Raw genomic sequence first — 57,465 nt, 5'->3', positions numbered from 1 at the left:
ACACCGGGCAGCCGTTGGTGACCGTCTTGTCCGCTGGCGCCGCCGCATCTCCCTTCGGATTCGACGCCATGACCGGCACATCATCCACACGCTCTTTTTGCGTCAGCACCGCGTTCTGCCGCGCCCGCCAGCGCATCTGCATCGTGCCTTGTTTCACCCAGCCGACCACACCGCGAACCGCCACCGCTTTATAACGGTCGACCGCCTGCATGAACTTGGTGAGAATCGCCAGCACCCCCTTCACGAAGCCCACGGCAGCCTTGAGAATTTGTGCGCCATGCTTGACCAGGCGAACGCTCAAATACGCCACGCCCGCCGCCGGCAACGCGATGGTCAACACCGCGCCAATCACCAGGTCAATCAGCAACGACACCATAAAACCTGCGGCCGCTTGCGCGACTTCACGGGGCGGTAACGCGTCCAGCCAGATCATGGCGGTGCGCAGTAACAGGTACAGCGCCGCCTCGTCACTGGCGAGCAACATCGCCTGTTCCATGACCTTGGGCGCATCGGTGGCGATCTGCGCCAACTTGGCCGCCTCGCTACCCAGTTGCTCGACGTACTTCAGCGGGTCTTCAAGCATCGCCTGCACCAGCTTGATGCTGTCCCACACATCCGTGATCGCCGCCCAACTGCCCGCCAGCACGCCGCTGCCAATCGCGCTGGCAGTAGAGCGTTCCCAGTGGGGTTTGAAGTCTTTCCACTGTGACCGAAGCCACTGTTCCAAGTCCGCCGTCAGCCCTGCATAGGAGGTAAACAAGGCCTCCACTTGCTGCGCTGAAACACCGCCCTGAACCCTTACCTGATAGCGCCCGCCAGCGGCGCAGTAGTGCGAGCCCTTGCCGTGCTCATCGAGCATCACCCGCGTGGAGCTGCCGTCATCCAGGCCGATCACCTCAACCGGGATGTCGCCAATCGGCACGTCATACGCTGATTCGAATTTGCTCTCGATCTCCAGCACGCCACCCACCGGGCAACGGGCCACGGTGGAGAAATCTGCATCGGTAATGCTCACCGAACGCTGCGAATCCCCAACCCGCAACACTCGGTCCATGCCCAGCAACGACGGCATATCCGCTGCATGGCTTACTGAATCCAGCGCGCGCGAATACCAGGCGCCCATTTGCTGGCGGTACTCCACCAGGCTCTGATGGAAGCCATCCAGCTCATGTTCGATAGCGGCAATGTGGGCAGCGTGGGTCATCCATGACGTCTCGACAGAAGGCAAGGCGTCGGAGTCTGCCGCAGCGAAAAGCGGCTGGATGAACGGTTTGGAAAATCAGATTGCCCTTACACGGGGCTCGCAAAAGTCAGCGGCAACTCATGCGTAAGGGCTACTTCAAATGGCGACACTACTGATTGACGAGCAGTGCCCTTGGGCGTTTTTCAGTTGGGTTTCAAACTCAATCAAGCCCGCCTGCATCCGTTGCAACACGGTGATTTGCGCGGCCAGCGCTTGCTTCTTGTTGGCGATGGCTTGGTCCGCCCTGTCCCAGGGAAAGGCGTCACCGTCGTACCCCAGCAAAATCTCCTGCAACTCCTTGAGTTTGAACCCGAGCTGCTGGGCGCATTTGATAAAGGTCAGTCGCTCTACGCTCTGCGCCGTATAAACCCGATAGCCACCAAGGCGTTGCGGCTCGGGCATCAATCCAATCGCCTCATAGTGACGAATCGCCTTGATGGTCGTGCCGGACAACTGCGCGGCTTTGCCGATGTACATGAAAATTCCCTTTCTCAAATAATGCGCCGGCCTGTTTCAGCCACTTGGCCCGCTGCGTCAGCGTAGCGCCCAGCACCGGCCCGAACAGCAGCGTCTTGCTCGGTGTGATGCCGCACAGCGCCAGCGTGGTGCGACGCATCTGGTGGATGGCCGGCATGCGGTAGACCCAGCGGTAATACCACGCCGGCGTGTCCAGGGTCACTAACAAGTGCGCGCTTCGGCCCTTGAGCAGCTTGTCAGGGAATGCCTTGCCTGCGCGGTATTTGAAGGCGAAGCCGGGTAGGAAAACTCGGTCGATAAAGCCTTTCATCAGTGCCGGGATACCACCCCACCAAACAGGGAAAACCCATGTGAGGTGCTCGGCCCAAAGGATGTCGGCTTGGGCGCTGAGCAAGTCGGGTTCCAGTGTTTGGGCCTGGGTATAACCGTGGTGAAGAATCGGGTCGAATGTGAGGTTGCCCAGGTGCAGGATGCGTACTTCGTGACCTGCCGTTTTCGCAGCGTGGATATAGGTCTGCGCCATGGCTGAACAAAAACTATCGGTGGACGGATGGCCGAGAATGACCAGGATGCGCTGACTCATGCTGAAGGCTCCTGAAATGGGCGTTCAGGGTAGGGGGTGCCGTATAGGGGAGAGTCAAGGGCCACAGCCAGTGCCAGCAGGACCTTTCTGCAGGGTACGCAGGACGCGTCCGAGAGTACTCATGAGCGCTTGTGACGGCACAGCGGGCTAACTAGCCTGCTGAAAACACAAGAGTAAAAAGGCATGAGCGAGACCTCCATCGGGTTGACGGCACCTCCAGAGGGCTACAGTGATTGGCTGACAGACCTCAAGGGCCGTATCCATAACGCACAGCAGCGTGCGTCAATCGCGGTCAATCGTGAACTGGTGCTGCTCTACTGGCAGATCGGTCGCGATATTTTGACCCGTCAGAACGATCAAGGCTGGGGTAGCAAAGTGATCGACCGCCTTGCGCAGGATCTGCGGGCGGCCTTTCCAGACATCAAGGGTTTTTCGCCGCGCAATCTGAAGTACATGCGTGCTTTTGCCGAGGCGTGGCCGGATTCTGAATTTGTGCAACAAGCTGCTGCACAATTGCCCTGGGGTCACAACCTAGTGTTGCTCGATAAGCTTCCGGGCCCCGAAACACGTCGTTGGTACATTCTCCAGGCCGTTAAACACAGCTGGTCGCGCAACACGCTGATGATGCACATTGAAAACCGCCTGCTGGAACGCAGTGGCAAGGCCGTCAGTAACTTTGAAAGCCATCTGCCCAAAGCCCAATCCGATCTGGCGCGTGAAACCCTCAAGGACCCTTACCGCTTTGACTTCCTCAGCCTGGGCCTGAACGCGCAAGAGCGTGATATTGAAAACGCCCTGATCAAGCATGTCACCGACTTCTTATTGGAATTAGGCGCAGGCTTTGCCTTCGTAGGCCGGCAAGTGCTGCTGAATGTGGGCGGTGATGAATTCTTCGTCGACCTGCTGTTCTATCACTTGAAGCTGCGTTGCTACGTGGTGATCGAACTCAAGGCTGGCAAGTTCAAGCCCGAACACCTGGGCAAACTGAGCTTCTACCTCGCAGCTGTGGATGCCGAGATAAAGCACCCACAGGATGGCCCGACGATTGGTCTGTTGTTGTGCAAAGGTAAAAATGAGGTGGTGGCTGAATATGCACTGCGCGATAACAACCGACCTATCGGCGTGGCGGAATATCAATTGGTGGAATCTTTGCCCGCAGAATTGCAAACCAGTTTGCCGAGTATTGAGCAGATCGAACGGGAGTTGGCGGGCTAGGGGCGGGCAAGCAATGGAAAAAGCCTGCTTTTCAGGGCAGGCTTATCACGCTGGGTTTGCTTATTTCTGATGAGCTGTCAGCGCCGCGTAACCGTTCATCAAGTTGCGATAGTTGGGAATCCGCTGGGACAACAGGTTACCCAGGCCTTCGATATCGTTGCGCCAGTCGCGGTGCAGCTCACACGCCACCGAGAACCAGTTCATCAACTGCGCACCGGCCTGCGTCATCCGGCTCCACGCCGCCTGCTGCACCGTGGTGTTGAACGTGCCGGACGCATCCGTCACCACAAACACCTCAAAGCCTTCCGCCAGCGCCGACAAGGTCGGGAACGCCACGCACACATCCGTCACCACACCGGCAATGATGATCTGCTTGCGCCCGGTGGCCTTGATCGCCTTGACGAAGTCTTCGTTGTCCCAGGCGTTGATCTGGCCTGGGCGGGCGATGTACGGCGCATCCGGGAACATTTCCTTCAACTCTGGCACCAGCGGGCCATTGGGGCCTTGCTCGAAGCTGGTAGTGAGGATGGTCGGCAGGTTGAAGAACTTGGCCAGGTCAGCCAAGGCCAACACGTTGTTCTTGAACTCGTTGGGCGAAAAGTCCTGCACCAGGGAAATCAAGCCGGTTTGGTGATCGACCAGCAGAACGATAGCGTCGTCTTTGTTCAAGCGGTTGTAGGTGGGAGCGCTCATGGTTGAATCCTTTTTTGTTTAGGTTGGTTGGGCGTTGCGTTCAACATGGGCACAGATTAATGGGTGGGTGGCGGGGGATAAATCGGGTGGGACGAGTCTTACTGTCAACTTAAAGAGGACAATTGTGAGCGCGCGATTGAAGGCTCCGTACTGCTGCGCATAACGTGAATGGATTGCCTGATTTTGAGTCGCCAGCAGGTCCGATCCCTTTCATTTGCAGGACGTTTCCGAGAGAATCCCAACCGCTTGCGCCAGTGGAGTTGGGTGACTAGGCTGCTGACCGTCACTGCTAATTCAGTGATCGGGTTTAGTCGCCCGGATTCGATTGGCGCATAAGCAACTCATGAGTCAGGCACTCTTTCGCCTGCATCTTATGGTGGCTGTGCGCAGGGCACCTTCGGGTGCGCCGGGTTACCAATCGACCGGTCGACTAACCTGCGTACAGCTGCCGCCTTTCGTTTAGTCGCGTAAATGGCAGCTTCAAATTATCGATTGGAGTTTTGCTATGGATAATATTGTTTCGGATTTACCGTCGTCAGGCGCCACCTACCCATTCACCGTCAATGAAGAACTGAGCCTCGAGGATGCCTGGGTGCAGGCGGCTGAGCTGCTGCATTGTGCGCTGGCTACGTCACAGGTGATCGGCGAGTCAGTGGCTGCGCCGCAGAGGGCGGTGATGCATCTGGTGGAGATGGCGAAGATGGTGGCGGATAGGGCTGTGGAGTGTTTGCAGCCTAAATAACGCCTATTGAAGGATGGGTAGGATACCTGCCCGCCTTTGTTGACGATTCAATTGTCCAGCAGCTGCTGGACAATTGAACTGTATTCTTACAGGCATTAAAAAGCCGGCTTGTGGTTAGCTTTTTGTTGAAGCATCTATTTGAATTTCAAAAGGTTGGTAATTTGAAATTTATTTCTGATCCCCCATTTGTTCCCCCACTTTTTCGTGAGTTATACACGGTATTTGACCGGCTTTTTTATGGGTAAAGACGCATTGTTTTTATTTTTTGAGCGAGCCGTTCATGTGAGAGTCTAGGTGAGGAACGATTCGCCAGCCTGTATGGATTGTTAATCTGACTATTCGTGAACCACTACTGTCAAAGGTATTGAGAATGTTTCCTTCAAAAAAAGCTCCGTGGCACCTAGGACGTCCAGAAACGCCGGTGCAACGCTGGACACCGTAAAGCCGGGCTGAACGATGACTACCTGGTATTCAAATACCGCTGTCCGTGCAGCGTTGAAAAGTTGCTGCAATTGGCCTCGGTTTCCCCTCTCAAATCGACTGGGTTTCCCGGCTTCAGCGCGACGGTCCTCCTGATGTAGCAGGTGCTTTAACATTCGTCGAGGATTCTCTCGCCATTGAACACTCTTCTGCGCCTGTCCGCAGACTTCGTAGAAATCGTTGATACGAGCACCAGGTGCTTCTGCACCGGAATACTTACAATGAAATAAGTGCACCAGAATTTTTTCACCTGCCTTTTTGAGCGCGACGACGTCGGCTACCTCACCCTTGCCATCTCCGTCGAAAACAAAGTCGAAGGCTTCTGAGTCCGCTAAAACTACGTCAATGACTCGCCGTTGAATCGAAAAAGGCTTTTTCTCAAGCCCTTGGGACTCAACCTTCAAATCCACACCACTCCAGTCCCAAGTAGTGATTTTAGCTGGATCAAAGCTGATTCTCTTCTCATCCTTCGGCAGTTCGAACAGCTCGTTAAACACTAAAAAGTCGCCAGTATTAAAGTGAACTATAGGAGGCTCTTCATTAAACCACTCGGCCAATGTCCTGCGTTTCCCCCTGATTGTCGCGAACGCCTCTTCGCCTGCTACCTGTTCAATGGTGGCCATCTCCTCTGAGAAGACATATTGGAATTGAGCAGACACATTCGCAACCTCTACGGAAAAAGACAACGGCTGATCCTCTTGGTGGTTGGATACCCTCAGTTCGGTCTCGTATAGGGCAGCTTTAAACTCACCGATTTCGATCTCAACACGTTCTTCTGGTTGGTGTTGGAAACCTTCCGGCCAGACAATCATGATGGGGACTAATGGTGGTCGTTTTTGAATTCGACGTGCTCGAATCAAGCGTTTGAATATCCCGTCAACCTCCACGCTTGAATCCTTCATTTTCGATCCTATGTGGGCGCACCAATCCACCCACTCAGAAAGATCGTACGCAATCTTTTGCGACCACACTCTCCCTTTAAACGAACATCCTATGGTGGTGAGCTCATCGTTTTCATATCCCAACCCAAACACGTTCGACATCTTTCGATTGGACAGAGAAGCAGCATTCAAACCCTCCGCAATATCCGTTCCCATAAACATGGTGTAGCGAATATTTTTCCCAAAGGCATGGCTAATCCCTAGATTGGTAAGTAGCAGGCGATTCACGCGACCCAGTACGCGGAAGATGTCTTTCCCGAAGATACGATCTGTTGTGCCACACACTGCTTCAGCTACCTTCTCGTGAAAGTCTTTACTGGAGCTGTTGATGAAGAGAAGCTTCTGCTGTTCATTCCAATGAAGGACATGAAGATTCCATTCCACGTTTTGGATCTGTTTAACCTCGCCCCAACGGATTGGTTCTTCATCTCGTGTTATAAAAATCGCGATGTTACTGTCTGGATTCACCACCGGCCCGGCATGCAGCCGAGTCCCCGAAACCTCATCGGTAATTTTGAGCGGATCCCACTGCTCACAATTCGTGCGATAGGCCACTGCACTCATTCGGGGGAAAAGTGTTTGCAGCGGGATGTCATCCAGTCGGCCGGTGAACCCCTCCAGCATCTCATTGCGTTTCTGCGCCCGACCCGTAGCTGTTTCGCTAAGCATCTTGAGTAGAAAATTCCAGTCAGCATCCTCGGCGTAAAGGTTACGGAGCGCGCTGTGGGTGGTTTCGTCAGCGATATTGGCTACCACGTGTGCGTCGCCAACATTTTGTGGGAAGTCCCGCGTGAAACGCCCTACGAACTGCAGCGTGATGGCAAGACTCTTGTGGCGATCATGAAGTGCTGCAATCTTCAACTGGGGTAGATCGAAGCCCTCCCCAAACATGTCGACACAGATCAGAATGCGGCTTCGTCGCTCCAGCAAGGCCTTCAATCGGGACTCACGTTCTTGGCGAGGCAGCTTGCTATGGATCACCACCGGAGCATGTTCAGAGAACTCTCGACAATAGATGGCTTCGATGTCGGCCGCTCGACTCGTGTTGTCGGTACGGGCCATCAGTAGGTGATCCAGTCCCAGACGAACATCTGCATCAAGCTGCCTGACCGCCCGCCTTGCAATGGTTACATCTGCTTCTGCGGTGTAATCCTCAACCGAGAGGAGCTTAACTGGTCGAAAGTATCCTTCAGTTTGCGCTCGGGCCAGAGGGTAGGAATAAATGAACCGTCCATCCACTCGCTTGCCATCCGTTCGAAAAGGAGTAGCGGTGAACTGCATGATCGGCTTTTTCCCATCGAAGCGACGCCTGAAGTCGCTCCAGGTACGCGCCGCAATGTGATGCGCCTCATCAATGAACAGGTGGGAGCACAACGCTACCATCCGATCCTGCACCTCGGAATCGCACTGTCCTACCACATTCATGTTCGCTACGATGACGTTCACACGTCTAAAGACTAGTTCGACGTCCTCTACGGTCTTGGGGAGATGCTTAAGTGTGGCGACAACCGGTGGCCTGATTGAAGAGGGCACGCAGCCGCATTCCACCAGCTTGCCTAATGTCGCAAATTTTTCGACGAGCTGATCACGTAGCGCAGAGTTGGGCACGACGACCAGTAGCTTACGAATCTGTGCACGAACTAATAGTGCCAACATCGTTTCGGTTTTGCCCGTGCCGGTTGGCATAACAATAGTCGCCGGCGACTCGGTGGTGCTCCAGTGTGCCAGTGCGGCATAGAGCGCGCCGATTTGAGGGCGCCTAAGCCCCTTCTGGCCATCCTCTCGATTCTCTTCCCTAAACTCAAAACAGTTTGCCCAGCTATCAACGATGCTAGCGCACCGGGCTTCACTGACCGCCAGTGGTTCATGCCTCAGGCTAGCCGCCCGAGGCATTAACCAGGAGCTTGACTTCTGCCGTTCAATATCAAAACAGTCCGATATTTCACTGACATCCTTCATCAGTAAGCAAGCATCCGCGGGAGTGGCAGCAGCCGTCTGGCGCGGAGAGATAAAGACCGTTCCATTCCCATCCTGAGCCAGGAAGCCGCTAAGACCTCCTTTATGGAAGCGACTGATCGTCACGTGTCGAGCATGGGGAACGCTTCGATAGGCTACGACTGAATTGCCAAGCACCGTTGCCGACAGCGCTTTGCATCCCGGTACACACAACGTACCGGTTTCATCGAATAAATCCGTTTTGATCACTGGCTCGCTCCCTGCTATGCGTCTGTCGGAGGCTCCTCTGACTGGAGGGTCTCGTGTAACGGCATTAACCACGTATCAGCACTGTAACGAGCAATCTGGCACTCGGCCACATTAAATGGAGGCTTCGCTCCCTACGCTTACCTGGCAGTATGGTGTGTTGGCCTATAACCGCTGTGCGCTTGTGTTCCCCTTTGCTCTACACCGAACTTCAGGGGACGACGCAGTGCATGTCTCACTGTTTACCTATGAAATCGGTAGCCCGCATCCGCGATATAAGCCTTGATTTAATCTGGATTGTTCTAGGGTTAAGGCCATAGTGCTCCCCTGTTTGCGTTTCCCTTTAGGGCTCCAGGAGTTAAAGTGCGCGTTGATCTCGGAGCTCTGACAGAATCGCCCTCCTAAATTTTTTTTGCCTAAGGCAGCGTGTTGTCCGTCGCTGTTTGTATGCATACAAGGTATGAATGGAATGACCAGCAACGAAGAACAGCAATTTCTCAACGGGCTGGAGAAAAAGCTCTGGAATGCGGCCGATAAATTACGCTCCAGCCTTGATGCCGCCGTCTACAAACACGCCGTGCTTGGCTTAATTTTCCTAAAGTACGTCAGCGACACCTTTGCCGAGCGCCGCGTTGAGTTGGAGGCGCAATTCCGTGATCCCGAGCACGAATATTACCTTGGTGGCGACGAAGAACTGATCAAGGAAGAACTGGAAGTCCGCGACTTCTACACCGAGAAAAACGTGTTCTGGGTGCCGGAAATCGCCCGTTGGGACACTCTACAAAACAACGCCAAGCTACCCATTGGTACGCACTTTATGCTCAGAACCGCCCAGGGCAGCCAGGCGATGGAGATGCGCACTATCGGCTGGCTGATCGATACCGCCTTGGACCATGTGGAAAAGGAAAACCACAAGCTCAAGGGTGTGCTCAACAAGACCTACACCCAATTGAGTATCGAAGCGGACAAGTTGACTGGCTTGATCGACCTGATCGGCAGTATCCCCTTCCAGCACGCTAGCCTGCACGCCAAGGATATTCTCGGCCATGTCTACGAGTACTTCCTCGGCCAGTTCGCCCTAGCCGAAGGTAAGAAGGGCGGCCAGTACTATACGCCCAAGGCCATCGTCACGCTGATCGTGGAAATGCTCCAGCCATTCAGGGGACGGGTGTATGACCCCGCCATGGGCTCCGGCGGTTTCTTCGTGCAGAGCGAGCGCTTTATCGAAGAGCACGAGGGTAAGCTGGGTAATATCTCTGTCTACGGTCAGGAGTCCAACCCCACCACCTGGCGCCTCGCAGCGATGAACATGGCCATTCGTGGCATCGATTTCAACTTCGGTGGTCGGTGGGCCAGTACGTATAGCGAAGACCTGCACCCGGACCTGCGCGCCGACTTCGTGATGGCCAACCCGCCGTTCAATATGAAGGAATGGAAAAGCGGGGTGAAGGACGATGACCAGCGCTGGGTCTATGGCACCCCGCCTGACGGCAACGCTAACTTCGCTTGGCTGCAGCATATGCTTCACCACCTGGCACCCAATGGCAGCCTGGGTCTGCTGTTGGCCAACGGTTCGATGAGCTCCAATACCAATAACGAGGGCGAAATACGTAAAGGCCTGATGTTGGGTCACGCCAAGGGGCAGGCGGATGTGGTCGAGTGTATGGTCGCTCTGCCGGGCCAGTTGTTTACGAATACGCAGATTCCCGCCTGTATCTGGTTTCTCACCAAAAACAAGCACGTCCGCGAAACAGCCAGCGGCCGCAAACTGCGTGACCGCAGTAAAGAAGTGCTGTTTATCGACGCCCGTGACCTTGGTTTTATGAAGGATCGCGTGCTGCGTGACTTTACTCGCGAGGATATCCACAAGATCGTCAGCACCTATCACGCCTGGCAGACCGGCATGGGCTATGAGGATGTGCTGGGCTTTTGCAAATCCGCAACCCTGGATGATATCGCCAAGCACGACTATGTGCTGACCCCCGGTCGTTATGTCGGTGCAGCGGAAGTTGAAGAGGATGATGAGCCCTTTGCAGAGAAAATGCAGCGATTCAGTGCCCAGCTAAAAAGCCAGTTTGAGGACAGCGCCAAATTAGAAGATCAGATAAGGAAAAACTTGGCGGGGTTGGGTTATGACTGCTGATTGGAGGAAGTATAAACTCTCGCAGTTGGGTGAAATAAAAACCGGGAGAACGCCGCCGTCATCTGTAAAAAATGCTTTTGGTGGGAGTTTTCCATTTGTTACTCCTAGGGACATGAATGGTAGCAAATGGGTTGAAGGTACGGAGCGTGGTCTTACTGAAGAGGGCTTGCTTTCGGTAAGAAGTTGTATCGTTCCGGGTAGAAGTGTTGCGGTTTCTTGTATCGGTTCCGATATGGGAAAGGCTGTTATGGTTTCCACTCCAAGTGTTACTAATCAACAGATAAATGTGTTGTTGGTTGATGAGACGCAGTTTAACTCTGAGTATGTTTATTATTGCTTGTCTCAGCGGCAGGATGAGTTGAAAAGCATTGCTGGCGGCTCCGCAACGCCTATTTTAAATAAAGGGCATTTCTCAAATGTAGAAATAACTGTGCCGAGAAAATGCTATCAGGACTCAGTTGTTGAGATTTTGAGTAGTTTTGATAGGAAAATCGCCCTTAATCGCAAAATTATCCAAGCACTTGAGGAAATTACCCAAGCTATCTTTAAATCCTGGTTTGTCGACTTTGATCCTGTTTACGCCAAAATGGCCGGTCAACAACCGGAGGGTATGGATGCTGCCACGGCGGCTCTGTTTCCGAGTGAGTTGATGGAGTCGGAACTAGGGCTGATTCCGAAAGGCTGGGACGTGGCAACCTTGAAGCAGCTCACCAGTAAGGTTGGTAGTGGTGCAACCCCAAGAGGTGGGCGCGAAGTATATCTCGATGAAGGTATTGCTCTAATACGCAGCCAAAATGTGTATGACTCGGAATTTGTTTGGGGAGGATTGGCTCGTATTTCTGATGATGCGGCGAGCCAGCTAAAAGGCGTTGAGGTTTTTTCGAAAGATATTTTAATGAACATCACTGGAGCCTCGATTTTACGAACTTGTGTTGTCCCGCAGGAAGTATTGCCTGCGCGGGTCAATCAGCATGTTGCAATTATTCGGGCTAAGAGCGAAGTCTCACCTCGTTATCTACATCTACACCTGTTGCAGCGACAAGTGAAAGATTATTTGCTCGGCCTGAATACAGGCGGCTCGAGAGAGGCTGTGACGAAAAGTCATATCGAATCCGTACAGATATTGAACCCGGGGCGGGATGTGCTACTGAAATTCCAGCAAATGGTTGAACCATTATTTTCTGAAGTCGAAAATTTGGCCAGCCAGGCAAGAGTATTGTCGAATCTTCGCGATACCCTTTTACCAAAACTGTTGTCGGGTGAGCTAAAGGTTAAGGAGACCTGATATGTCCATTGACAGGGTTAAGGAAAATCAGGCTGTCATCGAACGTATTGAATCATTTCTTACCACGGGATATGAGTCTAATCCGGAGTTTAACGCCGTTCTAAATGGTGAAGCTCCCATCAGTATTAGAAGCCTGAAAGATCAGAAGGCTAGCTATAGTTATGAGGTTGGCGAGATTCTCTATTGGGTGGATCGTGCTAGTTATTTGGATGAACTGGAAAGCTGGAATGGTGAGCAAATAAGATCTAATCACTCATTGGCGATAGCATTCTTGGAGGAGAGTCATCAAGAAGCTGTATTGAGGGATTTGGTTGACGCTATTCGTAAGCGTCGAGTAGCTCCGTTTATTGGGGCGGGTGTTTCGAGTGCCGCGGGTTATCCGTTGTGGGGCAGTGCACTTAAGATGCTAATTGCTAAGCATCGGTTGGCAGGGCTTGAAGTGACTGCGATCGAGGCCGCAATAGACCGTTTTGACTTTCTTGAGGCGGCGCAACAGTTGTATGAACAATTGCCGAAGGGTGTTGATAACTTTATTCATACAGAGTTTCGCCTGAAAAATGATGATGAGCCTGAAATTAAAAAGGGCTACCCCTATTTAATTGAGTTATTGCCACGGCTTTCTAGTGGCTGCGTAGTAACCACGAATTTCGACAAGCTTATCGAGACGTTCTTGCGCGAAGGTGATCGTTCTCTGGTGGATGGCTGCATGCTGGGGGATAAACAGGGCATAGAGTTTGTTCATCGACTTCTAAACGGAGATCGATGTATCCTCAAGCTTCATGGTGAACATTCCCGCCCGGACACTCATGTTTTTACCCGCGAGCAATATGAGCGAGCGTATGGGGCCGCTTTTGATTTTAGTAAGGAATTACCAAAGGCTTTGCGGCAGATTTATATCAGTAACTCTCTACTTTTTGTTGGTTGTTCTTTGGAGCAAGATCGTACGCTTGATCTGTTTGCGCACGTGATAGCTTCAAAACAGTTCGAGATTCCTAAACACTTCGCATTCTTGCCTGACCCTAAAAATGGTCCGCTTAAACAGGCAAAGGAAAACCGTCTGTTGGAGCTGAATATCCAACCCATCTGGTATCGGGTCGAAGAGCACGACCATTCGATGTTGACTCTATTAGTCGATCTAGCTGTGGATATGGCGGAGCGTAAGGTGAGCTTGAAGTGATGGCGAGTCCTTGTTTTATCCGCGCGGGGGATTTAGTTGATGTCTAGTTATCAACCATCCTACCAACTTAACCAAAGCATCCTCCTGCTGATTGCCTCTATCTGTGAGCAGTTTGGGCGCTGGTCGGAGACGGGCGTGGCTTCGTTCTCATCCCATTTACGCCGCGATAACCGTATCCGCACCCACCGTGCCTCAATGGCCATCGAGCAAAACTCCCTTTCGCTTCGGCAGATGACCCCCGTGCAGGACAGAGAGCGTGTGTTTGGCTCGTCGGAGGAACGTTCGGAGAAGATTTTTGCGATGTTTTGCAGCGAAGCACGCCTGTCGGCCAGAGTTCTGGCAGAGCATTTTGGTCTCAGCCCGAAGGTAATGGAAAAACAGATTGCCAAGCTGCGCGAGCAGGGGCACTTGCGCCGCATCGGCCAAGCGAAGGGTGGCCATTGGGAGGTTATGCAGTGAAGCTTATTACCGAAGATTTGCTGGAGCAGCTGTGCTTGGAGTGGTTCCGTGAGGGCGGCTATGAGATCGCCTACGGGCCGGATTTGTCTCCGGATGGCGAGGCCTCCGAGCGCTTGGATTACCGCCAAGTGATTCTTAGCGGTCGCCTGTTTGCCGCGTTGGTGCGGATTAACCCGCATATCCCTTCGGTCGTGTTGCAGGAGCAGGTAGTGGAGATGCTCGGCAAGCTGCAAAGCCCCATGCTGATTCACAACAACCGGCAGTTTCAACGCTGGCTGCTGGAGGGCGTGCCGGTGCAGTACCGCGATGCAGACGTGATGCAACACGAACATGTGCAACTAGTGGACTTTCAGGCCGCGCATAACAACCAGTTTCTGGTAGTCAACCAGTTCACTCTGCAAGGCAGCAAGGTTAACCGCCGGCCCGATCTATTGGTGTTTATCAATGGCCTGCCGATGGCGGTAGTCGAGCTGAAGAACCCTGGCGACGAGAATGCTGATATCTGGGATGCCTGCAACCAGTTGCAGACTTATAAGGAGGAGCTTCCAGAGTTGTTCCTGTTCAACCAGGCTCTGGTGATTTCCGATGGAGTCACCGCGCGAGTCGGTTCGCTGACCGCCAACAAGGAACGTTTTTTGCCTTGGCGCACCATTCATAATGAGAACGACAAGCCGTTACTTTCTTATGAGTTGGAGGCCGTGGTACGCGGCTTCTTCCAGCGCGAGATGTTTCTCGACTACATCCGTCATTTCGTACTGTTCGAGCAGGATGGTGATCGCCTGATCAAGAAAATTGCCGGTTACCACCAGTTTCATGCCGTGCGCGAGGCAGTTCGCGTCACGCTGATAGCGGCTGCAGCCGAGGGTGAGCTGCGAGAGGAACGCGCCAATTACGGCAAGCGGGTGGAGCCGCGCAAAGCTGGAGTGGTGTGGCATACCCAGGGGTCGGGCAAGAGCATCTCCATGGTCTGCTATGCCGGCAAGCTGCTGCAGCAACCTCAGATGCAGAACCCCACACTGGTGGTGGTGACCGACCGTAACGAGCTGGATGGTCAGCTGTTTGACAACTTCAAGAGCGCCAAGATGCTGCTCAAGCAGGAGCCGGAGCAGGCCAATAGCCGTGAGGAGTTGCGTGAGATGCTGACGTCGCGGCAGTCCGGCGGCATTATTTTCACCACGGTGCAGAAGTTTTCGCTGCTGGAAGGCGAAGAAACACATCCGGCCCTGATCCAGCGCAGCAATGTGGTGGTGATTTCTGACGAGGCACACCGTAGCCAGTACGGTTTGAAAACTCGCTTGGTAGAATTGAAAGATAAAGCTAGCGGCGAAGTCACGGGGCACAAGTATGTGAGCGGCTATGCCAAGCATCTGCACGACGCCATCCCTAATGGCACTTTTATCGGATTTACCGGCACGCCGATTGCCAATGAAGACAAGGACACTCGAGCGGTATTTGGCGGTTACATCAGCATCTACGATATCCAGGATGCTGTGGATGATGGCGCAACCGTACCCATCTATTACGAAAGTCGGCTGGCTAAGCTGGACATCAATCAGGCCGAGATCGAGCAGCTTAACGACGACGTTGAGGAGGTCATCGAGGACGAGGAAGATATCTCCTTCCGAGAAAAGACCAAGAGTCAGTGGGCTGCCCTGGAGAAATTGGTAGGGGCTGAACCACGCATCAAGCAGGTGGCCAGCGACCTGGTGCAGCACTTCGATGCGCGTACTGCGGCCCTAGATGGCAAGGGCATGATCGTGGGCATGAGTCGGGAAATTTGCGTGCATCTGTACAACGCCATAGTAGCACTGCGTCCTGAGTGGCACAGCGCGGACCTCAACTGCGGCGCAATCAAGGTAGTGATGACCGGCTCGGCACCCGATCGCGAGCTGCTGCAACCGCACATTTACAACAAGCGGCAGAAGAAGACTCTGGAGAAGCGTTTCAAGGACCCCAGCGACCCGCTCAGGCTGGTGATCGTGCGTGACATGTGGCTGACTGGTTTCGACGCTCCCTGCGTGCATACCATGTATGTGGACAAGCCGATGAAGGGCCACAATTTGATGCAGGCCATCGCCCGGGTCAATCGGGTGTTCAAGAACAAGCCGGGCGGGCTGGTGGTGGATTACATCGGTATCGCCAGCGAGCTGAAAAGCGCGCTGAAGACTTACACCGACTCTAACGGCAAAGGTCAACCGGCTAACCTGGTGCAGGAAGCTTTCGCCCTGCTGGTGGAAAAAATCGATGTGATGCGTGGCATGTTCGCTACCGCGGTGGATGGTGAGAAGCTCGATATCAGTACCTACGCGACCAAGGCCACGTTGCTGCTGATTCCGGCTGCTAACCATGTGTTGGGGCTAGACGATGGCAAGAAGCGCTTTCTCGATTTAGTGTTAGCTATAAGTAAGGCATTCGCCCTGTGCGGTACCTTGGACGAAGCGGATGAGTACAGGAAGGAAATCGCTTTTTATTCGGCGGTGAAGGCGGTGATCACCAAGTACACGACAGTCGATAAGAAACTCACCGAGGAAGAGAAGAATTCCGCGCTCAAGCAGATCCTCGATAACGCAGTGGTGGCAGAGGGCGTGGCGGACATCTTCGAGCTGGCAGGGTTGGATAAACCCAATATCGGCTTGCTCGACGACGCATTTATGGCCGATGTCCGCGCTATGAAAAGCAAGAACTTAGCCGTGGAGCTATTGGAGAAATTGCTGCGCGACGAGATCCGCGCCCATACCCGCAGTAATGTGGTGCAGGAGAAGAAGTACAGCGACAGGTTGTTGGAAACCCTGCGCAAGTACCGAAATCGTGCCGTCGAGACCGCCCAGGTTATCGAAGAACTCATCGTCATGGCCAAAGAGTTCCAGGAAGCGCTTAAACGCCACGAAGCGTTGGGCCTAAACGAAGACGAGTTGGCATTCTATGATGCTTTGGCCAATAACGAGAGTGCCGTACGTGAGTTGGGTGACGAGATACTGAAGAAGATTGCTCATGAAATCACCGGAAAACTTCGCAGCAGTACTACTGTGGATTGGCAGGTGCGCGACAGCGTGCGAGCCAAGTTGCGCAATCTGGTGCGTATCACTTTGCGCCGCTACAAATACCCGCCGGATAAAGCCGATGAGGCGATCGAGTTGGTGCTCAAGCAGGCCGAGGTGTTGAGCGGGAAGTGGTCAAAATAATTACCGTTCACCATAATTGATGGGACATCGAGCAATTGGTGTCCCCCGCCTATGGTGTGATTTTGTCAAAGGTGAGGTCGCCAGATTATAGGTTTACCCAATCTTAGGCAGATCAATGTGACCGTCAGCCCGTAGTAGTACCGGCTGTGCTTGGAGTGGTCTTCCAGGTGCTGAGTGAGAAACCAGCGCACATGCTTGAGCTGCCAGGTCCAGGGATTATCTCGTTGAAATCGCTGTTGAATGGCCGCTTGCATGATTTTGGCTTGCCGTAGGTGTCGTTGCTGGGTGGCCTTCGAACCAGTCAGTACGCCGCTCAGGAAGAGTGTCATATCGAAGGGCTTGGTCATGCTCTACCTCCAACGTAGGCCGAAACCACATCGCTCCGGTTATGCCCGAGCTCTTGGCTGATCTGTTGGCGCGCCCGTTGATCAAGGCTGCGGTCAATGCGATAGCAGTGGCCACCATTGATCGGTGCTGTTTGACCCGTGAGCTGCTCGTAACGCTCGCAGGCGTAGGCCGCTCGCAGTTCATGAAAACCCTTCAGCTCTTGTTCATGTAGCGTTTCGCGGGCGGGGCGCACGGTCTGTTGCAGGAACGCGGCGTAGCTTTCGTCTCGGGCCAGCAAGTTGCGGCTGCCGGTCGGCGACGCATGACGAGCCAACTGCAGCGCCACCTTCACCTCTTCATTAGCCGCGATCCATCGTGGCGCTGAAGCCCCTGAACGGCCGCCTTTGGTGCCGTCTTGGATGTTGATGCGGCCTAAGTGTTCGGCCTCGCGTAGCAATCGTGGCAGGTCAGCCAGGATCGCTTCGCGCAGGCGCATGCCGGTTGCTCGGGCCAAACGGAAAATCGCCGCCACCCGCTCGTATTGCTGTTCACCAAGCACCTCAAGCACTCGCCGCACCTGTTGGCGGTCTTGGCCATCCGGTGCGCGGGTGCGTACGGTCGAGCGCCGCAATCCTAATGCCTGGCTCGGACTGGCGATCCTGACGTCCCGATCACCGCGTAGCGCTGCGAGGGTACGGTTGACGCTGCTCAGGCGGTTCTGCGCGGTAGCGATGCAGAGTTCGCCTTGCTGGATCTGCTGGCGCAGGCGAGCAGCGTAGTCTTGCAGTGTCCGTCGATCGATCTGGCGCGCATCGTTGTAACCGGGGCCGTCCTCCGATCGACACCACCGCACAAACGCTTGCCAGCGATCACTGTGCGCTTTGACCGTCCCGTAATGCCCGTCGCCAAACAGGTCTTTCAATGCCTGCGGTCCTGCGTAGCTCAGTTGCCGGCCATAGCCAAAATTGCGCCCGTCTCGTCTACCTACCAATGCCATGATCAAACGCCTCTCTAAGCCAAAACCTTTAAAACGTTCCCCACGTCATCCCGCCAAGAATGTTGAGTGTTATCAGGGATCAAGGCCCCTGCGACCTGTGAGGGTTGTCCACTAACGCGGGACTGACGGCTCTTTACGACCGGGAGCTTGGGCATCTCATGATCTGGCCTCCTGAACACTTGCGAAGAAGTGGGCGGGTGGAGGCTGCACTGGCTGACGAGACCAGCGCCGCGAGATCCTGAGTCGGGTGAAGGCAGTGATGCGATGACCGGGGCATGCCTGACTGTCAGTCAGGTGCAATCCATTCCGTGGGCTGCGGCACCATCATCGGCATCGCTGTTGCTGGTGACTTCGGCGTTTGTCACGCCGATTGTCACGAGGGGGACTGCCGCAAAGCCTTGTACGGGTTGGCCTGCAGCAGCGGTAGGTGCGCCCGTCTCTTTCCGGGAGAAAGAGACGGGCGCAGGTTGTCGCAAGGAAATGGCTAAGCGGATAGGTTGCTGCAGGGCAGCTATAAAGGGGGATAAGTTGCCGCAGTGGGCACACTGGTAAAAGTAGGCATCCATCACATTGCTGTGACCGTGCGAGCCGCCGGACGCTAATCGCACTTTGGGAGAACCACCACCGTGTGGCGTAGCCTTAAAGGTTCTGGCTACCTGGGTTGCTGTCAACGACAGCGCTTTGCCCGATCTTTTCTACGCCTGTGGATAATTTGGGTCAAGGCTCCAATTTTCGAGAGTTCTGCGGCTGTGGATGAAATTATCACCGGTGGAAATCAGTGGTTTTCCACAGACAGTTGCGTGGGCTTTAGATTTTTTAAGTGAGGTCCATCCAAGCAGGGCGGCTTTGCAGCCCTGTTTGGATGGACCCGGCTTGAAAGTCGGTAACCAAAGACCTTGTGGCCTTACACCGATGTTGATTGCGCCGTGGTTGCGGGATTGTCACCTTGATGCGTGCGCCTCAAGGTTCGACACACTCAGTGGTTGCGGCCTCATCAATCTCCCGAGGTTTCACGTTGAGCCTAATCAGCGCGTTCAGGTATGGATGTAGCGTAGATGGCCCATGCATTCATCAGCTCCCGTCGCTTATCAAAAAAATCTGATCGAGAGTACGCGCTTTCCGTTTCTCCGCGCTCGTCATGGGCCAGCGCGAGCTCGCAAATATCTCTTGGGAAAGGTGTCATTTCACCTGCCCAGTCCCGGAAGGTTGAGCGGAAGCCGTGACGAGTGATGTGCTCATAACCCAATGCATGTAGCAGATTGCGAATACCGTTAGCGTGCATCACGCCGCTTCTGCCGTGGCCGGGGAAAACGTAGGGACTTCTGGTGTTGATTTTCGGAAGACCCTTCAAAAGTGAAACCACCTCTGGAGCCAGGGGGATCGCGAACGCTTGCCGGGTTTTCATGCGCTCATCAGGCAGAGACCATCGACCCGACTCCAAGTCAAACTCATCCCAGCGTGCGAATCGGACCATATGCGAGCGAGCGCCGGTTAGAATCAGTAACTGAGCCGCGACAGACGCGTGGCTGGGGTCCTTGCGTAAGGCTTCCATGAGCTTCGGCAGGTCCTGCCATTTCAGCGCAGGATGATGCTGGCGTTTGCGAGCTTTCTTCTTCTCATACCGGCTGAGCAGGTTTTCCAGATGGCCGCGCCAGCGAGCCGGATTCTCTGCAGTCCTGAGGCCTCTGGCTCTGGCAGCATCCAGGATCTGCTCGATTTGGCCACGTACTTCGTCAGCTGTCCGCGTCTTGGTCGACCAGAGTGGCTGCAGGGCCTTGATCAGATGTTTGGTCTCGATCTGGTCAGCTGAAAGCTTCCCTATTGTAGGGAAGGCATAGAGCTCTAGTTTCCGCAGCCAGCCCTTACGCCATTTCTCCGACCAGCTCGAACCATGGGTATCTCGATAGTCGGTGGCCAGTTTCTCAAAGGTAATCAGCTGCGCCAGTTCTCGGCGTTCAGCTTCCCGTTGAGCGGCTTGTTCAGCCTGTCGTTCTGCGAGTGGGTCAGTGCCTTTGAAGATTTGGACTTTGTTTTCGTAGGCGGCCGCGCGGGCCTTTTTTAGATCGAGCTGGGGGTAGCCACCCAATCCCATCTCTCGTCGTTTGCCGTGTAGCTGAAACCGCAGCACCCAGTTTTTTCGCCCTGTAGCTTTGACGATAAGGCGCAGCCCTTCACCGTCTTCGTAGGTGCCTGGCTCGATCACATTTTCGACACACTTTGCGGTCAGCTTGCCCATCTTTTCGGCCCTCTGGTCCCCCCACTTGATCCCCCACTTGGCTGTGGAAGACGATGGATGAAAACGGACGTCACAGGAATAAACGTAGGCTGAAACCCTTGATCTAGCAAGGCTCTCGCGATTTTTAGTAGAAGAGGGTGGTTTTCAAAAAGACATTAAAAAGCCGGCTTGTGGCCGGCTTCTCGGGGACTGCCTCAGCTTGTTTTTGACAAACCTCACCAGCCTTCAAATCGCTCAGCCCACATGGCGTCGGGCTAAATAGTAGGGGCATCCGCGGGAACTCCTCCGCATCGCCTGACAGGGCAGATAGCTAAGCCATCCCCCTGCCAAATGTGCGGCGCATGATACCCACATTCACTTCAGTTGCCCACCTCCGGTTCCGATTTAGAGCCTTCCCAGCCCAATAGATGTTCATCCAGCGGCACGGGCGGCCGGCGGTTGTTGAGGGTGGACCACCAGAATACCCAGCCGACGATCTTGAAGCTTTGTTCGAAGCGTTCTTCGTGGTTGAGGTATTCGTCCGGGTGTTCGGCGGCGTTGTGGCTGCGCAGGCGCAACCCACCACCAGGTCGGTTGTAGAGGTATTTGATGCGCAGCATCCCGTCGTGCTCTACCGCATAAATTTCGCCGTCGATGATTTGGGTGCGGCCTCGGTCGATGGCAAGGGTGGCGCCTTGTTGGATGATGTCGGTCATGCTGTTGTCGACCATGTAAGCGCCTACCGCGCGGTCGGGATGGACGTTGAGGGTTTGCAGGCTGTGCCGGGAGACGCGGATGCGTTCGCTTGAGGTGAATGTGGGGTGGAGGGGGATCTCCACGTCGGTTGTTTCCGGACGGCAGGCGGGGCCTGTGAGGTATTTGCCGGTGTCTTCGCGGGTGGGCAGTAGTTTCCTTGTGTCGGGGCCTTCCAGCAGGTAGTTGGCGGGCGGGTGTTTGGGGCCTCGGCCGTCGCTTAACCAGCGACTTGAGACGCACAGCAGTTCTGCTATCTCGTTGAGTCGGCCCATGGGAACGCCGCGTTTGAACCAGTTGTTCACGTGTTGAGGCGTGACGCCGCGGTTCTTGGCGAAGTCGGAGGCGGAAAGATTAACTTCCCGGAGTAGCGCTTTTAAACGATCACCTGATGTATTCATAAACGCAGAGTTTACTGGCGGGAAAAACCAATCAAATAAACCATGCGTTGAATTGCATATGTAGGATTTGGCTTAGTTGTGGCTCGATCTTTCAGGTGTGCAACTTAGATAAACAGCATAAAATAAACATTGAACTTGATGTTTAATTTTGCCCATAAAAAAGCCCCGAACTAACGGGGCTTTCTTATTTGCCGAAGCAATCAGGCGCGGGTATCAGCCTTTGTAGGCGGCAACCGACTTCATGATCTCGGCGCGGGCGGCTTCTGCGTTGCCCCAACCGTCGATCTTCACCCATTTGCCTTTTTCGAGGTCTTTGTAGTTCTCGAAGAAGTGCTTGATCTGTTCCAGCAGCAGTGGCGGCAGGTCGGTGTATTCCTTCACGTCCACGTACAGCTGCGACAGCTTGTCGTGTGGCACTGCGATGACTTTGGCATCGCCGCCGCCGTCGTCGGTCATGTTCAGGATGCCGACTGGACGGGCGCGGATAACCGAGCCTGGGGTAACCGGGTAAGGGGTCACGACCAGCACGTCGAGGGGGTCGCCGTCGTCAGCCAGGGTGTTGGGGATGAAACCGTAGTTGGCCGGGTAGAACATCGGGGTGGCCATGAAACGGTCAACGAACAGGCAGTCGCTGTCTTTGTCGATTTCGTATTTGATCGGCGCGTGGTTGGCCGGAATTTCGATGGCGACGTAGATGTCGTTCGGCAGGTCTTTGCCAGCCGGAATCTTGCTGTAGCTCATTGGGCGTTGCCCCCGTTAGTTGGCCATATGACATGGCCGGATTGGCCTAAAAGTGGCGGCGATTATAGGCATATTCTGACGCCGATGCCATGCGCCAAGCGTCGTACGGTCATTCGCCTTGCGGCTGATAACGTGGGTCGCCGGCTTGCAGTTGGGTCAGGCGCGCCAGTGGGTCCTGGCGGTAGAAGCGGCTGAGTTGGGCGTACACCTGTGGATAGCGGTTGACCAGTAAATCCGGTGCGCTGAAAAAGTACTCGCTGGTGACGGCAAAGAATTCGGCTGGGTTTTCCGCAGCGTATGGGTCGATCTCGGTGTCGGCCTCCGGGTTGGCGTCCAGTTGGCGATTGAGGTCGTCGAAGGCGCTTTGCATCACGCTGGCCCATTCCTGCACGCGCATGTCGTGGTGCAGCGGTGGCAGGCCGTTGGCGTCGCCGTTGAGCATGTCGAGCTTGTGCGCCAGTTCATGGATGACCAGGTTGTAGCCTTCCCATTGGCCACTGGCGAGCACCCCAGGCCAGGCGAGGATTACCGGGCCTTGTTGCCAGGCTTCGCCGCTGTGTTCGCCGTCCCACTCGTGCTCCACGCCGCTGGCATCGCGATGGCGCTGCGGGCTGAGGAAGTCGTCGGGGTACAGCACGATTTCATGAAAGCCCTGATACCAGTCGAGGTCGCCCAGGTTCATCAGCGGCAATTGCGCCTGGGCGGCGAGCAGCAGGCGTTGTTCCTGGTGCAGGTCGACGCCGGGCAGGGCGGTGAGGTGTTTTTCGGCGAGGAAGATCACGCAGGCTTCGCGCAGCCACTGGTCTTGCTCGGCGCTGATGCCGTCGAGGAAGGTCAGGTGGTGGCGCACCCGTTGCCAGGTGTCATCGGCAATCGGGTGCTTGGCCAGCAGGCGCCGGCGACGCCAGGCGCTTAGGGACCACATGGGCAATCAGTGTGGGTTGGCTTCGGAGGACGTGCGGCCAAAGCGGCTGCGCACTACGCCAATGATCATTGGCACCAGGGACAACAGAATGATGAACACCACTAGCAGCGACAGGTTTTTCTTGATGAAGGGCACGTTGCCGAAGAAGTAGCCCAGGGTCACCAGGCCACCGACCCAGAGGATGGTGCCGAGTACGCTGAACCCGAAGAAGCGCGGGTAGGGCATTTTGGCCACGCCGGCGACGAACGGCGCGAAAGTGCGCAGGATCGGCAGAAAGCGCGCCAGGGTCACGGTCTTGCCACCGTGCTTGTCGTAGAAGTCGTGGGTCTTTTGCAGGTAGTCGCGGCGGAAGATCTTCGAGTTGGGGTTGCTGAACAAGCGTTCGCCAGCCGTTCGTCCTATGACGTAGTTGGTGCTGTCGCCGAGGATCGCCGCCAGCATCAGCAGGCCGGCCAGCAGCACTGGGTCCATACCGCCGCCAGCCGCTACGGCGCCAGCGATAAACAGCAACGAATCACCCGGCAGGAATGGCATGACCACCAGGCCGGTCTCGCAAAAAATCACCAGGAACAGAATGGCGTAGATCCACGGACCGTAGTTGGTTACCAGCATGTCGAGGTAAACGTCGAGATGCAGGATAAGGTCAAGCGGGTTGAAATCCATGGATGGCACCTGTGTGAATGGCCCGGCTCAGCGGGCCAGTGCGGGGACGACGGGTAATAAGGCTACAAGTGTATGTCGTGGTTCTTACAACCTTGAGAGGTCCGCATTATACGGATTGAATGGTGAAAAGCGTGTGGCTTTTGTAGCGGGGAGTGTCGTGAAAGTGTGAAGCGGTTGGCTTGGTTTTTTGTGGGAGGGGGCTTGCTCCCGATTGCGGTGGGTCAGGGACAAATTCGTTAACTGACACCCCGCCATCGGGAGCAAGCCCCCTCCCACAAGAGATCTACAGTGTTTGGGGGATTAGGGGTCAGTCTTCGTTGATCGGCAGCACGTAGTTCTTGAACTCGGTGTCTTCACGAAAGCCTATGGACTCATAGGTCTTCTGCGCCACTTCATTGTCGCTGCTGGTGGATACCCGCAATCGTACGGCCTGGGTTTCCTTGGCCATCTTCTTGGCCGTGCGCATCAGGTTGTCCGCCACCAGTTGCCGGCGGGCATCCTCGGCTACATAGATATCATTGAGGATCCACACCCGTTTCAGCGACAACGAGGAAAAGCTCGGATACAGCTGGCAAAAGCCCAGCAGTCGCTTGTCATCATCATCGGCCAGGGCCAGGTAGATCACCGATTCCTTGCGTCGCAGGCGCTTTTCCAGGAAGGCCCGGGATGAATCCGGGAATGGCAGGGCCCCGTAAAACTCGCGGTATTTGACGAACAACGGGGTCAACAGGTCCAGGTGTTCCAGGGTCGCTTGAGTAATCCGCATGCCAGGCCTCAACTTCCAAATGGGGTATGACCACGCGAGCGGCCGTGACTTGATGCTGCCTAATGCGGCAAAAAAGCGCAATCGTGCCGCTATCGGTCACTCGGTGGGCTGAGCAGGAAATTGCCCTTCATCAAGTCCGGGTCGTCGGATTCAAGCGTCTGAACCTGTGCCTCATCCTTGAGGTTGACCCCCGACAGTTGCCGGCGACACGCCTCGCGCATCAAGTACAACAGGCGATGGGCCGCCATGCCATAGCTCAAGCCTTCCAGCCGCACATTGGAGATGCAATTGCGATACGCATCGGTGAGGCCCACCTTGGGGTTGTAGGTGAAGTACAGGCCCAAGCTGTCCGGCGAGCTGAGCCCCGGCCGTTCGCCGATCAGGATCACCACCATTTTGGCGCCGAGTAATTGCCCGATTTCATCGGCCACTGCCACGCGGCCTTGTTCCACCAGTATCACCGGTGACAAGGACCAGCCTTCGGCGTGGGTCTGTTCCTCCAGGCGCGTCAGAAACGGAGCCGTATGCTTATGCACCGCCAATGCCGACAGGCCATCGGCCACCACGATGGCCAAATCCACGCCACCCGGGTACGCCGAAGCGTAGTCGCGCAAGGTTTGGGCCGACTCATCGCTCAAGCGTCGCCCAAGGTCCGGGCGTTGCAGGTACATATGCCGGTCCGTGGCGGCGCTGCGCAGCAACAGGCTGTCGCGGCCACGTTCGGCCAATTGGCCGCTGAGCCCGGCATGGTCGAAGGGCAGGTGCACCGCATCCCGCGCCTGGGCGTGGGCAAACTGGAAGTCCAGCTGGGCACTGGTAGGAATGCTGGTGCCGGTGCGGCCCAGGGCGATGCGCGCCGGGGTCAGGCGGCGTAATTCCAGCCACGGGTTGTCAGGCAATTCTGGTTGCACGGTCGGCTCCTTCATCCCAGTTGCGCCAGAGCGTGGCGAAACGCCGGTGGCAGGCTGTTGCCGAAGTGCACTTTGCCGCCTTCTTGCGTGAAGATGCCCATTTTCGCCAGCCACTGTTCAAACTCCGGCGCCGGTTTTAAACCCAATGTTTGCCGGGCGTACAAGGCGTCGTGGAACGAGGTGGTCTGGTAGTTGAGCATGATGTCGTCGGAGCCGGGGATGCCCATGATGAAGTTGATGCCGGCAACGCCGAGCAGGGTCAACAGTGTGTCCATGTCGTCCTGGTCGGCTTCGGCGTGGTTGGTGTAGCAGATATCACAACCCATGGGTACGCCGAGCAGCTTGCCGCAGAAGTGGTCTTCCAGACCGGCGCGGATGATCTGCTTGCCGTTGTACAGGTACTCCGGGCCGATAAAACCGACCACGGTATTGACCAGGAACGGCTTGAAGTGCCGGGCCACGGCGTAGGCACGGGTTTCACAGGTTTGCTGGTCGACCCCAAAGTGCGCATTGGCCGACAACGCACTGCCCTGGCCGGTTTCGAAATACATCAGGTTTTGCCCCAGGGTGCCGCGCTTGAGGCTCAGGCCGGCTTCGTAACCTTCCTGCAGCACGCTCAGGCTGATGCCGAAACTGGCGTTGGCGGCCTCGGTGCCGGCGATCGACTGGAACACCAGGTCCAGCGGCACGCCACGGTTGATCGCCTCGATGGAGGTGGTGACGTGGGTGAGTACGCAGGCCTGGGTGGGGATTTCGTAGCGCTGGATGATCGCGTCGAGCATCTCCAGCATGGCGCAGATCGAGGCGATGCTGTCGGTGGCCGGGTTGATGCCGATCATGGCGTCGCCGTTGCCGTAGAGCAGGCCGTCGAGAATACTCGCGGCAATGCCTGCTGGTTCGTCGGTGGGGTGGTTAGGCTGCAAGCGCGTGGACAAGCGCCCGCGCAGGCCCATGGTGCCGCGAAACTGGGTGACCACGCGGATCTTCTGTGCCACCAGCACCAGGTCCTGTACGCGCATGATTTTGGACACGGCTGCCGCCATTTCCGGTGTCAGCCCCGGCGCCAGTGCGCGTAGGGATTGTTCATCAGCCGCGTCACTGAGCAGCCAGTCGCGCAGGCCACCGACGGTGAGATGGCTCACCGTGGCAAAGGCCTGTTTGTCGTGGGTGTCGATGATCAGCCGGGTGACTTCGTCGCTTTCATAGGGAATCAGCATTTCTTCCAGGAAGTGCTTCAGGGGTGTATTTGCCAGCGCCATCTGGGCGGCGACCCGTTCGCCATCATTTTGCGCAGCGACACCGGCCAGGAAGTCGCCGGAGCGCGCCGGGCTGGCTTTGGCCATCAGATCCTTGAGGCTGTCGAAGCGATAGGTGTGTGCACCCACCGCGTGGGAAAAACTTGCCATACAGTGTCTCCTTGACGACGCGAGCAGGCGCCCGCGCCGAGGTTTACGGCACTTAGTGCAGGGCGGCCTCTGCGGCCTGGATCGCCGCGAATTCTTCTTCGGGCGTGCCTGCTACCAAGTGATGCCGGCTGTAGAAAGCAAAGTAAGCAATTAATACTCCATAGATGACCGCCGCGCCAATCACCACGCGTGGGTCAACCAAAAAGCCTGCTACCACGGCCACGCAGGCCAGTACCAGCGCCACGCCCGAGGTGAAGATGCCGCCCGGCGTGCGGTACGGGCGCTCCATTTTAGGGCGGCGGATGCGCAGGGTGATGTGCGCAGCCATCATCAGCACGTAGGAAATCGTTGCGCCAAACACCGCCACCAATATCAGCAAATCGCCCTGGCCGGTCAGCGACAGGCCGAAACCGATAATCCCGGGAATCACCAATGCCAGTACTGGCGCCTTGCTCTTGTTGGTCTCGGACAATTTGCGCGGCAGGTAGCCAGCGCGCGACAAGGCAAAAATCTGCCGCGAGTAGGCGTAGATAATCGAGAAAAAGCTTGCGATCAAACCGGCCAGGCCAATCAGGTTGACGAAGCTGCCCATCCAGGTCGAACCGCCATAGGACAGCGCCAGGGCTTCCACCAACGGGTTACCGGATTTGATCAGCGCATACGTGCCTGCACCGCCCGGCGCGATCACCAGGATCAACAGGGCAAAACTGGTCAGCACCACAATCGCGCCGATCAGCCCACGAGGCAGGTCGCGCTTGGGGTTCTTGGTTTCTTCAGCGGCCAGGGGCACGCCTTCTACCGCGAGGAAAAACCAGATCGCATAAGGGATCGCCGCCCACACGCCCACATAGCCGAACGGCAGGAAGCTACTGGCGCCTTTGGCCTCGGTCACCGGAATATCCAGCAGGTTGGCGACGTTGAAGTGCGGCACCATCGACACCAGGAATACGCCCAAAGCGATCGCGGCGACGGCGGTGATGACAAACATCAGCTTCAAGGCTTCGCCGACACCAAAAATATGGATGCCGATAAAGATGATGTAGAACGCCAGGTAGATCATCCAGCCGCCAATGCCGAACAGCGACTCGCAGTAAGCGCCGATAAACACCGCAATTGCGGCGGGGGCGATGGCGTACTCGATCAGGATCGCGGTGCCGGTGAGGAACCCGCCCCAAGGGCCAAAGGCGCTGCGGGCAAAACCGTAGCCACCGCCGGCGGTGGGGATCATCGAAGACAGTTCGGCCAGGGAGAAGCACATGCACAGGTACATGGTAGCCATGAGCAATGTGGCGAGGAACATGCCGCCCCAGCCACCCTGGGCCAGGCCGAAGTTCCAGCCTGCATAGTCGCCGGAGATGACGTAGGCGACGCCAAGGCCGACTAACAGCACCCAGCCGGCAGCGCCTTTTTTCAATTCTCGTTGTTGAAAGTAATCGGTGCCGACTTTTTCGAAGTCGACCGAAGAACTCGTGGGTTCGCTGGGCATGGGAAGTACCTTCCATTCTTATTGTTTTCAACTCGGCCGGTGTGTGCCGAATGCGCATCGCAAGTACTTATGAAGATCCAAATGTGGGAGGGGGCTTGCTCCCGATAGCAGTGGGTCAGTGACTCATACTTGCACTGACACTCCCCGATCGGGAGCAAGCCCCCTCCCACCCTTGATTGCATTTCAAAGGTGGGAGGGGGTGTGGGGTTAGAAAAAGCCCAACGGATTAATGTCGTAGCTCACCAGCAGGTTTTTGGTCTGCTGGTAGTGATCCAACATCATCTTGTGGGTTTCGCGCCCTACGCCAGACTTCTTGTAACCGCCAAACGCGGCGTGCGCCGGGTACAGGTGGTAGCAGTTGGTCCACACGCGACCGGCCTTGATCGCGCGGCCCATGCGGTAGGCGCGGTTGATGTCGCGGGTCCACAGGCCGGCGCCCAGGCCGAACTCGGTGTCGTTGGCAATCGCCAGGGCTTCGGCTTCGTCCTTGAAAGTGGTGATGCTCACCACCGGGCCGAAGATTTCTTCCTGGAACACACGCATGTCGTTGGTGCCCTTGAGCAGGGTCGGCTGGATGTAATAGCCGGTGGCCAGATCGCCAGTGAGCTTTTCAACCTTGCCGCCGGTCAGCAGTTGCGCGCCTTCGCCCTTGGCGATTTCCAGATAGGACAGGATCTTGTCAAATTGCTGCTCGGACGCTTGGGCGCCGACCATGGTGTCGGTGTCCAGCGGATCGCCACGCTTGATCGACTCGACCTTCTTCATCACCACTTTCATGAAGTCGTCGTAGATCGACTCCTCCACCAGGGCGCGGGATGGGCAGGTGCACACTTCGCCTTGGTTGAAGAACGCCAGCACCAGGCCTTCGGCAGCTTTTTCGATGAATGCAGGTTCCGCTTTCATGATGTCGGCGAAGAAGATATTCGGCGACTTGCCTCCCAGCTCAACGGTAGACGGAATGATGTTCTCGGCCGCCGCATGCATGATGTGCGAGCCCACCGGGGTAGAGCCGGTGAAGGCTATCTTGGCGATACGTTTGCTGGTCGCCAGGGCTTCGCCGGCTTCCTTGCCGAAACCATGCACCACGTTCAGTACGCCTGGCGGCAACAGGTCGCCGATCAGTTCCATCAGTACGCTGATGCCCAGCGGGGTTTGCTCGGCGGGCTTGAGCACCACGCAGTTGCCGGCGGCCAGGGCCGGGGCTAGTTTCCAGGCGGCCATCAGCAGCGGGAAGTTCCACGGGATGATCTGGCCGACCACGCCCAGTGGTTCGTGGAAGTGATAGGCGGCAGTGAGTTCGTTGATTTCGGCGCTGCTGCCTTCCTGGGCGCGAATGCAGCCTGCGAAGTAGCGGAAGTGGTCGGCGGCCAGGGGGATGTCGGCGTTGAGGGTTTCACGCACGGCCTTGCCGTTGTCCCAGGTTTCGGTGATAGCCAGCAGTTCGAGGTTCTGCTCGATACGGTCGGCGATTTTCAGCAGTACCAGCGAGCGGTCCTGGGCGCTGGTTTTGCCCCAGGCGTCAGCGGCAGCATGGGCGGCGTCCAGAGCCTTGTCGATGTCTTTGGCGGTGGAGCGCGGGAAGTCTGCGATAGGTTTGCCGTTGACCGGCGAGGTGTTGGAGAAGTAGTTGCCATCGACCGGCGCAACGAACTCGCCGCCGATGTAGTTGCCGTACTTGGCCTTGAACGAAACGATGGCGCCTTCGGTACCGGGGTGTGCATAACGCATGGTGGGCATCTCCTGCTTTTATGTTTATCGGAGTACAGCGCTGCAAGCGCGTTATAAAGCGTAGAGCAAAGGTTGGGCCAGTGCGTGCGGGCCAGGTAAATCAAGGGTTTGGTTTTGTTTACAAGGCATGAATGTGGCCGGGGCGATACAGGTGGGGTGACAGCTTGTACCGCAAACGGTACAGCCTGTGACCGATGGGTCGGCCCGGGATTGCAATGGCCGGATGGCTGGTGGATGCTGGGCGCTCTCACGCAGGGAGAATAATAAGAACATGCACAACGATCATTTCAGTCGCCATGCCCAGCAGGTTCTCACCGTCACCCGGGGGCAAGAGCCGCTTCAAGGGCCGGGCAGCGATCCCTCCATCGCCCGTTCCTGGCTGCGTTGCGTTGAGGACTACCACCTCGACCCCGCGCTGACCGTTGCGCCCACCGTGCTTGAGCATGGCCGCCTGCTGGAAAGCCGCGAACGCCTGCGGCAGGTGCTGCATATCGCCGGCAACGAAATGAACAGCCTGCACCAGCAACTCTCGGGGGCCGGTCATGCGGTGCTGCTCACCGATGCCCGGGGGGTGATCCTCAACTGTGTCACCGCGCCGTCCGAGCGCAAGATTTTCGAACGCGCCGGGCTGTGGCTGGGCGCCGACTGGAGTGAAGCTTGCGAAGGCACCAATGGCATCGGCACCTGCCTGGTGGAGCGTCAATCCCTGACCATCCACCGTGACGAGCATTTTCGCGGCCGCCATACCGGGCTGACGTGTTCGGCGAGCCCGGTGTTCGACCCTCACGGTGAATTGCTGGCGGTGCTGGATGTGTCCTCGGCCCGCGAAGCCGTGTCGCGCCAGAGCCAGTTCCACACCATGGCGCTGGTGAACCTGTCGGCCAAGATGATCGAAAGTTGCTACTTCCTGCGCCACTTCGAACACCATTGGCTGCTGCGTTTTCACCTCCAGGCCGAGTCGGTCGGGTTGTTCAGCGAAGGCTTGCTGGCGTTCGATGGCGAAGGGCGCATTTGTGCGGTGAACCAGAGCGCCCTGAACCTGTTGGGGCAGCTACGCGGCGGCTTGGTGGGCCAGCCGGTGGACGCGTTTTTCGACTGTTCCCTGGATCAGTTGCTAGGGCGGGCCAGCGCGAGTGCCACGGCCAGTTGGCCGCTGCGTAGCCGCGATGGTCGGCCTCTATTTGCAGCGCTGCGAGGCCAGCCCCGCAGTACGCCGGCCCCGGTCGTCAAGCCGCAGGCGCCACGCCCACTGGGTATTTGCCTGGGCGATCCGGCGTTGCAAAATGAGCTGCGCAAGGCCTCGCGAGTATTCGAACGCGACGTGCCCTTGCTGATCAACGGCGAAACCGGCTGCGGTAAAGAGGCTTTCGCCAAGGCCGTGCACCAGGCCAGCCAGCGAGGCGACAAGGCCTTTGTCGCGCTGAACTGTGCGGCCATTCCGGAAAACCTGATCGAGTGCGAGTTGTTTGGCTATCGCGCCGGCAGTTTCACCGGCGCCCTTAAAGAAGGCATGCGCGGCAAGCTGCAACAGGCCGACGGCGGTACGCTGTTTCTCGACGAAATCGGCGATATGCCACTGGCGCTGCAAACCCGCTTGTTAAGGGTGCTGGAGGATCGCCTGGTGGTGCCTATCGGCGGCGAACCTCAAGCCGTGAACCTGCGCATCATCAGCGCGACGCACCGTAATTTGTTGGAGCGTGTGGCCGATGGCAGCTTTCGCGAAGACCTGTATTACCGCTTGAGCGGCTTGGAAGTCGCCTTGCCGCCGTTGCGCGAACGCACTGACAAGGCGCAATTGTTGGACTTCCTCTTGGCCCAAGAGGCCGGCACCGAACAGGTGATGCTAGACGAGTCGGCGCGCCAGGCTTTGTTGGCATTCCCCTGGCCCGGCAACCTGCGACAGTTGCGTACGGTGTTGCGCACGGTGGTGGCGCTCTGTGAGGACGGCCGAGTCGGGCTTGACGACTTGCCGGCATTGATTCGTCAGGCGCAGCCGCTGGGGGCGAGGGTGGATGCGCCGTACGCCTTGCCACTGGAAAGCGCCGAGCGTCAGGCATTACTCGGTGCGTTGGCGCAGCAGCGCTGGCATATGAGTCATGTGGCTGAACAGTTGGGGGTCAGTCGCAATACGCTGTACCGCAAGTTACGCAAACATGGAATCTCAAGGGACTCCACCCATTAAGGGAGTGCGACACCTGTCGGAATAACTCAGTTATTGCCGATGGCTCAAGTTTTGTCGCACAGGCTTTAAGGTTTTTTATCGCGCCATGTACTCACGTCGCCCCGGAACGCTGCACGTTGTTTTAAGCACTGATGGAATAAGGGCAGAGCATCACGTGCCCTTAATCACAGTTGTTTGAAACTTCTAGGGTGACAACACATGAACATTACAAGTCCAATAACGACTCCTGTGCTACAACTCCCTGTTCAACTTGACGTTACGCTCACGTCCCAACCGCAACCCTTAACCGCGGGCTGGGGCGAACCGATGGACCCCACTCAGCTTGAGCCTGGCACGCAGTTGTCTGCGCAGGAGACTGATCAAACGCCGAAGGTGCGCATCAAGCGTGGAATTTTTGGACGGCGGTTCGGGGGAGGATCCCGCCCCACGCCTCACGTGCCGCCCACGCCATCGCCCAGAGTGCCGCCTGCTCCGGTCAGTCCCTCGCCCACCCGGCCCCAAACCACGGCGGGTGGGAAAAAGCCGACGACAAGCCACGAAACCCCTGGTGCCAGTGCGACCGCGGGCAGTTCAAGCCAGTCAACCGCAGGTAGACTCAAGGACGTGCTGACCAAGGGGCCTCAGACGCCCCCCCGCGGTGGGACCGCCCCTGTGAAACAGGACGATTCACCCAAGGTCAGCATGGCCGATGTCACCCAGCGACTGTTGGATGCCGACAGGCTGGTCAAAGCGGGCGTTATTTCTACATCACCCTCTACCAGCAAGACGGTCAAGGACGCGTTCATCAATGCAGGCGTCAATGGTATGGTCAGCGCGCCGATCAATGTGGGGGCGTATGCCGGGTCCGTGGCCGCGGGGGAAGCGATCAAGGGCCAATACGTGCCGTCGCCAGTGGCGCCACCGCCACCGCATTTGCCCGGCGTTGCACAGCCCGATCAGAAGCCCGTGCCGCAAACCGTTGCGCCACCCGCACCCGATGAGCCTGCGCCGGGAGCCACGCGCCATCTGGATCGGGTAGAGAAAGTGGTGCTGGAGTTTGCCAATGTCGTCATGACGCTGGCGTCGGGCAGCACCGCAGACCGGCTTGCCATTGGCGACGCCTGGCCCAAGGAGCGTGGGGCACGCTTGACTAACCTGGAGCAGTTACTGAGCGTTTCAGAAACCCATATGAGGCAAGTGGCTGAGGACAACGGCGTTATTTTCAAACCTCACATCGAGTCGTCAACATCTCCCAGTACCGGGGGACGCTTAGGCGTAATAGAGCGTCGGTATGACGCGATGGAAAAAGCGGCCGAACGAATCATGACCTTGAAAGACGCTGAGCTTAAAAAAGCTGGCACCACGGTTTAAGACATCCCTTTTGCCCGTCGGATCCTACCGGCGGGCGTTTCGCCCTCAGCTAAAGCGTGCGAACTTTCCCACCCTACGCTAACCTGCCTCGATGTTTACGAGGTCGACTATGCACATTCATATTCTGGGTATCTGCGGTACGTTCATGGGTTCGATGGCGGTTCTGGCCAAAGAGCTGGGCCATCACGTTACGGGCTCCGATGCCAATGTTTATCCGCCCATGAGCACGCAGCTGCAGGCGCAAGGTATCGAGCTGACCCAAGGTTACGACCCCTCGCAATTCGACCCGGTGCCGGATCTGGTAGTGATTGGCAACGCCATGTCCCGCGGCAACCCAGCGGTCGAGTACGTACTGAACAAAGGTTTGCCTTATGTCTCCGGCCCCCAGTGGCTGGCGGATCATGTGTTGCAAGGTCGCTGGGTACTGGCGGTGGCCGGCACTCACGGCAAGACCACCACCAGCAGTATGCTCGCCTGGGTGCTGGAACATGCGGGCATGAGCCCGGGCTTCCTGATCGGCGGCGTGCCGCAGAATTTCTCGGTGTCGGCGCGCCTGGGCGATACGCCGTTTTTCGTGATCGAAGCCGATGAATACGACAGCGCGTTTTTCGACAAGCGCTCCAAGTTCGTCCACTACCGTCCGCGCACAGCGATCCTGAATAATCTGGAGTTTGATCACGCGGACATCTTTCCCGATCTGGCGGCTATTGAGCGGCAGTTTCATCACTTGGTGCGTACCATCCCGAGTGAAGGCCTGGTCATCCACCCGACCACTGAACCGGCGTTGCAGCGCGTGATCGACATGGGCTGCTGGACGCCGGTGCAGACCACCGGTGTGGACGGGCAATGGCAGGTCAAGTTGCTCAGCGAAGACGGCTCCCGGTTTGAAGTGCTGTTCGAAGGCCAAGCCCAAGGCGTCGTGGAGTGGGATATGACCGGCCAGCACAATGTTGCCAACGCGCTGGTAACCCTGGCGGCTGCACGGCATGTCGGTGTGGTGCCGGCCATGGGCATCGCGGCCTTGAGCGCATTCAAAAGCGTCAAGCGGCGCATGGAAAAAGTCGCCGACGTGAATGGGATTACCATCTACGACGACTTTGCCCACCATCCAACAGCTATCGCCACTACGCTCGACGGCCTGCGCAAGCGCGTTGGCGATGCCCAAATCATTGCGATCGTCGAACCGCGCTCCAACTCCATGAAGCTGGGTGCGCACCGCGATGGCCTGCCGGAAAGCGTCAACGACGCCGACCAGGTGGTCTGGTACGCGCCTGCCAACCTTGGTTGGGACCTGCCGGGGATCGCTGCTCTGTGCACCGTGCCTTCGACCGTGTGTGATTCGCTGGAAGGCATCATTGAGCATGTGAAGCACTTGGCCAGGCCCGGCACCCATGTGGTAGTCATGAGCAACGGCGGCTTTGGCGGCTTGCACGGCAAGCTGGCCGAGGCGTTGAAATGAGCGGCCCCGAACGTATCACCCTGGCAATGACCGGCGCATCCGGCGCGCCTTACGGCCTGCGCCTGCTGGATTGCCTGGTACGTGAAGACCGTGAAGTGCACTTCCTGATTTCCAAGGCCGCCCAATTGGTGCTGGCGACCGAGACGGATGTGCAATTGCCGGCCAAGGTGCAGATGATGCAAGCGTTCCTCACCGAATACACCGGTGCGGCGGCGGGGCAGATCAAGGTCTATGGCAAGGAAGACTGGATGTCGCCCGTAGCTTCGGGCTCCGGCGCGCCGGCGGCGATGGTGGTGGTGCCATGCTCCACCGGCACCCTGTCGGCGATTGCCACGGGCGCCTGCAATAACCTGATCGAAAGGGCGGCGGACGTGACCTTGAAGGAGCGTCGCCAATTGATCCTGGTACCGCGCGAAGCACCGTATTCGAGTATTCACCTGGAACACATGCTCAAGTTGTCGAACATGGGCGTGACCATCTTGCCCGCGTCGCCGGGTTTCTATCACCAGCCGCAGACCATCGATGACTTGGTGGACTTCGTGGTGGCGCGCATTCTCAACCTGCTGAACATTCCCCAGGACATGCTGCCGCGCTGGGGCGAGCACCATTTGGGCGGTGATGAATAAAACGCTGCTGCTACTACTGGCGCTGCAACTGACGGGCTGCGCCACGGCGCGCACCCTGGACGCCGCGCAAGCGGGCGCGCCTGTGGTGTATGCCGGTACGCGCCTGGATTTGTATGCGATCAATGGCGGCTGCTGTGCCAAGGACCGCTTTGGTGCCGAGGCGCCCACCTATCCTCATATCGACCTGCCCGCCAGCGCGCTGCTCGATACGCTGCTGTTGCCACTGTCGTTGTTGACCGTGCTGGGTGTGGGCTTCAACGCCACTGGCGGACTCTGAGAACTACACGAACCCAATGTGGGAGGGGGCTTGCTCCCGATGGCGCCGTGTCAGGCAACTACATTGTTGCTGACCCACCGTCATCGGGAGCAAGCCCCCTCCCACATTTGGATTGGCGTTCTTACTTGCCGAGCTTGCGCAGCTCATCCGACTCCACCACCCGTACGCCATCCTGTTCTTCCAGCGCCAGGCGCCACATGGCGCGAGCCAGTTCGCAGACTTCGATGCCGTGGTACTTGCCCGGAATCAAACGCGACAACGGCCCGGCCAGCTGTTCGGCCAGACGCGGTTCCAGCCGCTCCCCCAGCAGCAAGGAAGGTCGCACGATGGTCAGTTGCGGCCAGTCCTGGGCTTTGAGTGCCTGCTCCATTTCGCCCTTGACTCGGTTGTAGAACACTGAGGATTTCGGGTCGGCGCCGATCGCACTGATCACGATCAGATGCCGCGCACCCAGTTCCCGAGCGCGCTTGGCGAAGGCCACCACCATGTCCAGATCGACCGCACGGAACGCCGCTTCCGAGCCGGCTTTCTTGATCGTGGTGCCCAGGCAGCAAAAGGCCATGTCCACCCGGCCGCTCAGTTGCGGCAGGAACACCGCAGGGTCGCCCACCGGGTTTTCCAGGCGTGGGTGTTCAGCCAGCGGCTTGCGGCTCGGCGCCAGTACACGGGTCACGGTGGGTTCGTTGAGCAGGCGATCAAGCAGGTGTTCGCCGGTGAGGCCAGAGGCCCCGGCCAGCAAGATATGCTGAGGTGTCAGGTACATGATGTTTCCCCCTTGTTACACGTTACAGCTTAGTTGCCTTTGGCTTCCTTGCTATTCATTGAGACGCTTTCGAGCGCCTTTCGTGCCTGCTGTTTGCGTAATAGTTGCCAATGGGCGATCACGCCTTTGGGCGCCCATATCTGCGGTTCCGAGGCTTCGAAGTTGTCCGCCTGTTCGCGTTCGGCCACATGCAGTTGTGCCAGTTTGAACGCGTGTTGCAAATCGTCCGTTTGGTTGAAGGCTTGTGCGAAAAGGGCATCGCCAAAGTAGGTAAAGTCCGCCTCTTCTGAACAGCCAAAGGACACGCGATCCGCACGGGATGCCGTCATGATCAGCGTGCGCTCATCTTTCAGGGCCGGAATGAAACCGCCGGAGTAGCAGGCGGAAATCACGATGATCTTGTCGCGGTTTTTCAACGGCGCCAGCACGGCGGCCAGTTCATCGGCGGGCAGGTCGGCCAGTTCCATGCGCGGCTGGTCGAGCACCAACTCATGTTCATGGGTGCCGTGGCTGGTCAAGTAGATGAACACCAGGTCTTCGGGCCCGGTACGTTCGGCCAGGGTTTGCACGGAACGCCTCAGGCTTTCGCGGGTGGCCAGCGGACGGTCGGCGATGTGGTCACGGTGGTTGACCAGGCGGACCTGCCCGCGTGCGCCGAAGCGGGTGGTGAGCAGGTTGCTGACGTAATCGGCTTCGCGCAGGAACACGCTTTGCTTGCCATCACCTGCCAACGCCAACGTATAAAGCTCGACGGCAGGTGTCGAGGCCGGCACGGCGGCCAGGGCCTCGTCGAGCAAGCGGCCTTGGGCCAATAGGCCGGTTTCCAGTGGGTCGGGCAGCAACTTGCCATCGGCATCGCGCACGCGCAGGCCATTGACCCAGGTGCCGGCCTGCACGGTGCCGTCGGTGAGCACGAGGGTGCCACGCCCCTGATAGTTGTCGCTGTCGAAGCCACCGATATAGAAGCTGCCATCGGTGAGGTTCAAGCGCCCCTCACCGGTAAAGCGCCAGTCACTGAACTGACCGACGTAGTGGCTGCCATCGGCGCCAATCAATTCGCCTTTGCCACTGAGGGCGCCTTCCTTGAACTGGCCGATCCATACGTCGCCGTCGGCGTTTTCATAGCGGCCTTTGCCGTTGAGTTGGTTCTGCTTGAATTGGCCGATATAGATATCGCCCTCAGCGCTATTGAAGGTGCCATTGCCTTCCAGTTGGCCATCGACAAAGTGGCCGCTGAACTGATTGCCGCTGTCGTCATTGCGCTGGCCTTCGCCATTGGGCTTGCCGTGGGCAAATTGGCCCTGGTACTGGCTGCCATCGGCCAATTCCAGGCGACCGAGGCCTGCGTACTGGTCGTCCTTGAACTCGCCGCGATAGGTCATCTGCCCTTCTTTGAGGGTGCCTTCGCCATTGCGTCGACCGTTCTTGAAGCTGCCGACATAGCTGCTGCCCGTGGTAGTCAAGCTGCCCTGGCCATCAAACAGGCCCTGCTGGAACTGGCCTTTATAGACTTCGCCATTGCTGCCATGCCATTCGCCCTGGCCGTGCCACTGGCCTTTATCGAACTGGCCGGCGTACCAACTGCCGTTGGGGTAGTCCACGCGGCCCTGGCCTTGCAGCAGGCCGTTGACCACATCGCCACGGTAGCGGCCGCCATCGGGCAGGCGCGCATCGGGCGGCAACAGCGATTCGCCGTCTCCGCAAGCGGTCAGCAACAGGGCAAGGGCAAGGGGAGCGAGTGGGCGCATAGCGGGATCCGGATAATTGAGCGCCGAGTATGCCGCAGCCGCGAGATTCATACATAAATTTACATACACTGTGGCAAGGTTTATTGCCTCGCCACAGGGTCGGCCTTACACGAAGCAGAGTGACAGCGACTCGGCAATATAGGCAGGTTTCTCCTGGCCTTCGATTTCCAGGGTGGCGGTGGCCTTGAACAGCCATTGGCCGGGTTTTTTCTCGGTGACGTCGGTGAGCGTGACGTTCAGGCGCACCTTGGAGTCGACCTTCACCGGCTGGATGAAGCGCACACTGTCCAGGCCGTAGTTGACGGCCATTTTCAAGCCCTCGGGCATGATCAGGATGTCTTCCATCAGCTTGGGCATCAGTGACAGTGACAGGAAACCGTGGGCGATGGTGCTGCCGAACGGGGTTTGTGCGGCCTTGACCGGGTCGACGTGGATGAACTGATGATCGCCGGTGGCCTCTGCGAACAGGTTGATGCGCGCCTGGTCGATGGTGAGCCATTCGGAACGTCCCAGTTCCTTGCCGACATAATCTTTGAGCTGCGCTACGGGTACATAGGGCATTGCGTCTCTCCTGGGTTCATCATTTTTATCCCCCGTTGATAAGGGGTTTTATATGGGATACAGAGAACCAATGTAGATCATCATGGGCAAATGGCCCGGTCAACCCAACATGCTTTTGGCGAATGCCTGGGCATAGGGCGGGCGTGCTTATAATGCGCATGGGCTTTGAGGGGGGAGAGAGCGGGATGCTGTTACGTGGCCTGACTTGGCTGGTGCTGTTTCAATTGATCGGTACGGCGATCAATCATTTGCTGTTGCCGGTACTGCCGGGGCCGATCATCGGGCTGCTGCTGATGCTGGGCTTTCTGGTCTGGCGCGGTGAAGTCGGCGAGCCGCTGAGCCTGGCGGCCGGCAGCCTGTTGCGTTATCTGCCGTTGCTGTTGGTGCCGCCCGCCGTGGGAGTGATGGTCTACGCCAAGGACATTGTCGCGGACTTCTGGGCTATCGTCGGGGCGCTGGTGTTGTCGCTGGTGATCGCCATGGGCTTTGTCGGTGTGCTGATGCAGCAGATGGTCAGGCGCAAGGAGAAGGACCAATGATGCTTGACTGGCAGGGCGCCTGGACGGCGGTCATTCATCATCCGTTGTTCGGCATCGGTATCACCCTGGGCGCCTATCAGTTGGTGCTGGCGGGGTACGAGAAAACCCGCTGGATCTTCCTGCAACCGGTGCTGGTGTCGATGTTGCTGGTGATCGGTGTGTTGCTCGCCTGTGGCCTGAGTTACGCCGAGTACCGCGAAAGCACCGAGATCATGGGGATCCTGCTGGGGCCTGCGACGGTGGCATTGGCGGTACCGCTTTATCTCAACCTGCGGCGGATTCGCCAATTGTTCTGGCCGATTTTTACTACGCTGGTGGTAGGCGGGGTGTTGGCTACCGGCTTGTGTGTGCTGTTGGGCTGGTGGTTTGGTGCCGAACACAGGGTGCTGATGACCATGGCACCCAAGTCGGTGACGTCGCCGATTGCCATGCTGGTCGCCGAACAGATTGGTGGCGTGGCGGCATTGGCGGCAGTGTTTGTACTGATCACCGGGGTGGTCGGCGCGATGATCGGCCCGGCGTATCTGTCGCGCCTGGGCGTGCACAGCCCTGAAGCGCGGGGCATGGCGCTGGGCATGACCGCCCATGCGGTCGGCACCTCGGTGGCCCTGCAGGAAAGCGAAGAGTGCGGCGCCTTTGCGGCGCTGGCCATGAGCCTGATGGGCGTGGCGACGGCGGTGTTTCTGCCGTTGGCCGTGTCGGTAATTGTTTAACCCGGGTTTTAAGGAAACCGTTATGAGTCTGGCGCTGTTCCCACTCAACACTGTGCTGTTCCCAGGCTGCACCCTCGACCTGCAGATATTTGAGGCGCGCTACCTGGACATGATCAGCCGCTGCATGAAAAAGGGTGAAAGCTTTGGTGTGGTGTGCATCTTCAATGACCAGGAAGTGGGCATAGCCCCGGACGGCTACGCGCTGATCGGCTGCGAAGCGTTTATTCGCGACTTCAAACAGCAGGACAATGGCCTGCTGGGGATTCGTGTCGAGGGTGGCCGGCGTTTCCGCGTACTAGACGTCACGGTGCAGAAAGATCAATTGCTGGTGGCCGAGGTTAAATGGTTGGAGGAGATGCCGGATCGGCCTCTGGAAGAAGAGGACGCCGACTTGCTGGCGCTGCTGGAGGCCCTGGCGGAGCACCCGATGGTGGCTTCGCTGGAGATGAACGCCCATGCCGAAAGCCAGCAGGCCCTCGGCAACCAACTGGCGTACCTGCTGCCGTTTACCGACGCCGATAAGGTCGACTTGCTGCGAATTGACGATCCGCAGCAGCGGCTGGATGCCATTCAGATGTTGCTGGATGAATTGCAGGGTGAGTTGTTCACCTGAGATACAGAATTTTCTGCGGTTGCTTTCGGATTTTGCTACGTCATTTCAGGCGCGGCGCCTGCAATATTTTCCGATCACACCATAATGATCGGGGATGACCATGATTCGTCTGACACCATCGGAACAAGTCGCCTGGGACACGTATTTTGTCAGCGTGACCACGCAATTGCTCCAGCAGGACGCCACCCGGGGCGCAGAGTACATCGCAGAGCGCGCCGCCGACATTGCCGACGAGATGCTGCTGGAGCGACGCGAGCGTTGCGTGGAGCGTCGCTCTGCTTCAGTGGACTGGATTGGCCCGGCCAAGGGTCAGTAGGCGTACCTGAGCAATGCATGGGAGGTGCCGGTGAATGCAATGAAGCCGAGCACCGCCACCACCGCCGGCAATACCAGCCACCAGGCTTTTTGCGTCATTGCCGGCAGCGGGCTGCGGTACTGGATCACGGTCAGGCTGAACGCACACACCGTCATGGCCAGTAGCGTGCCTGCGAGGATGTCGCTGGGCCAGTGAGCGCCCAGGTACACCCGCGACAGAGCAATGAATGCGGCGGGTATGCAGCCCAGCAGCATCCAGGTCAGGCGCAACCGCGTGGGTTGGCCGCGACCGGCCAATACCGCGAGCGCCAGGAAGAACGCAAAAGCGCCGGAGGCATGGCCGCTGGGCATACTGAAACTGGTCAACGGGTCGGTCAGAATCTCCGGGCGGCCGCGGGCAAAAAACAGCTTGGTGCCGGTGTTGATCACCGCCGCGCCTGCCAGGGTCGCTCCCACAAACAGCGCGTGGCGCCATTGCCGGGCCACAAACAACAGGACGGTGAACACCGCGCTGGCGACGAACATTTTCTTGAACTCGCCCAATTGCGTGATCCGCACCATCACCTCATCCAGCCACGGGCTGCGATGCTCCTGCACCAGGGCGCTCAGGCCCTGATCGAAGTCATTGAGATGCGGGTAGCCGATAAACAGCGCGATCAGCAAGGTCAGGCTGGCACAACCGATCCACAACGTTGCGCGACGATGGGCGCGCAGGCTGCTGTTCAAACTTAATCCCAACAGCGCCGCCAGGCACGCCGCGACAATCGCCGCTTCCGGCCAGAAACCTTCCGGCAAGGGCAGGCGGAACGCGGCACCGGCTGCCCAGCCCGGCAGCAGATACGCCACTGACCAACCGGCGGCGGCGATCAGGCTGACGATCGCAAAGCGCGGGAACGGCATGTCGCACATACCGGCGACCATCGGCAGCATGGGCCGCAATGGCCCGATGAAGCGTCCGACCAGCAGGCTGGCGATGCCGTACTTGTGGAAGTAGGTTTCTGCGCCATTCATCCATTCCGGATGATGTCGCAGGCCCGGCAAGCGCCGGATGTTCTGATGGAAATGTCGGCCCAGGTAGTAGGAAACCCCGTCGCCCAATAGTCCGCCGAGGAAGCCCAGCAGCAGGGTTTCACTCAGTGACAACGCACCGCTGCCGGCCAGTGCGGCAATCGCAAACAGCAATACCGTGCCCGGCACGATTAGCCCGGCAATGGCCAGGCACTCCACGCACGCGACAATAAACACCGCGGCTGCCAGCCATTGCGGGTTCAGGGTCAGCCAGCCGGTGATGCTATCGAGCCATTGGCCCATACAATCCACTCCATAATGAGACGGTGAATTTCCACTGTGGGAGCTGGCTTGCCTGCGATGGCTGCGGCATGGCCAGCATGGAAGTTGCCTGGCCCACCGCTATCGCAGGCAAGCCAGCTCCCACATGGGATGTGTCGCCCGTTAGATCAAAAAATAATCGCGGCCTTCGACCTGCCCGCGACGCAGCGGGTTCCGCGTGCAGTACGGCGCATAGCCGGCATCGACGAAGCGGTACATCAAGTGTTCATCGCGCCCGCTGGGAATGCCCAGCCGGGTGGTCTGGATAATCTGTGTGGGCACCTGGCCCACATCTTCGACATACAGCAGTTCCTGATCGAAGCGCTTGGCGTCCCACATCGGCACTTTCAGGCCCAGTGCCTTGCACAACAGGGTCTGCCCGGCGCACAGCTTCTGCGCCGGGCGCGGGCTGCCGTCGGGGTTGGGGTTGTTCAACAGCATTTGCGCCAGGCTCGCCGGCCCGCAGATTTCATCGACCCACGGGTAAGCCGACTTGATCAGCACGGCATTCCCCGGGCCGTGGGCGCTGAAGTTCAGGGAATCACCGCCCCTGGCGTAGTACATATAGATATGACCGCCATCCAGAAACAAAGCCTTACGCTTTTCTGTGTAACCCAGCGACGCATGGCTGCCTTTTTCGGCCACGTAATAGGCTTCGGTTTCAATAATTCGCGCCGAAAGCCAGAGATCACCAACACGGTGGCGAATGATTTTCCCCAACAGTTCTTGCGCGAGCAGTTGTGCATCGCGGTCGAAGAAGCCGTCGGGCAGGGCGCTTGCGGGGAGTGGGGCGGTAAGTCCGGGCATGGCGTTCAGGGTTATTACGGCTAAATGTGACGGAATAATAACAACTCTCACCTTAATTACCGCTGAACCCCGGGTTTTTACAGTTCATTTCGACCATCCGCCCCTCACCGCTGTCAGTCGAGCGGCGTCACAGCTATAATCTGCCGCTTTCCTCTTTGCCAAGACTCCCTGACCATGACTGAGTCCGTTCTTGACTACATGACCCGCCTGGGTCGCGCTGCCCGTCAGGCCTCGCGGTTGATCGCCCGTGCGAGCACTGCACAGAAGAACCGTGCGCTGCTGGCGGCTGCCGATGCTCTGGATGCTTCGCGCTCCGAGTTGACCGCTGCCAATGAACTGGACTTGGCCAACGGTCGCGCCAATGGCCTGGAACCTGCCTTGCTGGATCGCCTGGCACTGACCCCGGCACGTATCGACGACATGATCGAAGGCCTGCGTCAGGTGGCCAAGCTGCCTGACCCCATCGGTGAAATCCGCGACATGCGCTACCTGCCGTCCGGTATCCAGGTCGGAAAGATGCGCGTGCCGCTGGGTGTGATCGGCATCATCTACGAGTCGCGTCCGAACGTGACCATCGACGCCGCGAGCCTGTGCCTGAAGTCGGGCAACGCTACCATCCTGCGAGGCGGCTCCGAGGCGATCAATTCCAACCGTGCTATCGCCGCCTGCATCCAGCAAGGCCTGGCCGTGGCCGAGTTGCCAGCTGAAGTGGTGCAAGTGGTGGAAACCACCGACCGCGCCGCCGTTGGCGCGTTGATCACCATGCCGGAATTCGTCGACGTGATTGTGCCCCGTGGCGGCAAGAGCCTGATCGAGCGCGTCAGCCGGGATGCCAAGGTGCCAGTAATCAAGCATCTGGACGGCGTGTGCCACGTCTTCATCGACATCGCCGCCGACCTCGACAAGGCGATTCGCATTGCCGACAACGCCAAGACCCACCGCTACGCGCCGTGCAACACCATGGAAACCCTGCTGGTGCACGCCGGCATTGCCGAGCGCGTGCTGCCGCCGCTGGCTGCCATCTACCGTGACAAGGGCGTGGAGCTGCGTGGCTGCGAGCGTACCCGTGCACTGCTCGGCAGCGATGTGATCGAAGCGACTGAACAAGACTGGTACACCGAATACACCGCGCCGATCCTGTCGATTCGCATCGTCGACGACCTGGACCAGGCCATCGAGCACATCAATAAATACGGCTCCAAGCACACCGACGCCATTGTTTCCGAGCATTTCAGCGATGCCCGGCGTTTCCTCAATGAAGTGGACTCCGCTTCGGTGATGATCAACGCCTCGACACGTTTTGCCGACGGCTTCGAGTATGGCCTGGGGGCGGAGATCGGTATCTCCACCGACAAGCTCCATGCACGCGGCCCGGTTGGCCTTGAAGGGCTGACCAGCGAGAAGTACGTAGTGTTCGGCGACGGTCATGTGCGCACTTGATGGCTAAACGCATCGGGCTGCTCGGCGGTACTTTCGACCCCGTGCACATCGGCCATTTGCGCAGTGCCCTGGAAGTCGCCGATGCCCTGGCGCTGGACGAGGTGCGGCTGCTGCCCAATTTTCGGCCGCCGCATCGCGATACGCCGCAGGTGTCCGCGCAACAGCGTCTGGAAATGGTGCAGGTGGCCGTAGAGGGCATACAGCCGTTGATGGTGGACGACCGCGAGCTCAAGCGCGATAAACCGTCCTACACTGTCGACACCCTGGAGCTGATGCGTGCCGAGATGGCCGCAGATGACCAGTTGTTTCTGCTTTTGGGCTGGGACGCATTTTGCGGCCTGCCCTCTTGGCACCGCTGGGAGGAGCTCCTCCAGCATTGCCACATCCTGGTTTTGCAACGCCCGGATGCCGACAGCGAACCGCCGGATGCCTTGCGCAACCTGCTGGCCGCGCGGTCGGTAAGTGACCCCTTGGCCCTGACCGGGCCGAACGGGAATATTGCATTCGTCTGGCAGACCCCGCTTGCGGTGTCCGCCACCCAGATCCGTCAACTGCTGGCCAGCGGTAAGTCGGTACGTTTCCTGGTGCCTGACGCGGTCCTGGCCTACATCGATGCGCACGGGCTTTACCGTGCGTCGAACTGAAAAGGCGCGCTTGAACGCACGAGCCGTGCAGCAAGCGCCCGAACATACGAGCAAAACGAGTTTTATATGACGAACAAAGACGTAAGCAAAGTTAAGCGCAAAGGCACCTTCAAAAGCGCACCGCTGCCGGTTGAAGCCCACGTGGGCCCGGAATTGGCTGGCGAAGAGCTGGTGAAAGTGGCCGTGGCCGCCCTGGAAGACGTTAAGGCCCAGGACATCCAGGTGCTGGACGTACGCGACAAGCAAAGCATCACCGACTTCATGATCATCGCCACCGGTACCTCCAACCGCCAGATCGGCGCGATGCTCGACAAGGTTCGCGAAGCCGTCAAAGCCCAGGGCGTGAAGCCTCTGGGTGAGGAAGGCAAGGGCGACAGCGACTGGGTACTGCTGGACATGGACGATGTGATCGTTCACATGATGACCTCCAACGCCCGCCAGTTCTACGACCTGGAACGTCTGTGGAAAGGCGCCGAGCAGAGCCGTGCCGCCGATGGCAAGCACCACAGCCCGGAAGTGGGCCACGCGCACTTCGACAAGCTCAACAAAGACCAGGAATAAGGAACGGCTGTGCGCCTGCGTCTGATCGCTGTCGGTTCACGCATGCCCAAGTGGGTGGAAGAAGGCTGGCACGAGTATGCCAAGCGTCTGCCCGCTGAGCTGTCGCTTGAACTGGTGGAAATACCGCTCAATACCCGGGGCAAGAACGCCGATGTGGCGCGCTTTATTCGCCAGGAAGGCGAAGCCATGCTGGCCAAGGTCGGCCCCAACGAGCGTATCGTCACTCTCGAAGTGCACGGCAAGCCCTGGAGCACCGAGCAGTTGGCGGTGGAACTGGATCGCTGGCGCCTGGATTCGCGTACGGTCAACTTCATGGTCGGTGGCCCCGAGGGGCTTGCGCCGGAAGTCTGCGCGCGAGCCGATCAGCGCTGGTCGTTGTCGGCGCTGACATTGCCGCACCCGTTGGTAAGGATTCTGATCGGTGAACAGCTGTATCGCGCCTGGACAGTTCTGTCCGGGCACCCTTACCACAAATAGTCTGCGCTGCCCCCGATGACCCAGCCGATCCGCATCAAGGACCACGAGAAAGACGCACGTCTGGTACGCGCGCGGGTGGTGTTCGGTGCGATTTTGGTGGTGGTGTTGATGTGCGTGCTGATTGCGCGTCTGTATTTCCTGCAGGTGATCCAGTACGACTATCACTCCACGCTGTCGGAAAACAACCGGGTGCATGTGCAGCCGATTCCGCCGACCCGTGGGCTGATCTTCGACCGCAATGGCGTGGTGGTCGCGGATAACCGCCCCAGCTTCAGCCTGAGCATGACCCGTGAGCGTTCCGGCGACTGGCAGCAGGTGCTCGATGTGATTGTCGAGGTGCTGCAACTGACGCCGGAAGACCGGGTGATCTTCGAGAAACGCATGAAGCAGGGGCGCCGGCCGTTCGAGCCGGTGCCGATCCTGTTCGAGCTGACCGAAGAGCAGATCGCCCGAATCGCCGTGAACCAGTTCCGTCTGCCGGGTGTGGAAGTGGTGGCGCAGTTGGTGCGCCACTATCCGCAGGGGGCGCACTTTGCCCACTCGGTCGGCTATATGGGGCGGATCAACGAGAAAGAGCTTAAAACCCTCGACCCGGTCAATTACAGCGGCACCCATCATATCGGCAAGACCGGCATCGAGCGTTTCTACGAGCCCGAGCTGCACGGCCAGGTGGGTTACGAAGAAGTCGAGACCAACGCCCGCGGCCGCGTCTTGCGCGTGCTCAAGCGCACCGACCCGATACCGGGCAAGGACATTGTGCTGAGCCTGGACATCAAGTTGCAGGAAGCGGCCGAGATGGCCCTGGGTGGCCGGCGTGGCGCCGTGGTGGCGCTGGACCCGAAAACCGGCGAAGTGCTGGCGATGGTCAGTCAGCCGAGTTTCGACCCTAACCTGTTCGTCACCGGCATCAGCTTCAAGGCCTACGCCGAGCTGCGCGACTCCATCGATCGACCGCTGTTCAACCGCGTATTGCGCGGCCTGTATCCACCGGGTTCGACCATCAAGCCGGCGGTGGCGATCGCCGGCCTGGATTCCGGCGTGGTCACGGCCTCCAGCCGGGTCTATGACCCCGGCTACTACATGCTGCCCAACTATGATCACAAATACCGCAACTGGAACCGCTCCGGTGACGGCTATGTCGACCTGGACACCGCGATCATGCGCTCCAACGACACCTATTTTTACGACCTGGCCCACAAGCTGGGGATCGATCGCCTGTCTGCCTACATGGGCAAGTTCGGCCTCGGTCAGAAAGTCTCTCTGGACATGTTCGAAGAGTCTCCCGGCCTGATGCCGTCGCGGGAATGGAAGCGTGCGACGCGCCGTCAGGCATGGTTCCCGGGTGAAACCCTGATCCTGGGGATCGGCCAGGGCTATATGCAGGCCACGCCGCTGCAACTGGCCCAGGCCACGGCGCTGGTGGCCAATAAAGGCATCTGGAATCGGCCGCACCTGGCCAAGACCATCGAAGGCGAAAAGCCGGTAGACGACAACCCGATTCCCGATATTGTGCTGCGCGACCCGTCGGACTGGGCCAAGGTCAACCACGGCATGCAGCAAGTCATGCACGGCGCACGGGGTACCGCACGCAAGGCGGCAGCCGGCGCGCAATACCGCATCGCCGGCAAGAGTGGTACGGCCCAGGTGGTCGCGATCAAGCAGGGCGAAAAATATGACCGTTCCAAGGTTCAGGAGCGTCACCGCGACCACGCCTTGTTTGTCGGCTTCGCCCCGGCTGACGACCCGAAAATCGTGGTCTCGGTGATGGTCGAGAACGGTGAGTCCGGCTCTGGCGTCGCGGCGCCCGTGGTGCGGCAGATCATGGATGCCTGGCTGTTGGCCGAGGATGGCAAGCTCAAGCCCGAGTATGGCGGCCCCCCATCAAGCCCCGAGGTTACGGCCCGTGAAGAGTAATTTTGACCGCATCCTCTCCAGCGAGGATGTGATGCGTCGCCGTGCGACGTTGCTGCAACGCATGCACATTGATGGGCCGCTGCTGATCCTGCTGCTGACCTTGGCGGCCGGCAGCCTGTTCGTGCTGTATTCGGCCAGCGGCAAGAACTGGGACCTGCTGATCAAACAGGCGTCCTCGTTTGGCCTGGGCCTGTTGTCGATGGTGGTGATCGCCCAGCTTGAACCACGCTTCATGGCGCGTTGGGTGCCGCTGGGGTATGTCGCCGGCGTGTTGCTGCTGGTGGTGGTGGATGTCATGGGCCATAACGCCATGGGAGCCACGCGCTGGATCAACATTCCCGGGGTGATTCGCTTCCAACCGTCGGAATTCATGAAGATCCTGATGCCGGCCACCATCGCCTGGTACTTGTCCAAGCGCACCTTGCCGCCACAGCTCAAGCACGTGGTGATCAGCCTGCTTCTAATCGGCGTGCCGTTTATTCTGATCGTGCGCCAGCCTGACCTTGGCACCTCATTGCTGATTCTGGCCGGTGGCGCGTTCGTGCTGTTTATGGGCGGCTTGCGCTGGCGCTGGATCCTCAGCGTGCTGGCCGCTGCCGTCCCCGTGGCCGTGGCCATGTGGTTCTTCTTCATGCACGACTATCAGAAGCAACGGATCCTGACGTTCCTCGACCCGGAGAGCGACCCGTTGGGCACCGGCTGGAACATCATCCAGTCCAAGGCGGCCATCGGTTCCGGCGGCGTATTCGGCAAAGGCTGGTTGCTGGGCACCCAGTCCCATCTGGACTTCTTGCCCGAAAGTCATACCGACTTCATCATCGCGGTGATGGGCGAAGAGTTCGGCCTGGTGGGCATTTGCGCCTTATTGTTGATCTATCTGCTGTTGATTGGTCGCGGCCTGGTGATTACCGCCCAGGCGCAGACGCTGTTCGGTAAATTGCTTGCCGGCAGCCTGACCATGACTTTTTTTGTTTACGTTTTCGTCAACATCGGTATGGTCAGTGGCCTGCTGCCGGTGGTTGGGGTGCCGTTGCCATTCATTAGCTACGGCGGAACTTCGCTGGTGACATTGCTGTCAGCGTTTGGGGTTTTGATGTCGATTCATACGCATCGCAAGTGGATCGCACAGGTTTGAATAAGGTGAAGATGTCAATGCAAGTAATGCGCGGCTGGGCGACTCGGCATGCGACCTGGATGGGCCTGATTGGGCTGCTGGGGGCAACGCAAGAGGCGCAGGCCGGTGACTACGATGGTTCACCCCAGGTCGCCGAATTTGTCGGTGAGATGACCCGCGACTACGGTTTTGCTGGCGAGCAACTGATGGGCGTGTTCCGCGAAGCCCAGAAAAAGCAGGCGATCCTCGACGCCATTTCCCGCCCCGCCGAACGCGTGAAGCAGTGGAAGGAATATCGCCCGATGTTCCTTACTGACGCACGTATTGCCCGCGGCGTGGACTTCTGGCGCCAGCATGAAGCCGTCCTGGCCCGCGCCGAGCAGGAATACGGCGTGCCGGCCCAGGTCATCGTCTCGATCATCGGCATTGAAACGTTCTACGGCCGCAATACCGGCAGCTACCGGGTGATCGACGCCTTGTCGACCCTGGGCTTCGATTACCCGCCGCGTGCCGAATTCTTCCGCAAGGAGCTGCGCGAATTCCTGCTGCTGGCCCGCGAAGAACAGGTCGACCCGATGACACTCAAGGGCTCGTACGCCGGCGCGATGGGCTTGCCGCAGTTCATGCCGAGCAGCTTTCGCGCCTATGCGGTGGACTTTGACGGCGACGGCCATATCAATATCTGGAGCAACCCCGACGACGCCATCGGCAGCGTGGCCAGCTACTTCAAGCGTCACGGCTGGGTTGGAGGCGAACCGGTGGTTATCCGCGCCGATGTCACAGGTGAGCGCGCCGATGAAGGCTTGACCCAGGGTATCGAGCCGGTCAAGACCGTCGGGGAGTTGCGAGCGCTGGGCTGGTCGAGTCAGAATGCGCCACGCGACGACATGCCGGTGACGGCATTCCGCCTGGAAGGTGCAAACGGCCCGGAATACTGGATGGGCCTGAAGAATTTCTACGCAATCACGCGTTATAACCGCAGTGTGATGTACGCCATGGCCGTGCATCAGCTGTCAGATGAGCTGGTTCAAGCACGGGGCAACAAGTAATGCGGGTATCGCCGTTCAAAAAACCGCTCAAGCTGGTGGCGTTCGCCGCGTTGTCCTTGCTGGTTGCCAGTTGCTCCACCACCCCTAACCGTGCGCCTGCCAAGAAGGCCGGCGGCACGGTGGTGCGCGCCCAGCCGGGCCTGGACATCAACCGTGCGCACAAAGATGGCGCGCCGTGGTGGGATGTGGATGTCTCGAAAATCCCGGATGCCACGCCGACCCTGCACACCGGCCCCTACAAGGCCAACCCCTACACCGTGCTGGGCAAGAATTACTTCCCGCTGCAGGAATCCAAGACCTACGTGCAGTCCGGCACCGCGTCCTGGTACGGCACCAAGTTTCATGGCCAGAACACCGCCAACGGCGAAGTGTATGACCTGTACGGCATGAGCGCGGCCCACAAGACCCTGCCGCTTCCCAGCTATGTTCGCGTTACCAACCTGGACAACAACCGTACGGTAATCCTGCGGGTCAACGACCGCGGGCCGTTCTATTCGGACCGGATCATCGACTTGTCCTACGCCGCGGCCAAGAAGCTTGGCTACGCCGAAACCGGCACTGCACGGGTGAAAGTCGAGGGCATCGACCCGGCGCAGTATTGGGCCCAGCGTGGCAAGCCGGCGCCGTTGATGCTTAACGAACCGGCAACCCCCCAACCGCAAGTGACGGCCTCGACCGGCAAGATCGAGCAGTGGACGCCGCCGCCGGCGCAACATGCTCCGGATACCGTCGTCGTCCCTCACGCAGCACCGGGCGCCTCGATGGCGGGCGGGCAATACCTTCAGGTCGGCGCTTTCGCCAACCCGGATGCGGCAGAACTGTTAAGGTCCAAGCTCAGCGGTATGGTCAGCGCGCCGGTCTTCATCAGTTCCATCGTGCGTAACCAGCAAACGTTGCACCGTGTACGCATGGGCCCGATCGGTTCGCCAAGTGAAGTGGCGCAAGTGCAGAACAGCGTCCGCCTGGCCAACCTGGGGCAACCCAGCGTGGTCACCGCAGAATAAGTAACGGATTGATGGCTCAGGTGCGCCTGCGCGCTTGAGTCCAGGTTGTTGGCTCGTTGAACAATAAAAACCCAGGGGCAAGGGGTGAGCGGGCAACCGAACACGTGACAGTCTGGAAGCGGGCTGTCTGAATAGTTTTGCCCGCGAGGGCAAGTTTCCATAAGCAATTTCGAGAGACGGATGAACATCACCACCTTAGCCAAACGCACGTGCCTGCTTATCTCGCTGATCATCACCCCGGCCGCCTGGGCGGTTGAAATGGTGCCGGCCTCCCCGCAACTGGCCGCCAAGTCGTGGGTCCTCATGGACGCCGCCAGTGGCAACGTGCTGGTCGAAAACGGCGGTGATGTACGCCTGCCGCCAGCCAGCCTGACCAAGCTGATGACTGCCTATATCGCGACCCTGGAAATCCGTCGCGGCCAGATCGGCGAGAACGATCCGGTCACCGTCAGCGAAAACGCCTGGCGTACCGGTGGTTCGCGGATGTTCATCAAGGTCGGCTCGCAAGTCACCGTCAGTGACCTGTTGCACGGCATCATCATCCAGTCCGGCAACGACGCCAGCGTCGCCCTGGCCGAGCACATCGCCGGCAGCGAAGATGCGTTCGCCGACGTGATGAACAAGACTGCCGCCGACCTGGGCATGACCAACAGCCACTTCATGAACCCGACCGGCCTGCCGAACCCAGAGCACTATTCGTCGGCTCACGACATGGCGATCCTGGCGCGCGCGATCATCCGCGTTGACCCGGTGCACTACGCGATCTACTCCCAGAAGGAGTTCTTCTGGAACAACATCAAGCAGCCTAACCGCAACCTGCTGCTGTGGCGCGACAAGACCGTCGACGGCCTGAAAACCGGCCACACCGACGAAGCCGGCTACTGCATGGTGTCGTCCGCTGTGCGTGATGGCCAGCGCCTGATCGCCGTGGTATTCGGCACCAACAGCGAACAGGCCCGTGCGGCCGAGACGCAAAAACTGCTGACCTACGGCTTCCGCTTCTTCGAAACCCAGACCTTCTACCAGAAGGGTGCCGAGCTTGCGACCGCGCCGGTATGGAAAGGCGCTACCTCGCAAGTCAAGGCCGGCCTGGCCGACGACCTGACCCTGACCATGCCTAAAGGCCAGCTGAAAAAGCTCGCTGCCAGCATGACCCTGAACCCGCAATTGGTTGCCCCAATCGCCAAGGGCGACGTGATCGGTAAAGTCGAAGTCAAGCTGGACGACAAGGTGGTGCATAGCGCCGACCTGATCGCGCTGGACGCTGTCGAGGAAGGTGGTATCTTCCGCCGCGTATGGGATAGCATCCGTCTATTCTTCTACGGCTTGTTCAACTGATTGTGTGCACCTGCAAAGCCCCGCGTTGATCCAGCGCGGGGCTTTGCCCGTCGCCACGGCTTAGCGCTTACGAGGCTGTTCTGCCATGACCGATAAAGACGTAGAAGTAAAGGCGCCAAAGATCGAATTCCCTGTGACGGATTATCCCGTCAAGGTGATCAGCGATACCGGTGTCGGCCGCAAGGACAAGATTCTCGAAATCGTCAGGAAACACGCGACGATCAACGACAACCGCGTGGACGAGCGTCAAAGCTCCACCGGCAAGTACACCACGATTCAGTTGCACATCGTTGCGACCGATCAGGACCAGCTCTACAACATCAACAGCGAACTGCGGGCCACCGGCTTCGTGCACATGGTGCTGTGATGTCGCACGTTCTGGGCTTTCGCGAGCTCGGCCAGATGGCCTACGAGCCGGTCTGGCATGCCATGCAGCGCTTTACCAACGAGCGCGGCACCTCTGCCCCGGATGAAATCTGGCTGGTGGAACACCCGCCGGTATTCACCCAGGGGCAGGCCGGCAAGGCCGAGCATCTGTTACTTCCGGGTGATATTCCGGTGGTGCAGGTCGACCGGGGTGGCCAAGTGACTTACCATGGCCCAGGGCAATTGGTGGCTTACCTGCTGCTGGATGTGCGCAAGCTGGGTTTTGGCGTGCGCGACCTGGTCAGCCGCATGGAGGCTTGCCTGATCGAGCTGCTGGCCAGTTATGGCGTGACCGCCGCGGCCAAGCCCGATGCACCCGGTGTGTATGTAGACGGCGCGAAAATCGCCTCCCTGGGGCTGCGTATTCGCCACGGTTGTTCCTTTCATGGCCTGGCCTTGAACGTGGACATGGACCTGGCGCCGTTCCGGCGGATCAACCCGTGCGGTTATGCCGGGCTGGCGATGACCCAACTGAGCGATCATGCCACACCGATTAAATTTGCCGAGGTTAGTGCCCGGCTGCGCGCGCAGCTCGTCAAACACCTCGACTATGCAGAGCAGACGACCCTGACGGGCGGAATCGATTGATATGACTACTGATGTTGTGCAAACCATGATCCCGACGCTGGACATCACTGAGCGTCCAGCCCCGGCCCCGCGTGCCAAGGTGGAAGCCGGCGTCAAGCTGCGCGGCGCCGAGAAGGTTGCACGCATCCCGGTCAAGATCATCCCGACTACCGAACTGCCGAAGAAACCCGACTGGATTCGCGTGCGCATCCCGGTTTCGCCGGAAGTCGACCGTATCAAGTCCCTGCTGCGCAAACACAAACTGCACAGCGTATGCGAAGAAGCGTCCTGCCCGAACCTGGGTGAATGCTTCTCTGGCGGCACCGCCACGTTCATGATCATGGGCGACATCTGCACCCGTCGTTGCCCATTCTGCGACGTAGGCCACGGCCGTCCGAAACCTCTGGACGTCAACGAGCCGCAAAGCCTGGCCATCGCCATCGCCGACCTGAAACTCAAGTACGTGGTGATCACGTCGGTCGACCGTGACGACCTGCGCGACGGCGGTGCCCAACACTTCGCCGACTGCATCCGTGAGATCCGCAAGCTGTCACCCAACGTGATGCTCGAAACCCTGGTGCCGGACTACCGTGGCCGTATGGACGTGGCTCTGGAAATCACCGCCGCCGAGCCGCCAGATGTGTTCAACCACAACCTGGAAACCGTGCCGCGCCTGTACAAGGCTGCGCGTCCGGGTTCGGACTACCAGTGGTCGCTGACCCTGCTGCAGAAATTCAAGCAGATGATGCCGCACATCCCGACCAAATCCGGCTTGATGCTGGGCCTGGGCGAGACCGACGAAGAAGTCATCGACGTCATGAAGCGCATGCGCGAACACGACATCGACATGCTGACCCTGGGCCAGTACCTGCAACCATCGCGCAGCCACTTGCCGGTGCAGCGTTTCGTGCACCCGGACACCTTCGCCTGGTTCGCCGAGGAAGGTTACAAGATGGGCTTCAAGAACGTGGCGTCGGGCCCGTTGGTGCGTTCTTCGTACCACGCCGACGAGCAGGCCAAGCTGGTCAAGGCAAGCCTGGTTTCGTAAGCCGCCCCCAGAATCAATGTGAAATGCTGGCTTGTGTGGGAGCTGGCTTGCCTGCGATAGCATCACCTCGGTGTCACTGATACACCGAGGCGCTTGCATCGCAGGCAAGCCAGCTCCCACATTTCGTTCTGCGTCATATAGGGAGAACCATAGATGACCGCCGCCGTACCTGCACTGCGCCCCGAAGGCACCATCGGCCTGATCGCCCCCGCTGGCCCTGCCGCGCTGGACGTTGAAAAAGCCGGGCAATGGATGCGTGCCCGCGGTTACGACCTGCGCATTTACCCCGGTGTATACGAGCGCGACGGCTACCTGGCCGGCAGCGATGAAGTGCGCCTGCGCGACCTGCACGCCGCCTTCGCCAATCCCGACGTCGATGCCATCTTCTGCCTGCGCGGCGGCTACGGCACGCCACGCTTGCTCGACGCGCTGGACTACGACCTGCTTCGTGCCAACCCCAAACCATTCGTGGGTTACAGCGATATCACCGCCTTGCACCTGGCGATCAACCGTTACGCCGGCTTTGTCACATTCCACGGGCCGATGCTCAATGCCGACCTGCTGGGCGATAAGCAACAGCCAACCGAATCCTCCCTGTTCAGCCTGCTGCGTGGCCAACTGGGCGCCGGCAGTGTGCTTGCGCACCCGGTGGCCTACCCGTTGACCACGATCGAGCCAGGCATTGCCTGTGGGCGCTTGCTGGGCGGTAATCTGTCGATGATTGCTGCAACAATGGGCACGCCGTATGAGATAGACGCCGAAGGCATCATCCTGTTTATCGAGGACGTCAACGAGCCGCTTTATCGTATCGACCGCCTGCTGACTCACCTGCGCCTGGCCGGCAAGCTGGCCCAGGTCGCCGGTGTGCTGGTAGGGGATGTGGCGGGTGTGGATAACGGTGCGCTGGAGCGGTTGCTGAAGCAGACTTTCGAACCCCTGTGCGTTCCGGTGCTGGCCGGCTGGCGCAGTGGGCATTGCGACCCCAACCTGACGTTGCCGATGGGTGCTTTGGTGCGCTTGGATGCGGGGGAGCGGCGGGTGGTGTTGGAGCAGGATGTAGTGTTCAACCCCTGAGTTTTTTACAGTCTGCTAAACCGCCATCGGGGGGGCTTGCCCCCGATGGCGGTAGTTGCCCTAAGCAGATCTATCGGTCCTGCAGTGATTCCAGCAACTTCACCGTCGGATACCCATCCGCCGGCCAGCCCAACGCCTGCTGCGCCGCGCGAATCGCCTTGCGCGTATTGGCGCCGATAATCCCATCCGGGTTACCGGCGTCATAGCCTTTGGCGCTGAGTGCCGTTTGCAGGTCGATACGCTGGGAGCGGCTCAGCGGCAGCTCATCTTTGGGCCAACTGCCACGAATCACACCGCCGCCGCCAAATCGCTCCGACAATAGGCCAACCGCCAGCGCATAGGACGACGAATTGTTGTACTTGAGGATTGCGCGGAAGTTATCCAATACCAGGAATGCCGGGCCACGGTAGCCAGCCGGTAACAGCAGGGCGGCGGACAACTGGTCGACATTGGCCGGCAGGCTCACGCCAGGGGGGAGTTGGATGCCCAGTTGCAGCCATTGCGCCACGGTCTTGCGCACGCCGCCATCGGCCAGGCTGTAGTCGAAGCCCGACGGCAGCGGCTGCACTTCAACGCCCCATGGCTGGCCTTTCTGCCACCCGGAGCTTTGCAGGTAATGCGCCGTGGAGGCGAGGGCGTCGGACGGGCTGTTCCAGATATCGCGACGACCATCACCGTCAAAGTCCACCGCATGGGTGTTATAGGTGGTCGGGATAAACTGCGTCTGGCCCATCGCACCGGCCCAGGAACCTTTCATCTGGTCGGCTTGAATATCACCATGCTGGATGATCTGCAGCGCTGCCAGCAGCTGCGCCTGGGCAAAGGCCGGGCGACGGCCTTCATAGGCCAGGGTGGCCAGGGAGCGGATCACCGAATTATTGCCCTGGAACGCGCCGAAGTTGCTCTCCATGCCCCACACCGAGACCAGTGCCTGGCGGTCGACGCCATAGCGCTGTTCGATGCTTTGCAGAATATCAGCGTATTTGACCAGCAGCGCCTGACCATTGCGCACGCGCACCGGTGACAGGGCGCCGTCGAGGTATTCCCACACCGGGCGGGAAAATTCCGGTTGGCTGCGGTCGGCGCGAATCACCGCCATATCAGGGGTGACGCCGGCAAAAGCGTTATCGAACACAGCCGCAGTGATCCCGGCTTGCAGCGCTTGCGCACGGAAGCCAGCCTGCCATTCGGCAAAGGTCTGGGTCGGTTGGATATCAAGATTATCCACTGCCAAGGGGGCAACCACAGCCGGTGCGATAGCCGGTGCCGTCTGGAGCTTGGGCAGGGGCTGAGCGTCCGCGGCGGTAGGTTTTTCCGCGCAGGCGACAAGCAGAATGAATCGCCCCGGGTTTCGTAGACACCTCTTTGCCTTAAACTGAGGCCAAT

At 58.5% G+C, this 57,465-nt stretch carries 51 protein-coding genes and 1 pseudogene; 29 read left to right on the top strand and 23 right to left on the bottom strand.

Features of this window, described 5'->3' with window-relative positions; translation table 11 throughout:
• The 3 genes and pseudogenes from E4P01_RS07100 to E4P01_RS07090 form a co-directional block, all read right to left on the bottom strand.
• Positions 1–1,204 (bottom strand): annotated as a pseudogene (locus E4P01_RS07100) (type IV secretion protein Rhs); the annotation flags it as partial.
• Positions 1,205–1,339: 135 nt separating this feature from the next.
• Positions 1,340–1,720 (bottom strand): MerR family transcriptional regulator, encoded by a 381-nt coding sequence (locus E4P01_RS07095; RefSeq protein WP_216090363.1) that lies wholly within the window; start codon positions 1,718–1,720, stop codon positions 1,340–1,342.
• Complete coding sequence (locus E4P01_RS07090; RefSeq protein WP_216090362.1) at positions 1,659–2,303, bottom strand: NAD(P)H-dependent oxidoreductase; 645 nt, start codon at positions 2,301–2,303, stop codon at positions 1,659–1,661. The genes E4P01_RS07095 and E4P01_RS07090 overlap by 62 nt, the downstream gene beginning before the upstream one ends.
• A gap of 183 nt (positions 2,304–2,486) precedes the next feature.
• Between E4P01_RS07090 and E4P01_RS07085 the strand changes: the two genes are divergently transcribed.
• Positions 2,487–3,518, top strand: a complete 1,032-nt coding sequence (locus E4P01_RS07085; protein ID WP_216090361.1) for a PDDEXK nuclease domain-containing protein — start codon at positions 2,487–2,489, stop codon at positions 3,516–3,518.
• A gap of 60 nt (positions 3,519–3,578) precedes the next feature.
• Here E4P01_RS07085 and ycaC read toward each other — a convergent pair whose 3' ends face one another.
• Positions 3,579–4,211 carry an isochorismate family cysteine hydrolase YcaC gene (gene ycaC / locus E4P01_RS07080; protein ID WP_003194533.1) on the bottom strand — a complete coding sequence of 211 codons (633 nt, stop codon included), beginning with the start codon at positions 4,209–4,211 and terminating at the stop codon, positions 3,579–3,581.
• 505 nt (positions 4,212–4,716) lie between these two features.
• Between ycaC and E4P01_RS07075 the strand changes: the two genes are divergently transcribed.
• Positions 4,717–4,953, top strand: a complete 237-nt coding sequence (locus E4P01_RS07075; RefSeq protein WP_216090360.1) for a hypothetical protein — start codon at positions 4,717–4,719, stop codon at positions 4,951–4,953.
• A 335-nt stretch (positions 4,954–5,288) separates the two neighbouring features.
• On the opposite strand, the gene E4P01_RS07070 is transcribed toward E4P01_RS07075, so the two are convergent.
• Positions 5,289–8,579, bottom strand: a complete 3,291-nt coding sequence (locus E4P01_RS07070) for a DEAD/DEAH box helicase family protein (RefSeq protein WP_216090359.1) — start codon at positions 8,577–8,579, stop codon at positions 5,289–5,291.
• Positions 8,580–9,036: 457 nt separating this feature from the next.
• Between E4P01_RS07070 and E4P01_RS07065 the strand changes: the two genes are divergently transcribed.
• From E4P01_RS07065 to E4P01_RS07045, 5 genes are read left to right on the top strand one after another with little or no spacing between them, the layout of a single operon-like run.
• Positions 9,037–10,719 (top strand): class I SAM-dependent DNA methyltransferase, encoded by a 1,683-nt coding sequence (locus E4P01_RS07065; RefSeq protein WP_216090358.1) that lies wholly within the window; start codon positions 9,037–9,039, stop codon positions 10,717–10,719.
• Positions 10,709–12,004, top strand: coding sequence for a restriction endonuclease subunit S (locus E4P01_RS07060; protein WP_216090357.1), 1,296 nt, complete (start codon positions 10,709–10,711; stop codon positions 12,002–12,004). The genes E4P01_RS07065 and E4P01_RS07060 overlap by 11 nt, the downstream gene beginning before the upstream one ends.
• 1 nt (position 12,005) lies before the next feature.
• Entirely contained in the window at positions 12,006–13,181 is a 1,176-nt protein-coding gene (locus E4P01_RS07055) for an SIR2 family protein (RefSeq protein WP_216090356.1), read from the top strand.
• A gap of 39 nt (positions 13,182–13,220) precedes the next feature.
• Complete coding sequence (locus E4P01_RS07050; protein ID WP_216090355.1) at positions 13,221–13,640, top strand: hypothetical protein; 420 nt, start codon at positions 13,221–13,223, stop codon at positions 13,638–13,640.
• Positions 13,641–13,645: 5 nt separating this feature from the next.
• Positions 13,646–16,822 (top strand): type I restriction endonuclease subunit R, encoded by a 3,177-nt coding sequence (locus E4P01_RS07045; protein ID WP_216092202.1) that lies wholly within the window; start codon positions 13,646–13,648, stop codon positions 16,820–16,822.
• Positions 16,823–16,887: 65 nt separating this feature from the next.
• Here E4P01_RS07045 and E4P01_RS07040 read toward each other — a convergent pair whose 3' ends face one another.
• The 12 genes from E4P01_RS07040 to E4P01_RS06985 form a co-directional block, all read right to left on the bottom strand.
• Positions 16,888–17,169, bottom strand: coding sequence for a hypothetical protein (locus E4P01_RS07040; RefSeq protein WP_216090354.1), 282 nt, complete (start codon positions 17,167–17,169; stop codon positions 16,888–16,890).
• On the bottom strand, positions 17,166–18,146 hold the full coding sequence (locus E4P01_RS07035) for an integrase domain-containing protein (RefSeq protein WP_216090353.1): 981 nt from the start codon (positions 18,144–18,146) through the stop codon (positions 17,166–17,168). Before E4P01_RS07035 ends, E4P01_RS07040 begins: the two co-directional genes overlap by 4 nt.
• A gap of 1,021 nt (positions 18,147–19,167) precedes the next feature.
• Positions 19,168–20,382 carry an integrase arm-type DNA-binding domain-containing protein gene (locus E4P01_RS07030; RefSeq protein WP_216090352.1) on the bottom strand — a complete coding sequence of 405 codons (1,215 nt, stop codon included), beginning with the start codon at positions 20,380–20,382 and terminating at the stop codon, positions 19,168–19,170.
• A 359-nt stretch (positions 20,383–20,741) separates the two neighbouring features.
• On the bottom strand, positions 20,742–21,515 hold the full coding sequence (locus E4P01_RS07025) for a helix-turn-helix transcriptional regulator (protein WP_032879273.1): 774 nt from the start codon (positions 21,513–21,515) through the stop codon (positions 20,742–20,744).
• Positions 21,516–21,728: 213 nt separating this feature from the next.
• On the bottom strand, positions 21,729–22,256 hold the full coding sequence (ppa, locus tag E4P01_RS07020) for an inorganic diphosphatase (RefSeq protein ID WP_005791810.1): 528 nt from the start codon (positions 22,254–22,256) through the stop codon (positions 21,729–21,731).
• 109 nt (positions 22,257–22,365) lie between these two features.
• On the bottom strand, positions 22,366–23,181 hold the full coding sequence (locus tag E4P01_RS07015) for a M90 family metallopeptidase (protein ID WP_005791808.1): 816 nt from the start codon (positions 23,179–23,181) through the stop codon (positions 22,366–22,368).
• A gap of 6 nt (positions 23,182–23,187) precedes the next feature.
• Positions 23,188–23,844: a DedA family protein gene (locus tag E4P01_RS07010; RefSeq protein ID WP_003194521.1), complete on the bottom strand. Its 657-nt coding sequence runs from the start codon at positions 23,842–23,844 to the stop codon at positions 23,188–23,190.
• Positions 23,845–24,151: 307 nt separating this feature from the next.
• Entirely contained in the window at positions 24,152–24,610 is a 459-nt protein-coding gene (locus tag E4P01_RS07005; protein ID WP_005791806.1) for a GNAT family N-acetyltransferase, read from the bottom strand.
• 89 nt (positions 24,611–24,699) lie between these two features.
• The gene (eutC, locus tag E4P01_RS07000; protein ID WP_103734867.1) at positions 24,700–25,536 is read right to left on the bottom strand and encodes an ethanolamine ammonia-lyase subunit EutC; all 837 of its coding nucleotides are present in this window, start codon (positions 25,534–25,536) and stop codon (positions 24,700–24,702) included.
• The gene (locus tag E4P01_RS06995) at positions 25,533–26,927 is read right to left on the bottom strand and encodes an ethanolamine ammonia-lyase subunit EutB (RefSeq protein ID WP_216090351.1); all 1,395 of its coding nucleotides are present in this window, start codon (positions 26,925–26,927) and stop codon (positions 25,533–25,535) included. Before E4P01_RS06995 ends, eutC begins: the two co-directional genes overlap by 4 nt.
• A gap of 52 nt (positions 26,928–26,979) precedes the next feature.
• Positions 26,980–28,413 carry an ethanolamine permease gene (eat, locus tag E4P01_RS06990; protein ID WP_103734866.1) on the bottom strand — a complete coding sequence of 478 codons (1,434 nt, stop codon included), beginning with the start codon at positions 28,411–28,413 and terminating at the stop codon, positions 26,980–26,982.
• A 207-nt stretch (positions 28,414–28,620) separates the two neighbouring features.
• Complete coding sequence (locus tag E4P01_RS06985) at positions 28,621–30,141, bottom strand: aldehyde dehydrogenase family protein (RefSeq protein WP_005791797.1); 1,521 nt, start codon at positions 30,139–30,141, stop codon at positions 28,621–28,623.
• A 271-nt stretch (positions 30,142–30,412) separates the two neighbouring features.
• Here E4P01_RS06985 and E4P01_RS06980 point away from each other — a divergent pair, with 271 nt between their 5' ends.
• From E4P01_RS06980 to E4P01_RS06960, 5 genes are all read left to right on the top strand, one after another.
• Positions 30,413–32,323 carry a sigma-54-dependent Fis family transcriptional regulator gene (locus E4P01_RS06980; protein WP_078822424.1) on the top strand — a complete coding sequence of 637 codons (1,911 nt, stop codon included), beginning with the start codon at positions 30,413–30,415 and terminating at the stop codon, positions 32,321–32,323.
• Positions 32,324–32,974: 651 nt separating this feature from the next.
• Positions 32,975–33,673, top strand: coding sequence for a hypothetical protein (locus E4P01_RS06975; RefSeq protein WP_248129954.1), 699 nt, complete (start codon positions 32,975–32,977; stop codon positions 33,671–33,673).
• Positions 33,674–33,782: 109 nt separating this feature from the next.
• Complete coding sequence (gene mpl, locus E4P01_RS06970; protein ID WP_216090349.1) at positions 33,783–35,132, top strand: UDP-N-acetylmuramate:L-alanyl-gamma-D-glutamyl-meso-diaminopimelate ligase; 1,350 nt, start codon at positions 33,783–33,785, stop codon at positions 35,130–35,132.
• The gene (gene ubiX, locus E4P01_RS06965; protein WP_005791790.1) at positions 35,129–35,758 is read left to right on the top strand and encodes a flavin prenyltransferase UbiX; all 630 of its coding nucleotides are present in this window, start codon (positions 35,129–35,131) and stop codon (positions 35,756–35,758) included. The genes mpl and ubiX overlap by 4 nt, the downstream gene beginning before the upstream one ends.
• On the top strand, positions 35,751–36,035 hold the full coding sequence (locus tag E4P01_RS06960) for a YceK/YidQ family lipoprotein (protein WP_032879282.1): 285 nt from the start codon (positions 35,751–35,753) through the stop codon (positions 36,033–36,035). The genes ubiX and E4P01_RS06960 overlap by 8 nt, the downstream gene beginning before the upstream one ends.
• 121 nt (positions 36,036–36,156) lie before the next feature.
• Here the strand turns inward: E4P01_RS06960 and E4P01_RS06955 are convergent, their stop codons facing one another.
• From E4P01_RS06955 to E4P01_RS06945, 3 genes are all read right to left on the bottom strand, one after another.
• Positions 36,157–36,798, bottom strand: a complete 642-nt coding sequence (locus tag E4P01_RS06955) for an oxidoreductase (RefSeq protein WP_103734863.1) — start codon at positions 36,796–36,798, stop codon at positions 36,157–36,159.
• A 29-nt stretch (positions 36,799–36,827) separates the two neighbouring features.
• Complete coding sequence (locus E4P01_RS06950) at positions 36,828–38,546, bottom strand: C13 family peptidase (protein WP_032879284.1); 1,719 nt, start codon at positions 38,544–38,546, stop codon at positions 36,828–36,830.
• A 105-nt stretch (positions 38,547–38,651) separates the two neighbouring features.
• Positions 38,652–39,107, bottom strand: coding sequence for a MaoC family dehydratase (locus tag E4P01_RS06945; RefSeq protein ID WP_005791783.1), 456 nt, complete (start codon positions 39,105–39,107; stop codon positions 38,652–38,654).
• 185 nt (positions 39,108–39,292) lie between these two features.
• Here E4P01_RS06945 and E4P01_RS06940 point away from each other — a divergent pair, with 185 nt between their 5' ends.
• From E4P01_RS06940 to E4P01_RS06925, 4 genes are all read left to right on the top strand, one after another.
• Positions 39,293–39,646, top strand: coding sequence for a CidA/LrgA family protein (locus E4P01_RS06940; RefSeq protein ID WP_005791782.1), 354 nt, complete (start codon positions 39,293–39,295; stop codon positions 39,644–39,646).
• On the top strand, positions 39,643–40,359 hold the full coding sequence (locus E4P01_RS06935) for an LrgB family protein (protein WP_005791780.1): 717 nt from the start codon (positions 39,643–39,645) through the stop codon (positions 40,357–40,359). The genes E4P01_RS06940 and E4P01_RS06935 overlap by 4 nt, the downstream gene beginning before the upstream one ends.
• Before the next feature lie 22 nt (positions 40,360–40,381).
• Positions 40,382–40,972 carry an LON peptidase substrate-binding domain-containing protein gene (locus E4P01_RS06930; protein ID WP_032879285.1) on the top strand — a complete coding sequence of 197 codons (591 nt, stop codon included), beginning with the start codon at positions 40,382–40,384 and terminating at the stop codon, positions 40,970–40,972.
• Between the two features lie 100 nt (positions 40,973–41,072).
• The gene (locus tag E4P01_RS06925) at positions 41,073–41,288 is read left to right on the top strand and encodes a hypothetical protein (protein ID WP_032881203.1); all 216 of its coding nucleotides are present in this window, start codon (positions 41,073–41,075) and stop codon (positions 41,286–41,288) included.
• Here the strand turns inward: E4P01_RS06925 and E4P01_RS06920 are convergent.
• Positions 41,282–42,598 (bottom strand): bifunctional DedA family/phosphatase PAP2 family protein, encoded by a 1,317-nt coding sequence (locus tag E4P01_RS06920; RefSeq protein WP_216092155.1) that lies wholly within the window; start codon positions 42,596–42,598, stop codon positions 41,282–41,284. The two genes, E4P01_RS06925 and E4P01_RS06920, sit on opposite strands and share 7 nt — an antisense overlap.
• 141 nt (positions 42,599–42,739) lie before the next feature.
• Positions 42,740–43,423: a DNA-3-methyladenine glycosylase gene (locus tag E4P01_RS06915; protein WP_005791771.1), complete on the bottom strand. Its 684-nt coding sequence runs from the start codon at positions 43,421–43,423 to the stop codon at positions 42,740–42,742.
• A 174-nt stretch (positions 43,424–43,597) separates the two neighbouring features.
• Between E4P01_RS06915 and E4P01_RS06910 the strand changes: the two genes are divergently transcribed.
• The 13 genes from E4P01_RS06910 to E4P01_RS06850 all read left to right on the top strand — a co-directional run bounded on the left by E4P01_RS06910 (position 43,598) and on the right by E4P01_RS06850 (position 56,079).
• On the top strand, positions 43,598–44,863 hold the full coding sequence (locus tag E4P01_RS06910) for a glutamate-5-semialdehyde dehydrogenase (RefSeq protein ID WP_005791769.1): 1,266 nt from the start codon (positions 43,598–43,600) through the stop codon (positions 44,861–44,863).
• Positions 44,863–45,507: a nicotinate-nucleotide adenylyltransferase gene (gene nadD, locus E4P01_RS06905; RefSeq protein ID WP_032879289.1), complete on the top strand. Its 645-nt coding sequence runs from the start codon at positions 44,863–44,865 to the stop codon at positions 45,505–45,507. Before E4P01_RS06910 ends, nadD begins: the two co-directional genes overlap by 1 nt.
• Positions 45,508–45,573: 66 nt before the next feature.
• The gene (gene rsfS / locus E4P01_RS06900; RefSeq protein WP_003176298.1) at positions 45,574–46,068 is read left to right on the top strand and encodes a ribosome silencing factor; all 495 of its coding nucleotides are present in this window, start codon (positions 45,574–45,576) and stop codon (positions 46,066–46,068) included.
• Positions 46,069–46,077: 9 nt separating this feature from the next.
• The gene (rlmH, locus tag E4P01_RS06895) at positions 46,078–46,545 is read left to right on the top strand and encodes a 23S rRNA (pseudouridine(1915)-N(3))-methyltransferase RlmH (protein WP_003176297.1); all 468 of its coding nucleotides are present in this window, start codon (positions 46,078–46,080) and stop codon (positions 46,543–46,545) included.
• Positions 46,546–46,560: 15 nt separating this feature from the next.
• Positions 46,561–48,459: a penicillin-binding protein 2 gene (mrdA, locus tag E4P01_RS06890; RefSeq protein WP_078822420.1), complete on the top strand. Its 1,899-nt coding sequence runs from the start codon at positions 46,561–46,563 to the stop codon at positions 48,457–48,459.
• Positions 48,460–48,490: 31 nt separating this feature from the next.
• Complete coding sequence (gene rodA / locus E4P01_RS06885) at positions 48,491–49,594, top strand: rod shape-determining protein RodA (RefSeq protein ID WP_050549432.1); 1,104 nt, start codon at positions 48,491–48,493, stop codon at positions 49,592–49,594.
• 17 nt (positions 49,595–49,611) lie between these two features.
• Positions 49,612–50,622: a lytic murein transglycosylase B gene (gene mltB / locus E4P01_RS06880; RefSeq protein WP_005791758.1), complete on the top strand. Its 1,011-nt coding sequence runs from the start codon at positions 49,612–49,614 to the stop codon at positions 50,620–50,622.
• On the top strand, positions 50,622–51,626 hold the full coding sequence (locus E4P01_RS06875) for a septal ring lytic transglycosylase RlpA family protein (protein ID WP_103734857.1): 1,005 nt from the start codon (positions 50,622–50,624) through the stop codon (positions 51,624–51,626). Before mltB ends, E4P01_RS06875 begins: the two co-directional genes overlap by 1 nt.
• Positions 51,627–51,806: 180 nt before the next feature.
• The gene (locus E4P01_RS06870; protein WP_005791754.1) at positions 51,807–52,964 is read left to right on the top strand and encodes a D-alanyl-D-alanine carboxypeptidase family protein; all 1,158 of its coding nucleotides are present in this window, start codon (positions 51,807–51,809) and stop codon (positions 52,962–52,964) included.
• 85 nt (positions 52,965–53,049) lie between these two features.
• Positions 53,050–53,331, top strand: coding sequence for a DUF493 domain-containing protein (locus E4P01_RS06865; RefSeq protein ID WP_005791752.1), 282 nt, complete (start codon positions 53,050–53,052; stop codon positions 53,329–53,331).
• Entirely contained in the window at positions 53,331–53,978 is a 648-nt protein-coding gene (lipB, locus tag E4P01_RS06860; protein WP_032879294.1) for a lipoyl(octanoyl) transferase LipB, read from the top strand. Before E4P01_RS06865 ends, lipB begins: the two co-directional genes overlap by 1 nt.
• Before the next feature lie 25 nt (positions 53,979–54,003).
• A complete protein-coding gene (gene lipA / locus E4P01_RS06855) occupies positions 54,004–55,005 on the top strand; it encodes a lipoyl synthase (RefSeq protein ID WP_179119850.1) in 1,002 nt (333 codons plus the stop codon).
• 153 nt (positions 55,006–55,158) lie between these two features.
• Positions 55,159–56,079, top strand: a complete 921-nt coding sequence (locus tag E4P01_RS06850) for an LD-carboxypeptidase (protein ID WP_103734856.1) — start codon at positions 55,159–55,161, stop codon at positions 56,077–56,079.
• 70 nt (positions 56,080–56,149) lie between these two features.
• Here the strand turns inward: E4P01_RS06850 and E4P01_RS06845 are convergent, their stop codons facing one another.
• Positions 56,150–57,415, bottom strand: coding sequence for a lytic murein transglycosylase (locus tag E4P01_RS06845; RefSeq protein WP_248129956.1), 1,266 nt, complete (start codon positions 57,413–57,415; stop codon positions 56,150–56,152).
• Between the last annotated feature and the right edge of the window lie 50 nt (positions 57,416–57,465).

This window comes from Pseudomonas sp. NCIMB 10586, assembly GCF_023127895.1.
Taxonomy (GTDB): Bacteria; Pseudomonadota; Gammaproteobacteria; order Pseudomonadales; family Pseudomonadaceae; genus Aquipseudomonas; species Aquipseudomonas synxantha_A.
The sequence above is the reverse complement of the archived record's forward strand: the minus strand, read 5'-3'. Positions and strand labels throughout refer to the sequence as shown.

Bases quoted from the DNA above. Each gene is read 5' to 3' on its own strand.
- E4P01_RS07095 (WP_216090363.1), bottom strand. From the start codon at position 1,720: ATGTACATCGGCAAAGCCGCGCAGTTGTCCGGCACGACCATCAAGGCG.
- E4P01_RS07090 (WP_216090362.1), bottom strand. From the start codon at position 2,303: ATGAGTCAGCGCATCCTGGTCATTCTCGGCCATCCGTCCACCGATAGT.
- E4P01_RS07085 (WP_216090361.1), top strand. From the start codon at position 2,487: ATGAGCGAGACCTCCATCGGGTTGACGGCACCTCCAGAGGGCTACAGT.
- ycaC (WP_003194533.1), bottom strand. From the start codon at position 4,211: ATGAGCGCTCCCACCTACAACCGCTTGAACAAAGACGACGCTATCGTT.
- E4P01_RS07075 (WP_216090360.1), top strand. From the start codon at position 4,717: ATGGATAATATTGTTTCGGATTTACCGTCGTCAGGCGCCACCTACCCA.
- E4P01_RS07065 (WP_216090358.1), top strand. From the start codon at position 9,037: ATGAATGGAATGACCAGCAACGAAGAACAGCAATTTCTCAACGGGCTG.
- E4P01_RS07060 (WP_216090357.1), top strand. From the start codon at position 10,709: ATGACTGCTGATTGGAGGAAGTATAAACTCTCGCAGTTGGGTGAAATA.
- E4P01_RS07055 (WP_216090356.1), top strand. From the start codon at position 12,006: ATGTCCATTGACAGGGTTAAGGAAAATCAGGCTGTCATCGAACGTATT.
- E4P01_RS07050 (WP_216090355.1), top strand. From the start codon at position 13,221: ATGTCTAGTTATCAACCATCCTACCAACTTAACCAAAGCATCCTCCTG.
- E4P01_RS07040 (WP_216090354.1), bottom strand. From the start codon at position 17,169: ATGACCAAGCCCTTCGATATGACACTCTTCCTGAGCGGCGTACTGACT.
- E4P01_RS07035 (WP_216090353.1), bottom strand. From the start codon at position 18,146: ATGGCATTGGTAGGTAGACGAGACGGGCGCAATTTTGGCTATGGCCGG.
- E4P01_RS07030 (WP_216090352.1), bottom strand. From the start codon at position 20,382: ATGGGCAAGCTGACCGCAAAGTGTGTCGAAAATGTGATCGAGCCAGGC.
- E4P01_RS07025 (WP_032879273.1), bottom strand. From the start codon at position 21,515: ATGAATACATCAGGTGATCGTTTAAAAGCGCTACTCCGGGAAGTTAAT.
- ppa (WP_005791810.1), bottom strand. From the start codon at position 22,256: ATGAGCTACAGCAAGATTCCGGCTGGCAAAGACCTGCCGAACGACATC.
- E4P01_RS07015 (WP_005791808.1), bottom strand. From the start codon at position 23,181: ATGTGGTCCCTAAGCGCCTGGCGTCGCCGGCGCCTGCTGGCCAAGCAC.
- E4P01_RS07010 (WP_003194521.1), bottom strand. From the start codon at position 23,844: ATGGATTTCAACCCGCTTGACCTTATCCTGCATCTCGACGTTTACCTC.
- E4P01_RS07005 (WP_005791806.1), bottom strand. From the start codon at position 24,610: ATGCGGATTACTCAAGCGACCCTGGAACACCTGGACCTGTTGACCCCG.
- eutC (WP_103734867.1), bottom strand. From the start codon at position 25,536: ATGAAGGAGCCGACCGTGCAACCAGAATTGCCTGACAACCCGTGGCTG.
- E4P01_RS06995 (WP_216090351.1), bottom strand. From the start codon at position 26,927: ATGGCAAGTTTTTCCCACGCGGTGGGTGCACACACCTATCGCTTCGAC.
- eat (WP_103734866.1), bottom strand. From the start codon at position 28,413: ATGCCCAGCGAACCCACGAGTTCTTCGGTCGACTTCGAAAAAGTCGGC.
- E4P01_RS06985 (WP_005791797.1), bottom strand. From the start codon at position 30,141: ATGCGTTATGCACACCCCGGTACCGAAGGCGCCATCGTTTCGTTCAAG.
- E4P01_RS06980 (WP_078822424.1), top strand. From the start codon at position 30,413: ATGCACAACGATCATTTCAGTCGCCATGCCCAGCAGGTTCTCACCGTC.
- mpl (WP_216090349.1), top strand. From the start codon at position 33,783: ATGCACATTCATATTCTGGGTATCTGCGGTACGTTCATGGGTTCGATG.
- ubiX (WP_005791790.1), top strand. From the start codon at position 35,129: ATGAGCGGCCCCGAACGTATCACCCTGGCAATGACCGGCGCATCCGGC.
- E4P01_RS06960 (WP_032879282.1), top strand. From the start codon at position 35,751: ATGAATAAAACGCTGCTGCTACTACTGGCGCTGCAACTGACGGGCTGC.
- E4P01_RS06955 (WP_103734863.1), bottom strand. From the start codon at position 36,798: ATGTACCTGACACCTCAGCATATCTTGCTGGCCGGGGCCTCTGGCCTC.
- E4P01_RS06950 (WP_032879284.1), bottom strand. From the start codon at position 38,546: ATGCGCCCACTCGCTCCCCTTGCCCTTGCCCTGTTGCTGACCGCTTGC.
- E4P01_RS06945 (WP_005791783.1), bottom strand. From the start codon at position 39,107: ATGCCCTATGTACCCGTAGCGCAGCTCAAAGATTATGTCGGCAAGGAA.
- E4P01_RS06940 (WP_005791782.1), top strand. From the start codon at position 39,293: ATGCTGTTACGTGGCCTGACTTGGCTGGTGCTGTTTCAATTGATCGGT.
- E4P01_RS06935 (WP_005791780.1), top strand. From the start codon at position 39,643: ATGATGCTTGACTGGCAGGGCGCCTGGACGGCGGTCATTCATCATCCG.
- E4P01_RS06930 (WP_032879285.1), top strand. From the start codon at position 40,382: ATGAGTCTGGCGCTGTTCCCACTCAACACTGTGCTGTTCCCAGGCTGC.
- E4P01_RS06925 (WP_032881203.1), top strand. From the start codon at position 41,073: ATGATTCGTCTGACACCATCGGAACAAGTCGCCTGGGACACGTATTTT.
- E4P01_RS06920 (WP_216092155.1), bottom strand. From the start codon at position 42,598: ATGGGCCAATGGCTCGATAGCATCACCGGCTGGCTGACCCTGAACCCG.
- E4P01_RS06915 (WP_005791771.1), bottom strand. From the start codon at position 43,423: ATGCCCGGACTTACCGCCCCACTCCCCGCAAGCGCCCTGCCCGACGGC.
- E4P01_RS06910 (WP_005791769.1), top strand. From the start codon at position 43,598: ATGACTGAGTCCGTTCTTGACTACATGACCCGCCTGGGTCGCGCTGCC.
- nadD (WP_032879289.1), top strand. From the start codon at position 44,863: ATGGCTAAACGCATCGGGCTGCTCGGCGGTACTTTCGACCCCGTGCAC.
- rsfS (WP_003176298.1), top strand. From the start codon at position 45,574: ATGACGAACAAAGACGTAAGCAAAGTTAAGCGCAAAGGCACCTTCAAA.
- mrdA (WP_078822420.1), top strand. From the start codon at position 46,561: ATGACCCAGCCGATCCGCATCAAGGACCACGAGAAAGACGCACGTCTG.
- rodA (WP_050549432.1), top strand. From the start codon at position 48,491: ATGCGTCGCCGTGCGACGTTGCTGCAACGCATGCACATTGATGGGCCG.
- mltB (WP_005791758.1), top strand. From the start codon at position 49,612: ATGCAAGTAATGCGCGGCTGGGCGACTCGGCATGCGACCTGGATGGGC.
- E4P01_RS06875 (WP_103734857.1), top strand. From the start codon at position 50,622: ATGCGGGTATCGCCGTTCAAAAAACCGCTCAAGCTGGTGGCGTTCGCC.
- E4P01_RS06870 (WP_005791754.1), top strand. From the start codon at position 51,807: ATGAACATCACCACCTTAGCCAAACGCACGTGCCTGCTTATCTCGCTG.
- E4P01_RS06865 (WP_005791752.1), top strand. From the start codon at position 53,050: ATGACCGATAAAGACGTAGAAGTAAAGGCGCCAAAGATCGAATTCCCT.
- lipB (WP_032879294.1), top strand. From the start codon at position 53,331: ATGTCGCACGTTCTGGGCTTTCGCGAGCTCGGCCAGATGGCCTACGAG.
- lipA (WP_179119850.1), top strand. From the start codon at position 54,004: ATGATCCCGACGCTGGACATCACTGAGCGTCCAGCCCCGGCCCCGCGT.
- E4P01_RS06850 (WP_103734856.1), top strand. From the start codon at position 55,159: ATGACCGCCGCCGTACCTGCACTGCGCCCCGAAGGCACCATCGGCCTG.